Source organism: Brachybacterium zhongshanense (assembly GCF_055385755.1).
On sequence record NZ_AP043790.1, the window covers coordinates 3,170,249 to 3,222,647 of the forward strand.

Below are 52,399 nucleotides of genomic sequence, written 5' to 3' on the forward strand. Positions count from 1 at the left end.
ACTCCGTGGCTATTAACATGCGCAACGCGCTGAAGGCATGGTCGCTCTCGACGGTTGCGGGAGACGAGTCGATGCCCGCGTTCCACCCGCGGATGCTCGAGGAGCCCGGGGCCACTCTTTACATCGTCTCGCCGGCCGACGGGTCTGCAGCGTCCGCCGCCTGTGCGGTCATCGAGCAGTCGATCCAGTGGTGGCGGCGCAACGTCGGGCGGGACATGCCCACCCTCGGACTCTTCCTCGACGAGCTCGCGCAGTGCGCGCCCCTGCCGTCGCTCCCGGAGCACGTGAGCGTCTTGCGCGGCTACAACATCCGTCTGCTCGCCGCGGTGCAGAACACGAAGCAGCTCAAGCGCCGTTACAAGGACGCCCACGAGGAGCTCATGGTCACGTTCCCGAGCATCCTGATCATGCCGGGGACCCGCGAGAAGGAGCTGCTGGAGGATGCCGCCTGGTTCGCCGGTGAGGACGAGCGCGGCACGTCGTCGACGGACGGCCTGAGCCGCTCGACGCAGTCGGCCGAGCGCACGGAGCGCATGACGTCCTCGGAGCTGCTTCCGCGGAAGAAGGGCACTGCGCGCCTGTTGATTGCGGGCCAGCCCGGCATCCTCGTCAAGGTCCCGGACATCAGCGAGACGGATCTGCTGGACTGACGCAGAGCAGGACACAGTAGAGGGCGGGAGCGCGATGCTCCCGCCCTCTACTCGTGCGCTCGGCTTACCGGCTCAGGCTCTCGTCCCGATCCCGGTCGCGACCCTGCTCACGGTCCTTGCGCAGGCGCTCCCGTGCGGCCTCGAGGCGCTCCTGACGCTCGTTCGTCTCCGGCCCACCGTCCTGAACCTGGTCCTGTTCCGAGCCGTCCTTCGAGGCTCGATCGGCAGACGAACCGCGGTCACGCGACTGCTTCTCGCCGACGGTGCGCTGCTCGGAGCCTTCTGCCTGCTGCGGGTCAGACTGCGCCCGCTCAGCCTCGTCCTCCTGCCGCTGCGCTTCTTCCTGCTCGCGCTGCAGCTGCTCCTGACGCTCTGCCTCGAGCTTGCGCTCGAGCTCAGCCTGACGGTCGCGCTCGATCTGCTCCTGCTCCCTGAGGCCCTGCTTGACGCGGTCCGCTTCGCTGCTGCGGCGACGGTTCAGGTCATCCTGGGCTTTCTGGTACTCCGGCGAGTTCAGCGCCTGCTCTCCGAAGCGCCGGCGAACAGCCGCCTCGTTCTCGTTCGCGAGCATCTCCCGCATCTGAGCGGCCTTCTCCTCGTCGATGTCCTGCTGGTTGGTCGTGGTCTCAGCCATGATCTTTCCTCTCTTTCCTGGGCTGTCGTACTTACGGGTTCTGTCTGCGCAGGCGTTCGGCCTTCTCACGCAGCTCGTGCGCCTCAGCGCGATAGCGGTTCGCGCTCGCCTGCGACAGCGTGATCTGCTGCGGGCTGCGCCGGCGGTAGAACGCGTTCTCCGCCTCGATCTCGTCCGCGTGCTGCTCCCGCAGGGCTGCCCTGCGCTCGAGGCCGCGCACCTCGATCTCTGTCATGGTGTCCATCTCCATCACCCCCTCTCATCACCCGAGGCTCTGGTCGTTGTCGTTCGAACGTGTCGAGCTGCGGTCGTTGGTGAGCCGTCGACGGCCCTCCTCGAGTCGCTTCTCGGTCTCGGTGGGCTCGAGCTCAGCGACGCGTTGCTGGCGCTGTTCGGTCTCGTGGCCCTCCCGCCAGGCCTGCTTCGAGGCCGCGTAGTCACGGTGCTCGTAGTGTCCGGCGGCGATGCCCTCGTGACTCTGCTTGCGGAAGCGTCGAGCGAAGGTGATCTGGTAGCTCAGGTCGTTGATGCGGTCGCCGTGAGTCAGGCCGAACTGGTCCTCACGGCGCAGAGCGTCGCGCTCGTCACTCATTGCATTGAGATCGTCACGCGCGACCTGATCTTCGGCACGGACAGCCGCACGTTCGGTGAGGGTCCGGTAGAACGGCTCGCTCATGTACTCGCCGCGTCGCTCCAGCGTGTCCTGAGCAACGCCGCCAATGCCCTGCTTGTCGGACACACGCGCCTCGAACTGGGCGTCGGGCTCGCGCCCGCGGTAGTCCTCTTCGAGCTGCGCGAGACCCTCGATCTTGCGGCGCTGGTGCGGCGTCAGGTTCCTCTGCTCAGCGAGCACGTCACGCAGCCGCGACCGGAACGGCTCGGGCTCGGCGACGTCGAGCTCTTCCTCCGGCTGACCGTCCTGGCCCTCGCCGGAGCCCTGACCCTCGCCGTCTTCGTCGAGCTCGTCTTCCTCGGTCGCCGGCTGGATCTGCTGCAGCGTCAATACCGACTCCTGCTCGGCAGCGGGAGCCTCTGCAACGCCGACCTTCTCGGCCCCGAGCTGCTGCTGATCGGTGGCGATCGAGTTCGATGGAGCCGGCGTTGCAAGCACCTTGGCCCACACGACCTCCTCGGGCGTCTCTCCGCGCTCGCGAGCCGTCTCCGGCTCATCGAGAGCCTGCCACTTCGCCTGCAGGAATCGGACTTCGTCGCTCTCCATCTCACCGTAGAGACCGGCAGCATCCATGCGACGCACCGGCGTACCGTCGTACGTGCTGGCACCGGCGTACACGGAGACCTTTTCCTCGATCAGCTGCGCAAGTTCGTCCTCCGAGAGCTGGGCGAAGCGCGCCGGCGGACTGTCGAGAATCCGCAGCTGCTCCTGCCGGTAGGCATCCGCCTGCGCGGTTAGCTCCTCACGGGCCTGACGTCGCTGTTCGTCGCGTAGTCGGGCAGACTCCATACGATCGGCGGCCTGCTGCTGGTGGCGCTCTTCAGTTGCCATCGAGTTGATGTCGGCTTCCAGATTGCCGAGCTCGACCTGCTCCTCGTCGCTGAGGTGCTGCGACGTGAGGGGGAGTGGCTTCATCGCGCCGGCTCGTTGTCGTCCGTCCGGCATCTCGACGTCGAGCCCAGCCGAGCGCCGGGCAAGCTGCGTGTCGATAGCGTCGTGCGCGTACTCGGGCCCGAGCGTCGCGCCCTTCACGCCTTGCTTCGCGCCATCGAGGGTGTAGCGGAGGTCGTAGCCCGAGCTCCGCTTACCACGACGCAGCCCCGTCTCGTCCACGATGATCCCACGAGACCGCATCTCCGACACGAACGAGTCGCGGTCGGTGACACCGTCGGCGGTGAGCACCTCGTACGCCTCGCGGCGAATCCGATCCTGGTTTGTCTCCTTGGACTGCTGGCCCTCGCGCTCCGCGCGCTTTGCCTGCCAGTAGCTGCTCTGCCCGTCCCGGCGCTGTGCGGCCTCGTACTCCGCAGTGCCGACCCGTGCCAGCGACTGCTTGAGACCGTGCTCAGGATGGTCATCGAGGTATTGCTCGAACCGGGCGCGGACGTCGTCGACGCGCGTCAGAGCTCCGCCCATCTTGCTCCCGGCCGTGTAGTCGACTCCATCAAGGGTGAAGTCGGAGTAGATCGTCGCGTTCGAGGCGATATGGATGTGGGCAAGACCCGACTCGCCGTTGCGCTCCAGCCACAGTGACTCCTGGAGCCCGGGGTAGTGCTCCGCTCGCTCTGCGACGACGGCGTCGAACGCACGGTGTAGCGCCTCGGGGTCGTCCGGGTTCACGAGCTCGCCGCTGAACGCGACGATGGTGTGCGTGGCCTCGGACTGCTTGACGTCGGCGGTGAGCTCGTCGGGTTCGATCCGCAGATGCGTCGGCGTCTCTCCGTTTGCCACCGGACGCTTGCGCCAGCGGCCGCCCGTGTGGACCTTGACGTGCGTCCCGGGCTTTCCGCTGGCGTGCAGACCCGTCTCCGGATCGACGCTCTCGTACTTCGCCTTGGTCGCACGGCGGGCACCATCGGTGCCGTACTTCATCCGCGTCGCCTTGAACTCCGCGATCTGTGCGCTCACGGCGTGCGAGCAATGGCGCGACGCAGTGAAGAGGTGCGGATCCTGGCCCTCCTTCAGCTGGTCCCGATACTTCAGGAGGTCGGCAGCGTTACGGCCCGTAAGCACCTTGACGGTGACGCCGCCGTTCGTCGGCTCGCTCATGCAGCCCTCGCCTTCGCGATAAGAACGCGGACCTCGGCGAGAACGGCGTCGTCCCCGGACTCCGCCGCGCTCTGCGCGATGAGCTGACGTTCGATGCCCTGCAGTGCAAGGACGAGGTCATCGAATCGCTCGGCTGTGATCTCCTCCACACGACCGTCGCGGATCGCTGCTGCAAGGACGTTGCCGAACTTCGAGATCTGGTTGTTCTGCACGCCGATGGCCCGGCGCTGGTGAGCGCGATCGCCCCACGCGGCAGTGGCCACCTGGAGCGCGTCGATGAGTGGTTCCACCGACTCCGCTTCCGCTTCGTCGGCGGCGGCAATCGCGCGATACCGTTGCTGCGCCTCGTCGCCAAGATTGAGCCACATCGTCTTGAGCGCGGTCGCGCGAGAGACGCCGAGCTGCGACGCCTGTGCGTCGAGCTTCGTAAGATCTGCGGACGACATGCTTACGCCCACGACGGTGCGCTTGTTGCGCGACTGCTTCGCGGTGGCCATGAGCGGTGTCTCCTCGGACTCGATGTGGATCAAGTCCGAGCCCGTTGGCTACTCGGCCGCGCCGGAAATTACTCCGTTAAACGCTCTGACGATAAGCAAGTCACCGTCCGGCGGACCACAACATGAGATGCAGCCCGTATGCATAAATTGTCTCACAAGTTCGACCCGTACGGTAGCGAAAATAGGGTGTACAAATGCTGGGGCAAGCAGTCTGTCCAGTTAACATCTCGCTTCGCTCGACCGGGCTTCGCCCGACCTGGACAGCTGCTTGACTCCGGACTCGCTTCGCTCGCCCTCCGTGTGAAGGAGGGGGCGTTGCCCCCTTGCTCGCTTCGCTCGCTACCCCCGAGAGAAATGCTCCTCGCGCTACGCGCTCGGTCAGACCCGCCGCTAACGGTGCAACATGCCTGCGGCATCGGCAGCGGAGCGGACGAAGCCGTGACAGGGCCGCAGCGGAGCGAAGGGCTCGTGCCTCGCTTGCGGCACGCATGAAGAAGCCCCGGCCACCTGACGGTGAACCGGGGCTGTCGATGACGCCGACGAGGTCGACGCGGTGGTCTCATGCGGCGTAGCTGGAGAACGTTGAGCGAGGCTCGTCGTCGGACTGATGCTGCGGCTCATCATCCAGCTCGCCGGCGGCATCAGCTTCGCGCACCTTCGGCTGCGGTCGACGCTCTTCCCGGCCCTCTTCGTCGTCGCGATGGAGCCGCGCGAGGACGTCCTCATCAGCGGCCTCGACGAGGGATTCGACCGCCGTGAAGAGTCGCTGCGACCGAACCTTCTCATCGCGGTCGGCGGCGACCTGCACCGACTTCCCGCGCGAGACGCGCGTGGTGCCGTGCTCCGGCTCGATACCGAGCAGTTCGTAGAGCGCGATCATCGTGCGCGTGTGGCTATCGCCCGCGTGCTTCTTGGCCTTCGCGATTGCCGTCTGCTCCTTCTTGGCCTCGGCTTCGCGCTCTGCTTCTGCCGCGGCGAGCTTGGCGCGCAGAGCTTCGATCTCAGCGTCGATCTTCTTCGTGGACATGGTGGTTACTCCTTGATCTCGATGGCGGTGCTGTGGTGGATCTTGTCGGTGCCCCACGGAGCGGGAGCGGAGGGGGCACCGGTGGCGTCGGCAGCGGCAGCGGACGACGGAGTCCTCAGCCCTGCGTCGTCACGCTCGTGGCCACTCGTAGCGGCAGCGGAGGTGGCCTCGGCCTGGGCGGTAGCGGGAGCGGACGCCTGGGTCTTGTCTCCCTCGTCTGTGACGTCGTTGCTGCGGCGTTCGTCGCGCGTGCGCAGGGTGCTCACATCCGACCTGGCGGCCGGCTGTTCGTGGGCCTGCGGGCCCCTGCATGGAGGCCGCGTGCCTGAGGGCGTCAGGTCAGAGAAGGCGGACAGGCCGCCTGCGTGGGCGAGGGCGTCGAGCACGTGGCGCAGCGCGTCACCGTCGATGCCGGTGATCGCATCACCGAGGTCGACGGGATGATCGCTGCTCGCCAGGCTCGTGACGACGCTGAGGACCCTGCGCTCACCGCCGCTCAGAGAGCCGCTCTCGGCCGCTGCGAGGTCGGCGTCGAACCAGTAGCCGCCGTCGCGATTCTGTCGCGTCCACGGGCCGCTCAGGAGCCTGCCGTCCAGTGAGTTGATGAGCAGCTCGACGGCGGCTTCGAAGGGGAGCAGGCCCTGCGCCCAGGCGCGGAGCGACGCTGCACGGTCGCCGCTGTCGATGGTGCTCATTGCAGCTCTCCACCCGTGGCATCGTGAAGGAACGTCGCCCACCGCATCCAGCGGATCAGGTCCGCGCGCGTGCCCTCGAGGATGTTGCCCTCGACGTCGTCCCAGCCGACCCCGTTCGCCTGCATGTGCTTCAGGAAGCAGCCGTGGCAGTGCCACGCCAGCGTCGGCTTGTGAAGGACCCACGTTGCGCGTGTCCGGCCGCAGTCCACGCATTGAGGCTTCGGATCGGTGAGGACGACGTCACCCTCGCGCCAGATCGCGATCCAGTAGGTTCTGCCTCCGTACCAGCCGCCTGCATCGTTGATCTCGACACGCAGACCCGGCTTAGTGCCGAGCAACATGAGCGCATCGCGGTCCTTCTCCGAGAGACCGTACGGCTGAGAGACGAGAGCCGCCGGCGCTCCGTCTCGCGTCCAAGTCGTCACGTGATCCATCCAGTCACCGCCGAGGTCGATGCCGCTCGGTCGGAGATCGCCGAAGCCGTTGTTGATCACGTACCGGCAGTTGTAGTCCAGGCAGCGTCCGGTGAGCAGCCAATGGATGCAGCCACTCCCGCGCCAGCTCGACAGCTGCACGTCCTCGGCACGCGCCCACGCGACCATCGCCTCGCGAGCGGCGAGATGCGTGTTGGGCCCATAGGGCCAATTGCCCTGCCGGACGCCCACGGACTCCGCCTGCGCATCGAGCACGGCAAGCCGCGCCTGAGAATCTGCGTCGATGTGCAGGCGGCAGAGATACTGCCTCGGGTTGTCGAGCACGATGTAGGTCCGTCGTTCGCAGCACTGGTTCTGCGGGATCGAGGTCATTGCTTCATTCCTTTCGTTGGTCATGGTTCAAGCGGCGAACGCCGAGGGTTCCTGCTGGCGAGCCGCGGTGACCCGTCGCTGTGCCTGGCGGTCGCTCAGCTCGAGCAGGTTCGCGATCGCGCGCCACGTGACGTCGTCGCCGGCCTTCGCTCGCTCGATCACCCACGAGATCTGCTCCGCGGGTTCTGTGGGGAGCTCGCCCACAGGCTCGAGCACGTGAAGCTGGATCCGGTCGTCGCCGGTCTGCTCGCCACCGGCAATCGGCTCGTCGCCGTCGGCAATCTGCGCTGGCGAGTCGCTGGCAATGAGATCTGGAGCAGTCGCCACTGTGGCGATGGGCCCGGCGACGGTCTCGCCACTGGCGATCGCCACCTCGCCGTCCGCCTCGCCGGTGGCGACGTCCTCGTTGCTGGGGGCAAGAACCGCGGCAACGGGGGCGGCGACCGTCTCGGCGACAGCACGAGGGGCGGCAACGTCGATCGCCTGGCTCTGGGTGGCTGTCTCGCCGCCTTCCACGTCAATGACGGTCTCCGGGACGTCCATTGCTCGCGAGGGCGTCAGGAGGCGCACCAGGAGCTCGCTGGACCCCAGGAGCGCCACCGGCGGCAGCGTGCCGAGGAAGATGGCGAACGCGAGCGGGATGCCCTGGGCCGCGCTGAAGATCACCGAGGTGTGCACGCCGTTGCAGATCACGGAGATGACGGCGAACGCGACCAGCAAGACCCACGGCACCGCACGGTCGCCGCGTGCCTCGCCACGGCGAGCGAACAGGTAGACCATCGCCGCGACGATCGTGCCGTCGACGATCACCGGCAATCCCCAGGCGACCTCTCCGGGGAACCCGGCGCGCTCCATGAGGTCCCGCATCGCCACGAACGACATGCCGAACGAGATCACGGAGATGATCGCCACCAGGATCGCCGTGATGGCGACGGGCCAGCGACGAGGCGAAATGTGTGTCGTGGTGGTCATGCTGCGGCCTCCTCGGCGTCGTTGGTGGCGGGCGTCGGCACGGACACGGACGCGGCGGTGCGCAGGACGCCGCGGTAGTTCGGTGCGATGTGCGGGCGACCGAGCTTGTAGGGGTCGTCGCCCTTGTAGACCGGGCTGTACCAGGTGGTCACTTCGTACTCGGCGATCAGGGGCTCGGGCTCATCCATGAGGTAGCCAGGTCGCGTCGCGGGATGCTTGCCCTGCGCGTTCTTGGGCTTCGTGAACCAGTCGTCGTCAGAGGTGAGCAGGCCGACGAGGTCGGAGATGAACAGCTGACGGCCGACGACAGATCCCGAGGGCGACACCCTCTTGAACCAGTTCTTGTAGAGGTCGTAGAGGAACGGGAAGGGCAGCAGGTCCCAGGCGAACTGATCGCGGAACTCCTCCCAGAAATCACGCACGGGGTCGTTCGTGCTCTTGTACTCCGCGAGAGCGGCCTTCGTCGCGGCCGGCTCGGAGAACTCGTAGTAGGAGCCCGGGGTCGCCGCCCCTGCGCGGTTGATGACGTACCAGAGCACGTACTCAAGCACCTCGCGCCGCTGCAAGTAGTCGTTCTTGATCTCCTTCCGCTCAGCCCCGGTGAAGGACTTCGTGAAGGGGACGAACAGCTGCCGCCGGTAGAACGACTCCGACTTGTCCTTGGAACGCGGCATCTCATTAAGGCACTGCACGACGACGCCCCAGAACTGGTACGCGATGGGCGTCCGGTACTTGCGGTTGATCTGGATGACGTCGTTGGTGACGATCGCCTTGAGGTTCGCCGCCTTGTCGATGAAGGTGCCGACGTCGTTCTCGTCGACGATCACCGCGTTCACCTTCATGAGGGGCTCGAGGGCGAACTCCTTCCCGAAGTCGCTCAGCGGGATGGACGTGTGCGCCCCCTCGCCGACCAGGTTGCGCATGAGCGCGCAGAGCGTGCCCTTGCCGTTGTTCCCCGCATCGGAGTGGAACCAGGCGGTCTTGCCCCAGCGCACGTGCGGCCGGACGGCGGCCCCCAAGATCTCCCAGATGAGCTCCGCAAGCCCCTCCTGACCGGGCTGGTCGAAGAGCTCTGCGACCCAGGACTCGACGTCCCAGGACGTGCCGTCGGGGCCGGTGATGACCTGCCTCGAGGCGTTCTCGACGTAGTCCACGTGCGCCTTCGACGTGAAGACCAGCGCGGGATCGAAGGGGTGCAGCGCCTTGGGCTCGAAGTGGAACTGCGTGCCTCGAATGGTCAGCGTGGTGGACTCAGTCCCGTAGAAGACGATGCCGTTGTTCACCGCGATGAGATCCCGGTTCGTGCACTGAGTCGCGCGCGGGGCGTCCTCCTTCAGGATCGCCTGGACCTCCTTGAAGTCGTTCAGCGAGAGGGAGGCGTCGTACTGGCGCGCGACCGAGCGGATCTCGTCCTCAGACACCGTGTAGGTGCCGGCTCCGTAGCCCTCGTCCTGGTACATGCCCAGCAGGTCGTACTCGCGGTCGGTCTCCGAGGCGTTCGGGGCGATGCGGATGACGCGGTCGATCGCGACCATGGCCTGCCCGATCTGCCAGGGCGTCAGAGTCCGAGCCTGCGGGTAGCGCTGATCGCCCTTGTCCATCTTCATGTTCTCGGTGCGGATCAGCGTGTTGCCGATGGCCAGCAGGTCGTTCTCGACGGCACTCGGCGACGGTGCAGGAGCGCCCGAGGCAGCCCAGGCGGCCAAGTACCGCTTCGTCACGCGAGTGATGATCGAGTTCAGGGGAGCCGGGACGCTCGTCTCGGAGAACTCGTCCATGACCGCGGAAGCGAGGTCGGTCGAGTCGAACACGGGTGCGTTGCTGGGGTCAGCCAGATATGGCATAATTGGGGTATCCCTTCATACGGATCGCCTGATACATGAGCGCCAACTCGTCAGGCAAAGTCTTTGGAAACGCCCCGGCTTCGGCCGGGGTGTTTTTTCGTTCTCAGATGTCGACCATCGGCTGCATGAGCAGTGGGACATCGCGGCTGCGGATCTTCGTCTTACCCTTGCCGGCAAGCTGCATGCCGAGCCCGAGGCTCTTGATGGCGCGATTGATCGTCTGGCGGTCGCCATACCCGGCGGCAACAAGCTCACTGATCTCGGTGAGCTCTTCGAGGCTGCCGTCTTCTTTGAACAGAGAGACCGAGCAGCCTGCACAGCGCTGCGTGGAGGGTGTCGTTGTCATGTTCCGAGCCTTTCGTGACGGGCATCCGTGCCCGGTCACAATCCGCGTGATTCGCGGCCCGGTCCTCGCTCGCACTCCCGTGCGTCTCGCCTCTCCCGTGGGAGCTGTTCGTGCGCTTCGGCTTTCGCCTGGATTCGTCACCCGATGGGGTGGCTGATGACTCCATCCTACCCGATTGAGTGTGATTGCACCACTTTGGACGTACATTGAATGTGACGATCACATGATTCGACTGGTAAACGAGGCAAAAATGAGCACAACTACAGGCGCAGTCTTCGCCCGCCGCACGCGTCAGGAGCGCAGGAACGCCGGCATCACCCAAGCCGAGCTCGCCGCGCGGCTCGCGGAGGTCGGCCTGCAGATCGATGCCAGTGCCATCACGCGCATCGAGCGCCACGACAGGGCGGTCAGGCTCGAAGAGGCCGTCGCGATCGCCGCGGTGCTACACGTGCCGCTGCAGTCGCTCCTCGATGACGACGCAGAGGGCTCCGGCCGGCTCGCGGAGCTGCAGGCGGATCTGCGCCAGGCGCAGTGGCAGGTGTCGGAGGCCGAGGGAGTCCTTCGTCAGGCACAAGAATCCGTCGTCGCGATCGAGCAGATGATCGCTGAGCTCCACGCGTCGCACGAGTAGATGCCGATAGTGACGCAGCGCCGGCTGTAGCACCCCGTAGCACTTCGGGAGCACCCTGTAGCACTTCGGAAATGCCGGGGTGCTACGTCGCAATCCGAGTGCTGACGCGGAAAAACGACCATCGGGTGGTCGGTGTAGCACTTGTAGCACTGGATCCGAACCTTTTATAGGGTTCATGAGTATGTGTGTCAGAGGGCAGTTTGGGGTGCTCTGTATATATCTTTCTAAGATCTAGTGCTACAAGTGCTACAGGCCCCTCGATGCCAGTGCTGACAAGGGAAAACCCTGTAGCACCGAAGTGCTACAGGGTGCTACAGGGGTGCTACACCCGGTGCTACATGAGGCCAGTCATCACCCTGATGGCCCCTCCCTTCCTGACTACTGCGAGGTGCGCTGCCCCCGGACAAGGGCCCGCAGGCCCACGTAGCCGGCCGTCAGGCCGGATCTGAGCACCCTGCAGCGGCGCTCCGCACGCACAGAAGCCCCGGCAGTTCCGCACCGGGGCTTCTCCTTGTTCTCCTACCGCTTAGCCCTCGTCGCGGCCAGGGTGCAGGCGCTGTCGCATCGCGCGCGTCGCGACGGCCACCTCCTCCTCGTTCATCGTCGCGAGCGCCTCCTGCCACGTCTCCATGTCGAAGCGCGTGCCGAGCGCGAGGTCGATGAGCACCTCCCGCATCCCCGCCGCGCGTGCCTCGGCGACGTATTGCTGGACGAAGTCGTCCGCCTCCCGCCGCCACGACACCGCCGCGGCGATCTTCCGCAGCGGTGTGGCGTCCTCGGGCAGATAGAACGTGACCACGGGCTTCCTCTCGCCCGTCATGCCGCGGCCGCCATCAGGTCTTGCGGCCGATTCTCGCGACAGATGATGAACGCCCGTAGATCCTCGGGGTCGATCCGCCACTTGGCGGCGGTGCCGTGTCCGCCGACGTTCGTTGCGCGCAGCTCACCGTCGGCGATCAGGCGTCGCACCCACCACGGGGTGACGCCTAGTGCTGTCGCCGCGGTCTTCGGGTTGAGCATCGCGTGCGCGCGGATCATCTCGTCGAACGTCGTCATCAGGGAACTGCTCATGATGCGCCTCTCAGGCTCCCTCGAGCCCGATGCCCCGCGCGCATCTGGCGCGCCTCGGTCCCGTACGGCCTCCCGGCCGGTTGCACTCGCCTCGCTCAGAGACGCGCGCGGCAGCTGCCGCGTCTTGACGGTTCGGTCCCACTCGGACCTGGCGCGGTCACGGTAGCACGCGGTAGTCAGCGGGTAGTGATGGGTGGTAGTTTTCGTTGGCATGACATCGACCGACCTCCCGGATGACCCCGAGATCCGCATTCCTCCCGAGTCCGCGCTCCTGCGGGCCACCTACCAGAAGAGCGGCCTGCGCGTCTCCGACCTCGCGGCTGCGACCGGGTTGAGTCTGGGTGCGGTCACCATCGCTCTCGACGGCTTCCGGTACCGCGACAAGGTGAAGAAGACCGTGGTGCCGCCCGACGCCACGCTCGTGAAGTTGGGCGCTGCACTGCGCATGCACCCACAGATCTTCCGCAGCATCAATCGGACGCGTGCCGCCGAGCTACTGGAGGAGGCGCTGGAGGCCGAAGAGTCCCGTCCGACGTTCGCCTCCGATGCCGAGGCCCGGGCGCACGTCGCCGGCAGAGCGGGGCTGGCTCGGCAGATCCTCGGCCAGTTCTCGCTCGACGAGCTGCGCGCTGAGGTTGCCCGTCGAGAGCGCCAGAAGGAGGCGAAGTGACCGTTTACGACCTTTGGGCCGACCTGTCGAAGGCCGAGATCGCCGAGAAGCGGTCTAGGAACGCGCCGCGCTGGCAGCGGCGCTGGCGCGACGGCACCGGCCGTGGGGCCCCGCAGCGCAAGCAGAGCTACAAGGAGCACCAGAAGGCGCAGGCACGCCTCGACGACGCACAGCAGCAGGCCAACCCCAAGGCGCGCAGCATCGCCCGTGGCTCCGTCACGATGAACACGCTGCTTGACCGGCATCTCGCGGCGAAGAGCGATCGCGCCCCCGGGACGATCGCGGCTGACGAGAACCACGCACGTCATGTACGTGAGGTGTTCGGCGATCGCGTCGTCTCCACGCTCGACACCACCGAGATCGAGATCTGGTCGGTTCGGAAGGGTGTCGCGGCAGAGACCCGGAAGAAGGACGTCGAGATCATGCGCGCCTCGTTCAAGCGCGGCATCCGCGACCGGCTTGTTGATCTCGACCCCACGGAGGGCATCGTCGTGTCCCTCGGGCACCGCGAGCGACCCTCCTACTCGTCCGCGCAGCTCATGGCGATCATCCATGCCGCGTCCAGTGACCTCGATCGCGCCCTCCTCGGCGTCCTCGGGCTGATGGGTCTGCGCTCCGGTGAGGGGCGGTCGCTGCTGGTCGGCGACCTGCGCGACGGCCAGCTGACGGTGAAGAACGGCGGAGCCGGCACCGACACCACGAAGACGCGCGCGAGCCGCCGCGTGCTGCCTGTCCCCGCGACCGTGCTGCCCTGGCTCGAGGAGCTGGCCGGTGACCGTGCGAAGGCCGACTGGATGTTCCTCAGCCCGCGTAAGAAGGGCGCGTCTGTCGCCGAGCAGTACGCCAACCAGGCACTCACCCGCGCCGTGGCACGCGCCAACGAGGATCGCGACGAGCCCATCCCGCGGTACACCGCCCACGCGCTGCGCCACACGTTCGCGGCGATAACGCTGTCCGAGGCCGGAGCCGACCTGCTCGCGGTGTCGAGGGCGATGGGTCATGCGCGTCCGTCGATCACGCTGGACCGCTACGGCCACCTCGCGCCGGCCGGGCTCGCCCCGCTCATGGCGAAGGTCGACGAGCTGGTGTCGTCCGCAGCCTGACGGTGGCACCAGGGGCCCGCACCTCTATCCCCGTCGCCGCTGCGTGAGACGCGCGAGATGGCGACGATTCTTGCGTTGTGTCGGAGGCTCTCGCTAGTCTGGCACCACCAGTCCCCCCGCCGCCTCTCCACGATGCGCCCTGCGGGGGTCCTTTTTACCGTCGGACGTGTTCATGAGCGGCGATCGCCCTTATCTGACGCCCGAGCGGCGCGCGCAGTACCTCGTGGAGCATGGCTACATCGAGGACGGAAGCCTGAGCGATGAGGCTCGCTCCTTTCTCGCCCGTACGAACTTCCACTACTTCCTGGGGTACGCGCGGAACTTCCGCAAGCTCCGGCGCGACGGTCTGATCGAAGGCGACGATCGCATCGACCGTGTGATCCGCATGGTCGAGCTCGACCAAGAGGTGTCGATGCGGCTCTTCGCGGCACTCAGGACTCTCGAGTGGCGTCTACGGGCAGCCCTCGTTGACGAGCACTGCCAGCTGTATCCACCGAAGGGGTGCTTCCTCCAGGCTGACCACTTCAGCGTGATGAGCTCGGATGCTCGGCCAGTTGATCAGATCCTGCAAGAGCAGGTCGCACGGTCCCGCGAGCCGTTCGTGCTCGGAGCGTTCGAGGCGCACGAGAGGGCGCACCAGCGACCCTGGCGCGACAGCCCGCGCAAGATGGCAGAACCTGACCGGATCGCCGCCATGCAGACGTTGCCGATCTGGGCGGTCGTCGATGGATGGACGCTGGGGCTCCTCGAACGAGTCGTGACGGAGACCAAGCCGATCACGATCGAGGGGGAGGAACGCTGGCTGTGGAAGGGCATCGCCAGCTCCTTCAGCATTAGCAATCAGGTGTTCCACACCCAACTCAACAGCCTGATCGTCCTCCGCAACCTTGTCGCACACCATTCACGACTGTGGATGCGACCCACAGCGAACACGTCAAGGAAGCCGAAGCTCTTCGAGACGCGCCTCCGTGACTCCGACAGTAAGTCGATGTACGTCGGGTGGTTGACGCTGGCCTCGTTCCTCGCTGCAGGCGGCGGTGCCAAGGAGCTAATCGCTGACCTTGACGCCCTGATCGGTCGTGATCGCCTGTACGAACTGGGTGTCAAGCGGCCGTTGAGCTCGGCAGACGTCGAGTCATAGAGGGACAGCGCGGCGAGCCTGTGCGCCCGGCGTGCGCCCTGTTGCTGAATGAAACCCCCTATGACCAGGCGATATGTGCCGAGCGGGAAGGCTTTGCAAGCTTCAGGTCAGGGGTTCGATCCCCCTAGTCTCCACAAAATCCCAGGTCAGAGGCCGTTTCTCGCAAGAGAGGCGGCCTCTGATTGTCTTTCGGTGCGGTGCTCTGGTTCCAAGCTGAGCGTAGTAGATTAATGGCATGTCGTAGCCAATCGTGTTGGTTCGCGTGCGCCTCGTGCGTCTCCGCGACCAGCGGTTTCACGCGAGGTTCGACCCGGCAGTACGTCTGGGTGCGCCTCGTGCGCCCGGGGAGCGGCTAGCTGTGTCAGTGCCCCTCGACATACTGTCGACATGGTCCGGAAGATGACGCCCGCGCAGTTCAAGGCCGCGGTGAACAAGATGCAGCGCCAGCAGAAGCAGGCGGGCGACAAGTACAACCGCGAGGCCCGGCGGCACAACGCGGCCGTCAAGAAGGCGGTGGGTGACTACAACCGCGAGGTGCGCGCGTACAACGCCAAGGCTCGTGCGCACAACGCGGAGGTCAGGAACCAGCGCCGTCGTCTCGACCAGGAGATCCGCCGACTGAGCTCGCGGCCGGCGGCGCGGACCTTCGTCACCTACCGGTCGTCGGTCGAAACACTCGCGCACACCTACACCGAGACAGAGGAGAGCCTGGCCGGGCGGACAGTCAGCCCTGCTGGGAGAGACCTCCTCGACCGCGGCAGCCTGGCAGCGGAGTACCTCGTCGAATCGATCGCTGCTGCCAGCGCCGTCCGGGATCATCACCAACGCTTGCATACGGTGCTGCTCGTACGCGATTCAACCGGTCCCGCACCGGAGCTCTGATCGATCGGCTGCCGAACGGGAACACCAGTCCTGAACCGTGAGACAGCCGCGAGCCCTGCCACACGCGTTCGTCGTGTTGACGATTGCTGCGGCGCGCGGAGCGGGCAGATTCAACTCCATCCCAGGCGAACAGCGACCACGTCGGCCGCCCGCGAGGGGAACTCATCCCAGCCGGGCTCAAGGATCTCCCGAGTGAGACGATAGAGCTCCAGTGCTGACTCCTCGAGCGGTAGGTCGAGCGATCCTGCGATGCGCGCGCCCCAGATCGGGAAGTCGCGCTCGAATCGCCGCATCGGATCGTTCGTGTCACGAAGCTCGGTGGATGCTGCGTCGAATCGACCCCGGATGGCGCGCACGAGAAGCTGCACTGCCCACTGCCTGATGAACGCGTTGCCGTTGAGTCTCTCGCCACGCCGCACCCTGCCGACGCCTATCAACAGCTTCACCAGTACGAGCCGCACGTCGTTCGCCGGGTCGAATTGGTCCGCCTCGCTGGAGCGCGCCCGCGCCCGCGCCAGCAATGTCGCTGTCGTCTCCGACTCGTCATCGACCACCACCGTAGCGTCGCCCGCACGGGCGCCGTCGAGTTCGTCAGCGTCCGCGAAGGCGAACTCGAAGACGTGCGCATCGTCGTAGACAGCGACGAAGCCGATCTCACCTTCCCTCGCCGTGAGAACCAGGCGGTCGTGGTCGGGAAGCCACGACAAATCGGGGCGAATCGCCGCGCCGCGCCCTGCCTCGGCAAGTGTGAAGAAGTCGTGGTCCGACCATTCGTCGCGTCGACTGCGCGCCTCGTCCGATGCGGATCCGAGCAACACGAGGCCGATGAGGCCCTCGCGTTCCCGAACGGAGGTTGCTAGAGCTGCGCTCAGTGTGTCGAAGCGCTCAGGCGAAGTCATGGCCGCTCCATTCGCTGCCTAGCGCGACACTCTCCGCTTGCGGTTCGGACGCTGGCAAGCGGGGTCGCCGCAGGCCATCATGAAGGTAGCCCGCCGTGCCAACCGTTTCAGTATCTGCAAAGCGATTCACACGTGTCAGTCTTTCGCATCCGACGTGGTCTGACAACGGGCAAGTCGGCTCTTCACGGTTCGTGGTGAAGGAGAGCGTCGCGTCGCTGGCGTAGAACGGCCCGTGGCCCTGCTGTGATGGGTGTTGTCTAGACATCCACATCCCAGAGGACCACGAGCCTGTGCACGAGAGTACTGGTTCGCAGCGCGATGCTGCGAGCACGATCTTCAACCTGCCCGACTACCGCGTCATCGACGCGATCGATCTGCCTGATGGCGGTCGGCGGGTGGTGATCGCCTCGACCGTTCCGCCCGGGTGCCAGTCGTGCGGGGTGCTTGCGACCACGGTCCATTCCCGCCGGTCCCAGCGGGTCCGGGACGTGCCCGTCGCGGGGGCGATGGAGGTGGTGTGGGCCAAGCGGCGCTGGTTCTGCCTCGAGCCGGCCTGCGCCCGGCGCTCGTTCTGGGAGGCCACCGAGCAGGTCCCGCACCGCGCGCGCTCGACGACCCGGCTGCGGAACCAGCTCGTCTCTGCCGTGATCACTTCGGGCCGGGCAGCCTCGGAGGTCGCCCGGGCTCATGGCGTCTCGTGGTGGCTGGTCCAGGCTGCCCTGGCAGCTGCTGCCATGGTCCTGCCCGCTGTCGATGACGTGCCCGTGACCCGGTTGGGGGTCGATGAGCACCGTTACCGGTCGGTGCGCTGGTTCCGCACCGACCAGGGGGCCTGGAGACGGTTCGAGCCATGGATGACGACGCTGGTCGACCTGACCTCCGGGCAGGTCCTCGGCATCGTCGACGGCCGGGATTCCACCTCCGTGGGTGACTGGCTCGCTCAGCGCTCTGAGCCCTGGCGGGAGCGGATCGAGATCGTCGCGATCGACCCGTCGGCCGCGTTCCGCAAGGCACTACGGACCTACCTGCCGCGGGCTGCGGTCTCGGTCGACACGTTCCACCTCGTCAAGCTCGGCAACGACATGGTCACCACCGTTCGTCAGCGCCTGGCCCGCACCCATCACGGTCGTCGAGGCCGCAAGGACGACCCGGCCTGGGCGCACCGGATGCTGCTGCTGCGCGGCGCTGACACCCTGACCCCCAGGGCCTGGGAGCGGCGCGAGACCGTGTTCCGCACCGATGACCCCACCGACGAGCTCTCCGCAGCCTGGGGCATCAAGGAACAGCTCAGACGCCTGCTGGCCACCGACACCCTCGCCGACGCCTGGGACGAACGGATGCGGATGGGCTACTACTGCCAGATCGCGAACATCCCCGAGGCGACGAAGCTCTACGACACGATCGTGACCTGGTGGGACGCGATCGAAGTCCTCATCGTCACCGGTGCGACCACCGCGAGAGTCGAAGCGAACAACACAGGCATCAAGAACATCAAACGCACCGGCCGCGGCTTCCGCAACCCCGAGAACTACCGGATACGTATCCTGCTGACCAGCGCCGCGAAAACCGTAGCGTGAACACCCACCACAACAGGGTCATTCACCACGAACCGCGAAGAGCCATGAAACATCGAGGCTAGTGTCGCTGAGAGTGATCGCAGTACTACCTGCGCGGGCCGCGTGTGCGCTCTCGACACGACCCCACGCGGCAGTTCGAACTCGAGGACATCATCAGCGTTGACTTCCTCGACCGATCAAGCCGCCCTGGCCATATTCTAGTGAAAACGGCCGGGTCGGATTGATCTCACGTGGGGCTGTGGCATAGTGAGACAGCGGATCTACTCTGTGTCCTCAGTCTCAATATCTTGAGCTTCGCGAGCTTCAGCTCGCATTCGCATCCGATCTCCCACGAAGTACGCGATCGTCACTCCTACAAGAGTGATCGTGACATTAACGCTACTCGGAAACGGGGAGCCGTAGGCGACAATCATCGTCAAAGCGACTATTGCAGCAACGACAATGACTCTATCTCTGTGAGCGATCATGTTCACCTACCTATACTACATCCGAGACAGCGGGCGGTCAGTCCAGGCAGCTGATATGGCCTGCGGCGAAGCCTGCCAGGAATCCGATGGGGATAACGGCGACCTCGCCAGGTCCCGTGAATACGCCGGTGATGGCCGCGGCGAGTGTCGCCGCAGCGGTCGTCTTGATGACGCAGTGCGCGTACGCGCCCTTCTGCATGGGCTGCACAGCAGGTGCGCTCGACGAGGTGCTCGCCGACGTGCTCGCGACGGTGAACACGGCTGTCGTGCCACCCGTGATGCTCCACGTGCCCGTGTAGCTCTTTGAGCCGACGTCGATCGTGGTGACAAGGTCTACCCTTGAGCCGTCCGCGGCGACAATGGAAGCCCCGCCGCCAGTGGCGGGCTTGAAAGCGAATCCCTTCGCGATGTCGATCTGCAGTGATCCACTATCGAGCTGTGACGCGAGGTCATCGGTCGCTGCTGACGTTGCGCTCTGCGTCGTTGAGCCTGCCGACGATGCAGCATCGCCGACCCCCTGAGCTGATGCTGGCGTAAAGGCGAGTGCTGTAGCCAGAGCCAGGCCTGCGGCAGTGAAAGCAGACCGGCGCATCCCTCCCTTGTTGATAAAACGCCAAGTAGTCATGGATGGGTTCCTCTCTTCGAATCAATTGCTTGTGAGAAGTATCCTGTGACCCTGGTCAAGGTCTCCACCCTGCATTATTGCTGTAGATCTGTCAAACACCTGTTCATAGAGACTCGCTATTCAGCGGTGATGCAGGGTGTCGGTCGTCCAGGGAGGGTGTCGACGCGGAGGGGTCAGACACCAGACGAGCCCGAGTGGATGGGGGTGCGACATGTTCCTGTGACCCCACCCGAATGTCCTACCTGCCCGGCATCTTCTGGTTGTGTCCGGGGATCTGGTCCAGCGCCTCCTCGAGGTCGTGCGATCCGACCTCGGCGACCCTGCGATGTGGGGCGTGCCGGTCCAGATGCGCGACTCCCTGGCGCTGTGCGCCCTGAACTCCGGGCACTCGCTACGAGCGAGCTCCGCGTCCGTCCGGCGTGTGCTGCGCCGCTACCGAGATGGCCGTCTCGCCGCCGGCGCTGACCCTGACGAGGACTCCGGCCCGGACCTCCTGGTCGTCATCGACGCCGTCGGTGTCACGACTGCGGAGCAGCTGCGCGAGCGTGCGGAGGACGACGAGGCACGGTGGGCGTGGATCCAGGCGACGAGGCTCGGAGCGCTGTCCTGGCAGTACCTGCTGATGAACGCCGGCGTCCGATCGCTGACGAAGCCTGATGTGATGATCTGCCGATACCTGAGCCATGCCGCGGGCGAGAAGGTGTCGGTGTCCCGCGCGACGCCGCTGCTGACCGAGGTGGCCTAGGAGCTGGGCGTCGAGGTGCGGGCGCTGGACCGCGCGATCTGGCTGCACGAGTCACCATCCGGTGTCTCCTCCACGACGACGAGGTACGAGGCGAGAACATGATCCAGTCAGGCGACATCAATGCGATGCGAGCGCGAACGGTGTGCGCTTCGAGCATCACGGCATCACCTACGAGGGCATCGTGCAGTGGATCGAGGACAACGACTCTCCGCTCTCGCAGGAGACGCGTCACCCCGGCTGCGTGAGCCTCATGCTCAGCACGGGACAGACGATGAACGACCTGCCGAAGACGACCCCGGTCGAGACGTCGTTCCGACCTGCTACCTCAGGCGCGCCTGAGCGCGTCCCGTCGGGGTTCGATGCCCTCGGCCATGAGGGTGATCTCCTGTTCGCTGATGCCGTGTCGCCGCGCGGCCTCTCGCCATGTCGAGAGCACCTCGCCGTTCCCTGCGATGCGCTCGAGTGCTCGCGCGGCGCTGAGCGACCACGCCCCATGTTCGGCGAAGAATCCGTGGTAGCGCAGATGGTCGTCGGTGTTCCCGATCCCGACGCTCACGACGACCCGGTCGAACAGCTCCCGATGCTCAGCAACCGGTGAGCGGGCGTGGTCGCGGATCCCTGCGACGATGTCTGCGCAGTCCCGGTGCTCGCCGTCGTCCGCGCCCAGGAGCTCGGGCAGGGAGATCACCTTCGGGACGTACGAGGGCGGACAGAGAAAGTCCGCCTCGCCGGCGATGCGATACCGCAGCGTTCTCTGGCGGGTGTCGTCGCTGACGCCGAGCACGAGGTCGAGGTCGTCGAGTCGGCGCGGTACCGACCCGGCTCACGGCCAGAGCTGAGTACTGCATAGTCGCGCAGCGCGGTGGCCCCGTCGTGATCGTCTCGGTCGTGGGCGCGGCCAGCGCGCTACCCCGCTATCGCGGACTCAACTCACTGAGCCGGTGATCCCGTGAGTCCGTGAGCCGGTGAGCCCGTGATCCCGCCCAGGGCAGTGTCCGTCTACCGCCGCTTGAAAGGCGTTCAAGCGGCGGTAGACGGACACTGCTCGCTGGTAGACGGACGCTGCTCGCTAGCGATGGCGAGCACCCCACGCTCCGCGCGCTCGGTGCGGCTGGCGGCGACCACGGCGCGGCCGTCGCGTTCGAGCTAGCGGCGGATCACGGTGCCGACCTCTCCGCGGGCGCCGAGGACGAGGGCCCTCATCCTCGGGCCCCCTCTCCTGGCTCGTCGGGTCCGAGTGCGAGGACGCCGAGCAGGAGGATGATCGCGCCGCAGACGACGACCAGGATCCCGCCGGGCAGAGCAGCGGCCGTCGGCCGAGCGGCGTCGTCGGCCGGCAGGATCGCCACGAGACCGCTGGCGATGGCCACCCCGAAGGCGGTGCCGACCTGGCGGGCGGTCGAGGTGATGCCGCCGGCGACACCGGCCCGCTCACGCGGCAGGCTGCTGACGGCCGTGTTCGTGATCGGAGGGCTCGACAGTCCCACGCCCGCCCCGACGAGCAGATACGCCGCGAGCAGGATCGGCAGGCTCACCCCCGCGTCCAGCCGCACCAGCAGCATCCCACCGATCACCAGGCAGACGCCGGCGACGATCAGCGGCCTGCGCGGGCCCTTCGTACCGACCAGGCGGCCGGACGCCGGAGCGATCACCAGGGCTCCGACCGCCATCGGCAGCGTCGCTGCGCCGGCCGCGAGAGGTGTCCAGCCCTGGCGGTGGTGCAGCAGCATGGTCGTCAGCAGCAGGGTCATGCTGAACGCGATGAAGATCGCGATCGCCGCGAGCACCGCAGCGGCGAAGCCCGCTTTCCGGAACAGCGCCGGGTCGATCAGCGGCTCCCGACGGTGCGACTCGGCCCGCACGAAGCCCAGCAGAAGGAGGGCGAGCGCCAGGAGGACGATGAACCAGAAGGTGGGGGTCCAGTCGGCGTAGGGGCCCTCGATGAGCAGTCCCACCGTCATCGCCACCATCAGCACCAGCAGCACTTGTCCGACAGGATCGAGTCTGCGGACGCGATCGGCCCTCGACTCGGGCACGAGAGCGGTGACCAGCAGCATGGCCGCCAGCGTCAGCGGAGTGTTGATCCAGAACACGGCGCGCCAGTCGAACATGGCGATGAGCGCACCTCCGGCGACCGGCCCCGCGGCCAGGCTCAGGCCGAACATCGACGACCAGACGCCGATGGCCCGTGCGCGCTCTCTCGGGCCTGGCATCGTGTCCACCACGATCGCCAGGGTCACCGGCGTCAGCATCGATGCGCCCGCTCCCTGGAGTGCGCGTGCGACGATCAGCCACGGCGCCGATGGCGCCGCCGCACAGGCGAGGGACGACAGCCCGACGACGATCAGACCCAGTCGGAGCACGCGACGCCGACCGAACCGGTCGGCCAGCGCTCCAGAGGTGATGAGCAGGCTCGCGAAGGGAACCGTGAACGCATCGACCACCCAGGCCAGGTGCTTCCCGTCGACATCCAGCCCGGCTCCGAACTGCGGCAGCCCGACCGTGACGATCGTCGTGTCCAGCCCCACCAGGAACAGCGCCGACGCACAGATCACAAGCACCGTCCACCTGCGGCGTGCGCTCAACATGGTCGGGGTTCCTCCCGTGCTGGTCACGGACACGGCGCACCTGCCTTCTCGTCGGTCTCCTCGGTCGGCGACATCCGACTCATCGGTCGTCGCGGCGTCACGGATGCTTCCCGAGGTCGATCCCGTGCGTCGAGCACTCTTGCAACATCTGCAAAGATGTGGACGTGGACGTCGGCGAGATCCTGGAGGCCATCGGCCCGCGCCTGCGTCAGCTGCGCAGGCAGCGTGGCCTGACCCTCGTGGCCGTCGCGGACCGATCAGGTCTGTCGGTGAGCACCCTGTCGCGCGTCGAGACCGGAAGGCGGCAGCCCACACTCGACCTCCTGATCCCGCTCGCCCGGGTCTACCGGGTGTCGCTGGACGCGCTCGTGGGCGCGCCGGCGACCGGCGACTCGCGGGTGCACCTCGAGCCCTACCGTGCCCAGCACGGTGGGGTCATCGTGCCGCTCACCGAGTATCCCGGCCGTGTGCAGGTGTTCAAGCACGTCCTCGGGCCGCGCGAACCTCGGCTCGTCACCCATCGTGGGCACGCCTGGCTCTATGTCCTCGCCGGGAGTCTGCGTCTCCTCCTCGACGACGAGGAGCACCTCCTCGCGCCCGGGGAGACCGCACAGTTCGACTCCATGACCCCGCACTGGTTCGGCCCCGCGGATGGTCTCGCCGTCGAGATCCTGCATCTGTTCGGTCCGCGAGGCGACGCCGCCGTCCTTCGGGTCGCTTAGCCTCGAGATTTCATGTGTGGGTGGTCTCGACCGGTGGAAGACATGAAGAAAGGTGCTCCTGACCTGGGATGATACGGGGTGTTGAAGCTCGTATCGGTCCGTTGGAAGGAGCACCTTTCAGGTGTCCCACCCTACCTTGTTCTTCTACCCCCGCCCACGCGTGGACATCGCGAACGTGCCCGCGGTCTCGCATGCCGGGGCGGTGCTGCTGACCGACACGATCACAGCGACGGGTCTCGCCGGGGCGTTGCGGGGAGCATTGGATCGGTGGACGAAGCCGCTGGCCGACCATCATGGCGCGAAGGTCCTGCTGGATCTCGCGCTCACCCTCGCCGTCGGTGGCGAGCATCCCTCCGACGCGGACCTGCTGCGCTGTGAGCCGTGCCTTTTCGGCAAGGTCGCCTCGGCCCCGACGATCTCCCGCATGCTCACCACCCTCGCCGAGGACGTCCCGGCGGTGACCTCCGCGATCGCTGACGCACGCCGGGTCGCGCGGGCACGGGCCTGGCAGCTGGCCGGGACCGCGTCCCCCTCGGCGCGGGCGAGTGTGAAGGACCCGCTGGTCACCGACCTCGATGCCACCCTCGTGAACGTCCACAGCGAGAAGGAGCAGGCCACGCCCACCTTCAAGAAGGGTTTCGGCTACCACCCCCTGTGCGCGTTCCTCGACCACGGCCAGGACGGGACGGGGGAACCGCTCGCGATCCGCTTGCGCCCGGGCAACGCGGGCTCGAACACCGCGACCGATCACATCGCCGTCTGCCGGGACGCGCTCGCCCAGCTCCCCACGAGCCTGCTGGGTCGGGGTGGTCGGGGATCGAAGAAGGTCCTGATCCGCACCGACGGGGCCGGGGGCACGAAGGAGTTCCTGACGTGGCTGACCGCGCGGCGTCTGGCCTACTCGGTCGGGTTCACCCTGCCCGACCACACTCCTGAACTGCTGAAACGCCTCGACGAAGCAGGGGCGTGGACCCCGGCCTACAACAGCGCCGACGACGGGATCCGGGACGGGGCGTTCGTGGCGGAGCTGACCGGACTGCTGGACCTCACGAGCTGGCCTGAGGGGATGCGGGTGATCGTGCGCAAAGAGCGTCCGCATCCGGGGGCGCAGCTGCGGATCACCGATCACGAGGGGATGCGGATCACGGCGTTCGCGACCAACACAGCCCGCGGTCAGCTGCCCGCGCTCGAGCTCCGCCACCGCCGCCGTGCTCGCTGCGAGGACCGGATCCGCAATGCGAAAGACATGGGGCTGCTGCGGTTCCCGTTCCAAGGGTTCGCGCAGAATCAGGTCTGGTGCCAGACCATCCAGCTCGCCGCTGACCTGGTCGCGTGGATGCAGACCATCGCCCTGACCAGTACTGATGCGAGACGATGGGAGCCCAAGAGGCTCCGTGCCCGGTTGTTCGAGGTCCCTGCGACCCTCGCCCGCCGCTCCAGAAGCATGGTCTTGCACCTGGCCGAACACGCCCCGGAGGCCCGGACCGTGCTCACCGGCGTCAACCGGCTCCGCACTGCCGTCGCCCAGACCTGACCCGGCAGGCCCATCCGTCCCTACGACCAGCAACATCGCCTTCCCAGGAGTGGAACCCGGGCCGCCCGCAACGGACACTGCGACAAGCCGTCACACCCTCATGCCAGAATCAGCGACCGAGCACCGGCAACGACGCCGGAAGCCCCCACGCGCCATCCCGATGAAACATCGAGGCTAACGATCAGTCGTCACCCATTCGTTCCTCACGCCCTACCGCCATGTCCGTCGCTAGGCAGTCATCCTCGTTGACTGTGAATCGGCCCGGGTTCTCTGCCGCTACTTTGTGGGTGCGGGCTCTCTGGCGAGGGCCTCGTTGTGCAGCGTCTCGAACTCTATCGGGGTGAGCATCCCGAGGGAGCCGTGGAGGCGCCGGTTGTTGTACCAGTCGACCCAGCCGGCGGTCGCGAACTCGACGTCCGCGAGGGTCCGGTAGGGGCCGGCGTGGAAGACGGTGGTGCGGATGCACTCGGTCTTGAACAGGCCATTGACCGTCTCCATCAGGGCGTTGTCATAGGCGTCGCCTACGGTCCCGATCGACGCAGCGATGCCCTCGAGAGCGAGATGCTCTGTCAGGCGGATGGCGGTGTACTGAGACCCAGCGTCGCTGTGATGGATCAAGTCCCCTGGTGAAACTGGGTTTCCTTCCCTCTCGCGTTGCCACAGAGCGATGCGCAGCGGGGTCATGACCAGGTCGACCTGCTTCGAGGTGGAGGCGTGCCAGCCGACGACCCGCTGGGCGAACACGTCCACGACGAACGCGACGTAGACGAACCCCGCCCAGGTGCGGACGTAGGTGAAGTCGGTGACCCAGACCCGGTTCGGAGCAGGGGCGGTGAAATCACGATTCAGCAGGTCACCGGCCCGCTTCCCGTCCGGGCCAGGGATCGTGGTGCGGATCTTCTTCACCCGCCTGACGCCCTCGAGGCCGAGGGTCCGCATCGCCCGGTCCACCGCCCCGCGGGACGTGCCGGCCAGGCCTTCCTGGCGGCGGAGCAGCGCGACCCACTTCCTGCGTCCGTAGAGTCCCTCGGGCGTCATCTGGACCTGCCCGGTGGCGGGGTTGATGGTCCAGGCGAGGTCGCGGATCTTGTCCTCGACCAGGGCGTCGGTGACGGTGCGGGCAGCGATGCTGGCCGGACTCTTCCAGGACCGGTAGGTGCGTGCAGCGATCTTCAGGCCCTGCTGACGCAGAACGCGGAGGATCGACTCGACTGCATAGCCCTCGGCTCTCATCTCGTCGATGAACGCGCAGATCATCGGCTTCGGGGGTCGAGCTCCCCCGCGAAGAAAATCGAAGCCCGACGAAGGATCTCATTGTCCTCCCGCAGCCGCTTGTTCTCAGCCTTCAGTCGCTTGACCTCGGCAGACTCCTCGCTCGTGACACCGGGGCGGGTCCCGTCGTCGACCTCGGCCTGCGCGAGCCAGCGCCGCACGGACTCGCGCGAGACGCCTTCCTGGCGAGCCACTGCGGTGACGGCAGCGGTCAGGGTGGGGTACTCCTGGAGGTGCTCCCTGACGAGCCGCACGCACCTCGCGCGCAGCTGGGGATCAATCTTCTTCGGCATGCTGTCCATCCTTCCGGACTCAAACAGCAGCGGCATCAAACCTGGACCGATTCACTGTGCGTCAGGACCCTGTGCTGGTGTTTCGGTCTGCGAAGCGGGCGCGCGCTTCTGCAGAGACGGGGGTGAAGAGGTTGACTAGGTTCCCGTCCGGGTCGCGCAGCAGTGCGGAGCGGTTTCCCCACGGCATGTCGGTAGGTACTTGCACCCAGGAGTCGACCTGGTCCTGAAGGCGGCGGTGCACGGCATCGATATCAGCGACACGCAATTCGATGATCGCGGTGCGGTTGGCGCGAGGTTCAGCGACACCTTCGCCGAACAGTGGCACGGTGCTGGAGTGTCCGATCGCGAGAGTCGCCAGCGGGGTCACCAGCTCGGCGAAGACAGGTGCGGGGCGTTGAGCGCAGATGCCCGTCACGAGCTCGTAGAAGCCGACCATCGCGTCGAGGTCGTCAGTGATGATGCGGACGGAGGCGAGTTCCATGGGGGTTCCCTTCACTACTACAACGTTTCTCGCTACGCTACCGTATCGTAGCGTAACATGGAAAGGATGACTCATGCCTACTCATCATCAGGCTGGCCCATCAGCCGGTACGTGCTCCAGCATCGACGCGCGGACTCAGCGCTCTCGTACGACCGTCCTTGCCGCGGCAACGGACCTGCTGGAATCGACTGGGGTCGGCGGGTTCAGCGTCGACGAGGTTGCGCGCAGATCCGGCGTGGCGAAGACTACGATCTATCGGCATTGGCCGACCCGAGAAGCCCTCGTGCTCGATGCGTGTGCAGGTCTCGATGATCGCTACGACCTCCCCGACACCGGGACTCTTCATGGCGACCTCAGGACGTTCGTCGCCGATCTCGTGCGCATGGTGGAGCAGGCGGGATGGGCTGCTGTGCTGCCTTCGATTGTCGATGCGGCGGAACGCAATGCCGCGTTCGCCGATATGCATGCGCAGATACAAAAGGGGCACGCGTCCCTGGTGAGTCAGATCGCCGAACGCGCGATCGGTCGCGGCGAGCTTCCTGCCGAAACCGATACAGCACTGCTTGCATCTACCGTTCTAGGCCCAGTCTTCTACCGTCGGTGGTTCTCCCGCGAACCGTTCGATGCTGCGTTCATCGATGCGGTCACGACTCGAGCTATCCGCGGCGCACAAGGATCCGACTAATCTCGGCGACGTTGTATCGAGACGGCCACTTCAATCGGAATGGCTCCGGATCGGATGGCGTCCAACGACAATACGGTTAGTCAGGCAGTGCTCGGCAGAACAAGCGGAAGGAAGATCTGATCGACGATGGCGGCGATGTCTTCGCGCGGCAGCGGCTTCAGCGTCATGAGCGTTTCGTGCCGAAGGAGGTCGAATGGCAGGCGAGCTGTGCGCTCCGTCAGCCGCTCGGGATCGATCTCGCCTCGCTCCACCGCTCGCGACAGCACACCTTCGATGATCGACCACCGCTTTTCGACCAATCCAAGCCGCAGTTGGGCCGGGCTCTGAACCGGCCTGGGTTTCGTTCCTATCGGTTTCCCTGTCCGGCGGTCGCCGGGGAGGCTGATCCGAGGTCAGCGTAGTACGCGTCTTCGACCTCGGCCGGGGTGCGCATGCCGAGCTCGCCATGGAGGCGTTGGTGGTTCCACCACCACACCCATTCGAGCGTCGCAAGCTCGACCTACTCGACCGTCCTCCAGGGCCCGCGCTGGCGGATCAGCTCGGTCTTGTAGAGGTTGTTGATCGCCCCGGCGAGGGCATTGTCATACGAGTCCCCGACAGTGCCTGTCGACGGGGTCGCGCCAAGTTCGACGACGCGGTCGGTGTAAACCATCGACATGTAGTTCGAGCCGTGGTCGGCGTGATGGATCAGCCCGTCGAGCGGGCCGTCCGCGCCCCAGGCGGCCATGTCCAGCGCTTGTAGGGGCAGGACCTCCGCGCGCAGCGTCGAGGTGACGTTCCAGCCCACGATCTTGCACGAGTACACGTCGGTGACGAACGCCACATACGCGAACCCAGCCCAGATGGCCACATACGTGATGTCCGCGACCCAGAGCCTGCGCGGCGCGTCTGCGCGGAACCGTCGTTGGACGAGGTCCCGCGGCAGGGATTGCGCCTTGTCGGGCCTGGTCGTGAACGCCTTCTTCGACTTGCGAACCCCACGCACTCCCGCGAGGCGCATGAGGCGTTTGGTCTGGTCTCGGCCGATGTCCCATCCCTGACGTTTCAGGAGGGCATGCATCTTCCGCCGCTCGTAGACGCCGTAGTTCTCCGCATGCAGCCGGGCGACCTCGGGCACCAGCAGCTCGTCCCGCAGCTGCCGGGCGGAGACGACGCGGGTCTTCGCGGCGCGATACCCGCGGGACGTGATGAAACCCTGCACTGCCGGGCGCAGCGTCCGACAGATGAGCTCGACCCCGAACCGCCCTCGATATTCGTCGATGAAGCGGATCATCTCGGTCAGGGCCGGTCGAGCTCCTTCGCGAAAAACACGCTCGCGGCTTTGAGGATCTCATTCGCTTTCCGCAGCTCGGCCACCTCGCGGCGCAGGCGCTTGTTCTCCTCCGCGACATCGCTCGGGACACCCGGCTTCGCGCCCGCGTCGACCTCCCGACGACGATGCCACACCCGCAGCGTCTCCGCGCTCATGCCGAGGAGACCGGCCACATGCCGCACCGCGGACATCGGATTCGAGTGCTCACCGGAGGCCTTGGCCTCATCGAGCATCCGCAGCGCGCGCTCGCGCATCTCGGGAGAGTACTTCTGGTTCATCGCGTTCCATCCTTGCTTCAAGAACGGAACGAAACCCAGGCCGATTCAGTCTTACCGGGAGCAACTTCGTCTCGTTGAAGCAGGGGCGGCTCAACGAGGCGAACACCACGATCATGTGGGGCGAGGACTCCGGGGCGAGGTCCAATGAAACCAACCCGTTCCTCGTCGACGTGCCCGATGTCGGCATGGTCTCGATCACCGACACAGGTAACGGCAACAACACCGGCTACGCCGGGGCCGGTACCGAGCAGGGGCAGCAGCTTCTGGACGAGTGGACGATAGGCCAGTGCGGATGATCTCCTGAACGCTGCGTTGCAGCTCACAAGTAGGTAACACAGAGAGCGGAGGATCCACCCGGCTTTCGACCGGTGGATCCTCCGCTCCTACGCCGTGCTTACGCGCGGGGTCGTGGGATGAAGATCGCGATGACGACGCACAGGATCGCGGCCGCGAGTCCGAGCGCGAGGGTGAGGAGGAAGCCGCCCTCGCTGGGGCCGGTGACTCCGCCAACGGTCGTGATCGACTGGGCGAGGATCGCGCCGGTGACGGCCGAGGCGATCGTGGTGCCGAGCGAACGCATGAGGGCGTTGAGCCCGTTCGCGGCACCGGACTCGCTCGCCGGGACAGCCTGCATGATGAGTGCGGGCATCGCCGCGTAGCCGAGCCCGACTCCGACGCCGAGGACGACGTTGACGATGAGGATCTGCCATGCCTCGGCATGGAAGAGCAGCGCGAGCCCGTAGGCGAGGGCGAGGACCGCCGCTCCGACGATGAGCAGGGGCTTCGCGCCCCAGCGCCGCTCGACCTTCCCGGCCACGGGTGACATGGCCATCATCGCCAGTCCAGAGGGCGCGAGGATCAGTGCCGCCACGGTGAGCGTGAGCCCGAGCCCGATACCGGTAGCGCGAGGCAAGGCGAGCAGCTGCGGCAGCACCACGTTCGACGCGAACAGCGCGAAGCCCATCGCCACGGATGTCAGGTTCGTGAGCAGCACCGGTCCGCGCGCGCTGACGCGGAGGTCGACGAGCGGCTCCTTGACTCGCAGTTCGATCGCACCCCAGATCAGGAGGACGGCGACGCCGCCGATCAGGAGCGTCAGGGTGCGGGCGTCGCCCCAGCCCCACTCGCCGCCGCGCGTGACGGCGATGAGGACGCTGACGAGTCCGAGCGCGAGTCCGATGATGCCGGCGACGTCGATCCGGCCCGGAGTGCGCAGTGTGCTCGACGGCACGAAGACCGCGTACGAGACGAAGGCGAGAACCGCGATCGCCGCAGCGACCCAGAACAGCACGTGCCAGTCGAACCTCTCGGCGACGATGGCGCTCAGCGGCAGACCGAGCGCTCCACCGACGCCGAGAGTCGCGCTGACGAGCGCGATGCCCGAGCCGAGCTTCTCGCGCGGCAGCACGTCGCGCAGGATCGAGATGCCCAACGGGATGACGCCGGCCACCATGCCCTGCAGCGCTCTCGCGATCACCATGGTCACCACGTCGTTCGACACGGCGGCGAGGATGGCCCCTGCGGCCTGCAGCAGCAGGAGCGCCATGGCGATGCGGCGCTTGCCGAACATGTCTCCGAGGCGTCCCGCCACCGGCGTGCAGACGGCGGCGGCCACCAGGGTCGCCGTGATCACCCACGCCGTGTTGTCGCTCGTCGTGTTCAGCAGCTTCGGCAGTTCGCCCTGGATCGGAATGAGGATCGTCTGCATGAACGACGCGCCGAGGCCCGCGAAGGCGAGCACGGCAAGGATCACCCCCGAACCATGCCGGCGCGCGTCTGCGCCGCCGGCTCCGCGTGATGCGCCGCGATCGGCGGCGATCACAGGGATGTCCTGAGTCGGTGTGGGGGTCATCGGTCGCTACTCGTCTCTTTCGTATCAGGACCGAGTCGTGAGACTCAGTCTCGGCCAGCAGAGAGCGTATCATCTTGTAGACTTACGATCATGGTGAGCAATGTGCGTGACCGCAGTCGGGAGATCCTGCGCGCGGAGTTCGCGGACGCCGCGGCGACGTTCTGCGCCGAGCGTGGCTTCGATCAAGTCACAGTGGAGGAGATCGCGCAGGGCATCGGCATCTCGCGCGCGACGTTCTTCCGCTACTTCGCGTCGAAGGAGGACGCCGTCGTGTCGGCCGCGCGAGGATCAGCGGAACGCGCTGGTGCCTTCGCGCAGCGCATCGACGACGCGGCGAAGGCTGCGGCGCCTGGTACTCCCGTCTGGGACGTCATCCGCGCCGCTACCGAGTCGATGGTCGAGACCGCCAAGACCCGCGGAGACCCCCTGCGCGCCCGGATGCGGATGATCACCGAGGTCCCGGCACTGAACGATCATCTCGCGGCCCAGCAGCGCGGCGACCGATCGGCCGTCACCGAAGTGCTGAGCCAGCACACCGGCGACGAACGCATGGCCCGCGCCGTCTCCGCAGCCGCCGTCTCCGCGGTCGACCTCGCGTGGCAGGAGTGGGCGCGCACGCCCGGGTCCGAGCTGCGGCCGCTGCTCGACGCCTACTTCGCGGCACTCGGGGGCCTCGCGACGATCACCATCGCCTGACCCGTCTTCGTCCGAGCACCTCTCGCAGGAGAAGCCACGTTGATCCTCCACCCACCGTCCCCTGGCCGCGCCCTCTGGGTGCATGCGCACCCTCGTCCTGACTCCTTGAACGGCCATCTCTTCCGCGAAGGGACTGCGGCCCTCTCGGAACGATACGACGTCGAGACGACCGATCTGTATGCGCAACGCTTCAACCCGGTTCTCGGCAACGATGACCTCGGCGACGGTGCGCGCGGCGGAGGGAACATCAGCACTCTCGTGGGCGAGGCGTACGAGGCGGGACAGCTGCCCGCCGACGTGCGAGCGGAGCAGGCTAAGCTCGCGGCCGCCGTGCTGCTCGTCCTGCAGTTCCCGCTGTGGTGGTACGGGACACCCGCCGTCCTGAAAGGCTGGTTCGATCGCGTGCTGACGGCAGGGTTCGCGTATGGGGACTCCGACCCCGAGCTCGGCGTTCCCCGTCGCTACGGCGATGGCGGTCTCGCCGGGCGTCGTGCCCTCATCGTCGTCACCGCAGGCGAAGATGAACGCTCGATCGGACACCGGGGCATCAGCGGCGACCTCGACTCGCTCCTCTTCCCTCTCACTCACGGCGTCCTCTGGTACGTCGGGATCGAGTCGCTGGCTCTGCACGTGATCCACGATGCGGATGGACTGGACGCCGACGCGGTCGATCACGAGACGCGGAAGCTGCGCGAACGACTGCACGGCATCGCCGACGAGCCGGCACGCACGTTCCGTCGACTGCGCGACGGCGACTATGCCGGCACGCGAGCACTCCACGAGGACCTCCTCCCCGGCCGCACCGACTTGGCCATCCACCTGGCGGATACAGACGAGTCATCCCACTGACCGCCAGGTGTCCCAAGGGTGCGCCGAACGGACCGACCGCGAATAGAAAGCCCGAACCATGACAACCAGCGCCCCGCGCCGCCCCGACGTCACAGAGACCGAGCTCATCGGAGGCCCTGAAGCGCTCACCGTCGGCCTCCACGACTATGACCCTCGCTGGGCGCAGCAGTTCGAGGAGCACCGTCACCGAATCCTCGAAGCGCTGGCAGGACTAGACATCGAGGTCGAGCACATCGGATCCACGTCGGTGCCGCAGCGCCTGGGAGTACAGGCTCGCGTCGGTCATGGTGTGGAGGAAGTACCAGCCGCGGATGTCCGGCTGCTCGCGCACCCCGAACCCCGCCTGTCCGAACACCTCGCGCACCGCGAGCTCGCGATCCGTCTGCCTCGCGCCGAGGCGTCCGAGGGCGACGGTGGAGAGCAGCGTCGCCTGAAGCCGTCCGGCCTGGTCGAACCCGCCGCCGGCGGGTGGGATTCCCCAGACCACCTGTTCCGGCGGCAGCGGGGCGTTGACGCCGAGCGGTTCGTCCCACATGTTGCTCAGCATCACGAGCGTCGCGTCTCCCAGCCGCGTCGACAGGGCCTCGATCGCGCCCGGGATGCTGTGGTGGGGGAGGCTCACCACGACGAGGTCGACGTCGCCTGCCTCGGGGAGGTCCTCGCGGTAGCGCGGCGACCACGTCTGCCGGACCCGCTGATCGCGTCGCGGTCGGCGGGTGTCGACGATGTCGAGGCCGGGCTCGTCGCCGTACGACGCGGCGCGCCCCGGGCGGACGTAGAACTCGACGTCGTGCCCGGCTCCTGCCAGGGCCCAGCCGGTGACGGAGGCGATGACCCCGCGTCCGAACATCAGCATCCGCATACGTTCTCCATGCGCTAGCCTTAGTGGAGACGATCTCCGCTTATAACATACGGAGACAGTCTCCGCTTGTCAATCCGAGGTGACCATGACGCAGGCCAAGCCCCTCCGCGCCGATGCGCAGCGCAACCGCGACGCGATCGTGCGCGCCGCTCGCGAGATCTTCTCCGAGGAGCAGAACGAGGTGCCGTTCGAGGACGTCGCCCGCCGCGCCGGCGTGGGCGCGGGCACCCTCTATCGCCACTTCCCGAACCGCAACGCGCTGCTGGCGGCCGTGTTCGAAGGCGAGGTCGCCGCCCTCCGCGACCGCGCGGATCAGCTGATGGAGACCCTCTCGCCCGCCGAGGCGCTAGGAGCGTTCCTCCGTGAGATGGTCGACCACATGTACTCCCAGCGCGGTCTCGCCCGAACGCTGTTCGCGGCGTCGGAGACCGCGGGTGGGGCTCTCTCCGGCGAGGGGCAGGTGCTCGACGACGTGGTGACCGAGATGCTCAGCCGCGGCGTCTTGCAAGGACAGCTCCGAGATGACGTCCCGGCCGGTGCGGTGATGCTCGCGCTCCACGGCATCGCCGTCGCCGCGGTGCACTCCGAGCGGCGTCAGGAAGCCGACGGCGTCGTCGCGCTCATGATCGACGGGCTCCGCCGCCGCTGACTCTGGCCGCCGTCTCCGGCTCTGGGCAGAGAGAATCCCCCAAGTGCGCTTCGGTGAGAGGCGTGGGGGATGTCGTGCTCCGAGGCTACCGCCCGGATCCGACGCCGTCGGAGACGTCAGTCGGTCCCGTGGGGCGCGGGCTGCGCGGCCAGAGTGGAGAGCCACTCGATGAGCAGCTGGGTCTGGGTACGGCCGAGCACCTCGGGCCGGGCCGCGGCGATCTCCCGGGCGGCCGCGAGCGGCTCGTTCGTCGCGGCGGTCGTCCCGGTGATCGCCGAGATCGCGCCTTCACGGACGGCGGCGGAGAGCTCCGGGTCGGGCTGCGCCAGGATGATCTGGCGCAGCGTCACGCCGATGTTGGTCACCAGGACGTGCGCGGCGGCCTGCTCCGACGGCACCACGAGTCGGCCTTCCGCTGCTGCTCGCGCGGTGAGACCGCGGAGGACCTCGCTGGGCCGGGACTGCGCCGCGGGGGAGTGGCCGGGGCTGACCTTGCCGTACATGAGCGTGTAGAAGCCGGGGTTGGCGAGGCCGAAGGCGACGTGCGCGTCCCATCCGGCGCGGATGTCCTGGATGGGGTCGCCGGAGGACTCCATCGACGCCTTCTCGCCGAGGTAGAGGTCGAAGCCGTGCTCGATGACGGCGTCGACGAGGCCCTGCTTGGAGCCGAAGAAGTGATACAGCGTCGGCATCTTGACGCCGACCGCGTCGCAGACGGCGCGCAGGGAGAAGTCTTCGCCGGGTGAGCTGGCGATCAAGTCCGCCGCCGCGGCGATCAGACGCTCCCGTGTATCGCCTCCCGTTGTCCGTGTCATGCTGATACGGTACCGGATGTAGCAGTGCTATGTCGCTACATATCGCCGATACGAAGGAAACTCATGACGGACCACACTCTTGCGGGCAAGAACGTCCTGATCGCCGGTGGGGCGAAGAACCTGGGCGGCCTCATCGCCCGCCAGGCCGCGGAGGCCGGCGCGAACGTCGCCATCCACTACAATTCCGACTCCAGCAGGTCCGACGCCGAGCGGACGCTCGCCGCCGTCGAGGCCGCGGGCGCGAAGGCCGCGACCTTCCAGGGTGATCTGACGGTGCCCGAGAACGTCGCGCGCCTGTTCGCCGACGCCGAGGGGGCGATCGGGAAGATCGACGTCGCGGTCAACACGGTCGGCAAGGTGCTGCGCAAGCCGATCGCCGAGACGACCGAGGAGGAGTACGACTCGATGTTCGACATCAACGCGAAGTCGGCGTACTTCTTCATCAAGGAGGCCGGCGTGCACCTCGCCGACGGCGGCAAGATCATCACGATCGTCACGGCGCTGCTCGCGGCGTTCACCGACGGGTACTCGACCTACGCGGGAGGCAAGTCGCCGGTCGAGCACTTCACGCGGGCCGCGGCCAAGGAGTATGCCGATCGCGGGATCTCGGTGACGGCGATCGCCCCGGGGCCGATGGACACCCCGTTCTTCTACGGGCAGGAGACGCCCGAGCGCGTCGAGTTCCACAAGTCGCAGGGCATGGGCAACCAGCTCACGAAGATCGAGGACATCGCGCCGATCGTGCGCTTCCTGGCGTCCGAGGGCTGGTGGATCACGGGGCAGACGATCTTCGCCAACGGCGGATACACGACCCGCTGACCCCACGGATCGGCAGACGAGAAGGAGAATGACCACATGAGCGCACACGAGATCCCGGAACCCGTCGCGACCTTCCTCGAGCGCGTCAACGCCCACGACGGGGAGGCGTTCCTCGACGCCTTCACCCCTGCCGGGGCCGTCGACGACTGGGGGCGCACCTTCACAGGCCGAGAGCAGATCAAGACCTGGAGCGACAAGGAGTTCATCGGCTCCCGGGGCGTCCTGACGGTCGAGGAGGTCCGCGTCGCGGGCGACGAGGTGACCGTCGTCGGCGACTGGCGATCGAACCATGCCAACGGTCGCTCGAAGTTCGTCTTCGACGTCGCGGGCGACAAGCTCGCCAAGATGACCATCCGCGAAGGCTGACGACAGTGACGGGCGGACGTCGACCAGGTCGGCGTCCGCCCGTTGCGCCTTCCATGCCGATCAACACCGTGAGGACCACCGCATGACCACTGTTCCGCTCGCGCGACCCGGGCACCGTCGATCCGAGGTCGGCCCTGTCGAGCTCTTCTTCGACCTGGTCTACGTCTTCGCCATAATCCAGCTCTCGCACCTGCTCATCGAGCATCTCTCTTGGGAGGGTGCAGCCCAGACCATCGTGGTGTTCGCCGCGGTGTGGTGGGGTTGGAACTACACCGCTTGGGCGATGAACTGGCTGGATCCGAGCCGCACCGCGGTGCAGCTGCTCTCCGGGGTGCTCATGCTTGCCGCGCTGGGCATGTCGATCGCCATTCCTAGTGCCTTCGGCGACGGAGCCTGGTTGTTCGTCGGGTGCTATCTATTCATGGGCATCCTTCGTCCGGTCTTCATGATGATCGCCTACCGTGGAAACCAGCTCGCAGCCAACTACCGCATGCTCCTGCTGTGGACCCTCCTGGCTGGCATCTTCTGGGCCCTCGGCGCGGCACTGCCCCTCGAGTGGCGACTGGGTCTCTGGTTGATCGCGGTGCTCATCGACTACGCGGCCCCGCTGGCCCACTACCGGATCCCCGGCATCGGTGCGGCACCCATGCACCAGTGGGACACAGACGCCGAGCACCTGGCCGAGCGCAACCGTCTCGTCTTCATCATCGCCCTCGGCGAGTCCATCCTGCTCATGGGCGGCAGCATCGTGTCCCACGGCCAGCTTTCTCCGTCGCTCGCCCTGAGCATGCTCGTCGGCTTCGCATCCCTGTTCGTGCTCTGGTGGAACTACTTCGCCCTCGCCGGGCCGGAGACCGCGGGAGGCGACTCGTCCACCGGTGCGCTGCGGTCCGCATACGCCTACGCGCACGCACTCATGGTCCTGGGCGCGATCCTCGTGGCCGTGTCCATCGAGCTGCGCCTCTCGCACGAGCATCTGACTCCCGCGATCGTCCTCGTCACGATCGCAGGACCGATCGTCTACCTCGTCGGCAACGTCCTGTTCCTGCGCTCCCGGTTCGGGCAGCTGGCGCGATCCCGGTTCATCGCCATGGGCGTCATCGTCGTCATCGGCGCGATCGCACTGGTTCTCCGCGATCACCTGCCGGTGATCCTGCTCAGCCTCTCGGTGCTCGCGGTGACCGCGCTGCTGGCGGCGCGGACGGCCCGCCTGCGACGGAACAGCACGCCGTCTGCCTGATGTGGGCCGGCGCTGTTCCCAGGGGCTGATCCTCAGTAGGGCTCGTCGTCCGCCCAGACCGGCTCGTCGTGGAACTCGTCGAAGGTCGCCGGGTCGTCCGTGAGCGCCATGAGTCCGACTCCGAGTGCCCGCGGCCACCTGTCCGTGAGGAACAGCGGCTCCGGCACAGACACGACGAAGACGAGGGCCGGCAAGCGCGTGCTCCCCGTCCCGGCTCTGCTGTTGCCGTGGCTGACCGAGCTCGCCGGAGATCGGCCGAAGAGCGAGTGGCTTTTCCCCAGCCCTCGCAAGAAGGGCGCGCCCATTGCTGAGCAGTACCCGAACCAGGCGCTGACCCGCGCAGTGACGCTGGCCAACCTCGGCCGCGAGGAGAAGATCCCGCGGCACAGCGGGCATGCGCTGAGGCACACCTTCGCCGCCGTCTCGCTGTCGGAGGCCGGGGCCGACCTGCTCAGCGTCTCGCAGGCCATGGGGCACGCACGGCCGTCGATCACGCTGGACAAGTACGGCCACCTGTCGAAGAAGGGGCTGGCCCCGCTCATGGGGAAGATCGACGCGCTCGTCGCGCCGTTGTCCACGTCGGCCTGAGTGCACAGACCGCGCGGGTCGCTTAGGCTCGGAGGCAAAGAAAAACCCCGGCTGCGTGCCGACTCGTGTTCGACAGAGGCTCGTGCCGGGGACTTCCCCACCAGACTGCATCGGAGAGGAGGCTTCGTCCAGTGTCGATGCCTGCCCACCACATCGCCGCGCTGGATCGGTCGATCTCCCCGACGAGGATGGGCTCCCCGACGAGGATGGGCACGTACCTCTCCGCCGCCTCCGGGGACCCGGATCGGGCACGCGAGCTCTACCTCTGGGACCGCGATCTGTCGGTTGCCTTCCTCGGTGACCTTGCGATCCTCGAAGTTGCGCTGCGCGACGCGATGAGTGCGCAGCTCGAAGCCAAGTGGGGCGTCGACTGGTACGAGAACACGGCGATGCCGCTCGATGACCGCTCCATGAACACGTTGAGCACGGCCTGGGGTCGGGTCAAGGAGCCCAAGACGCCGGGCAGGCTCGTCGCCCAGTGCATGTTCGGGTTCTGGCGGGGGCTCCTCGACAAGGGCGACCACGCCGGCAAAGCCCCACTTCCAGCGGCTCCGTCGCCGCGGGGAGCGGGGGAGGGGATCTGATGACGACCACGCGACCGAGCCGCGCCGAGCAGATCGACGCCGCGACGCCCGCGAGCCGCAACCGCGTGGTCGACTTCCTCCGCGCCGCCGCGATCACCGTGGTGGTGCTCGGGCACTGGACGATCATCGCGGTCGACCCCGACGGGGGGATCCTCCCGCACGGCGTGCTCGACGGCGCTCGGTGGACCCACCCGCTGACCTGGCTGTTCCAGGTGATGCCGATCTTCTTCCTCGTCGGCGGCTACTCCAACGGCCTCTCCTGGCGCTCCGCGCGGCGCAAGGGGATCGGCTACGCCGAGTGGCTACGCACGAGGCTTCGCCGCCTCGGCATCCCGCTGATCCCGCTGCTGCTCGCCTGGCTCGTGATCGGCGTGGTCGCGGTGCTGGCGGGGGTGCCGACGGCGACCGTGCAGCTCGCCTCGCAGATGGCGCTGATCCCCACGTGGTTCCTCGCCGCCTACCTGATGGTGATCCTCGTGGCCCCGCCGTGCCTGTGGCTGTGGGAGCGTTTCGGCTGGTGGTCGATCGCGGGCGGGATCGCGCTCGCCGGCGTGTTGGACGCGGTGAGCATCACCGCCGACCAGCCGCTGCTCGGCTACCCGAACTACCTGCTGGTCTGGGCGGCGTCTCACCAGGTTGGCTACGCCTGGCTCGACGGCCGGCTCGCCGGGACCGGGAAGCGGCTGGGGCTGGCCGCGATCGGTCTGGTCGGTCTGCTGCTGCTCGTGCTGGTGGGCCCGTATCCGGTCTCGATGATCACCGCCGGGGGCGACGCGATCTCCAACTCGAGCCCGACGCGCGTGACGATGGCGTTCCTGGGCATGCTGCAGGCCGGGCTGGTGCTCTCCCTCGAGAGGCCGCTCGAGGCACTGCTGCGCCGGCCCCGGATCTGGTTCGCGACGGTGCTCGTGAACCAGCGGATCATGACCTGGTTCCTGTGGCATCTCACTGTCATGGTGGGCCTCGCCCACCTGCTGCTCAGCCTCGGCGCCCGGGCGCTGCTCCCCGAGCCGCTCACGGGCGCGTGGTGGGCGACGCGGCCGCTGTGGGTGCTCGCGCTGCTGGTGCTCACCGGACTGGTGGTTTTGGTGATGGGTAGTTTCGAGACCCCGCGGGCCGATGACCGCCCGGCCCCGCCGGTGTGGAAGCCGCTCGCCGCCGCGGTGTGCGTCATCGCCGGGCTAGCTGTCATGGCGAACGTGGGCGTGGCGGGGGAGAGCGGCGTGACCTGGTGGTGGCCGCTGCTGCCGGTTGTGGGGTTGTGGGGGTTCGGGGTTGTCTGGACGCGTCCGAGGCATTGAGCCCTCTTTGGGACGAACATCAGCCACCGCCATATGATGGCGAAAGTTCCCGCTCGCTCCGCAGTTGGCCTGCGAGATCTCGACGGGACTTCCGAGAACTTCAGGAGCAGAATCGATGATGAACCCGGTCGCGGCGCCGACGGAGCCTGTGTCCCGCGTCAAGTAGTTGGCAGGTTTTCGGTGGTGGGAAAGGTGGGGGTGTGGGGGTCGGCGTGGCCGAGGTGGACGTCCAGCGGTCGGTTCCAGGCCAGGGCCTCGTGAGGACGGATCTGGTTGTACTCGCTGCGGTAGGCGTCGGCGTGCTCGACCAGGGCAAGGACGGGACTGCCGCACGGATAGGTGACATCTGATCTGGCTTGCCCGCCGGGCGGCCTGGATGGATGTGCACCATGCCCGCTCCCTACCCCCAAGAGTTCCGCGACGACGTTGTGCGAGTGGCTCGGTCCCGTGAGGACGGCGTCACCATCGCGCAGATCGCGAAGGACTTCGGCGTCCACGGGGACCGGTACAACCCCGCCGGTATGGCGATGGTCAACCGCTGAGGCCGGTCCCGTCGGCGGGCGCGGGACCGTTGTTCCCGTCGCAGGCCATGACGCGCAGACGCAGCGTCGGGTCGAGGTCGACGTCCAGACGGGAGAGGCGCGGCCCGGAGGCCCCCCGCCATCGGTCGGATCCCGGCACGCAGCAGCGGGGCGAGGTGCGTGACGGGCAACGAGGCCTCACCGGAGACGCGGACCCCGGTCGCATCCTCCTGCGGCTCGATCGCGCAGATCGACTCCGGCACCGCCGGCTCCACGGGCTCGGCCCAGGTCTACCACCGGATCGGCAGCTCGTCGATCCGCAGGTCCAGGGTGACCTCGGCGTCCTCGAGGTGCATCGGGGCGGCGTGCACCGTCAGCGCACGCAGCATGCCCTCGACGCTGCGCACGACGGACGGTGCGGGCTCGTGGAGGACGTCCGACGGGACGGTGGGCCCGGGCGTGCGGAGGCGCAGCCGCGCCCCGGTCGCGTCGACGTCGAAGGCCCGCAGGTCGGGGCCGACGACGTCGGCGAAGACCCGCACACCCCCGAGGCCGTGCACCGGTGCGTCCTGCTCGGAGTCCTGAGCGCGCAGCATCGCTCGCGCCCAGTGCTCGACGTCGGCGCTGGATCCGGGCCAGGAGCCGGGCGGGGTGGAGAGCATGGACGGATTCTCGCGCATCCGCCTGCCGCGCTCCATGCAGAGGAGGATCATGGACGGCGCAGGGCCGGGCAGCCCCCCGCCGGGCGGCGCGAGAGGACGTGGGAGAGATGAGGATGTGGGAGAGATGAGCGTGGTGACCTCCTTCGGGGCCGCCCTGCCGCCGTGGCTGGTGACGGAGCTGCCCGCTCTGCCCGACGTCGTCCCGTCGGCCGAGGAGCGCATGGCGCTCGTGAACGACCTGGCCGACCGCAACTGGCGCGCCGGCAACGGCGGCCCCTTCGCCGCCCTCGTGGTCGAGGCCGGCAGCGGCGAGATCCTCTCGATCGGGGTGAACGTCGTGCTCAGCTCGGGGCTCAGCGCGATGCACGCCGAGGTCGTCGCGATCGCGCTCGCCCAGCAGCGGCTCGGCAGCTGGGACCTCGGGGCCCGCGGCGCCCGGCGCGAGCTCGTCGTCAACGCCCGTCCCTGCGTGCAGTGCTTCGGGGCGACCCTGTGGAGCGGGGTGCGCTCGCTGGTGGTCGGCGCCGACGGGCCCGAGGTCGAGGCGGCCACCGGCTTCGACGAGGGACCCATGGTCGAGGACTGGGTCGAGCAGCTGTCAGTGCGTGGCATCGACGTGCGGATCGGCCTCGACGCCGACCGCTCGCTCGAGGTGCTCGAGGCCTACGGGGCCTCCGGCGCCGCGCCGTACAACGCCCGCGGCACCGCCTGACGGCAGGGAGCCGCTCCGGCCGACGGTCGGGAGCGGCTCCGGCTGACGGGCAGTGCCGCGGGCGCTTCGCCGGTCACCATCGGTGGGCGACGTCCACGACGATCCGGGAGCCGTCCCCGGGGCCGTCGAGCACGAGCACCCGCATCGGCAGACGGGCGCGCACGCCCAGGCCGATGACCGTCTCCCCCTCGAAGCTGCCCGCGAGGGCGACCTGTCGGAAGGTCCGGTACCCGTCGACCGCGACCGCATGGTCCCGATCGGCTGGCTGATAGGTGGGCTTCCCGGAGTCGTCGTAGGCGGGGGCGCGCACGACGATCTGCAGGTCCGCGCCGCCGCTGAGCGGGACGACGGAGCCGGAGCCGGGACGATGGACCGCGCTCACGTACTCCACCGTGTACCCGGTGATGTCGTGGTCGAGGTCGATGACCAGCCGGTCGTAGCAGCCGTGCTGACCGACCCGCAGGTCCTTCACGTGAGCGGAGGACGTGCCCGTCCCCGCCTTCTCGAGAGAGCCCCAGGTGATGCCGCAGTAGGGGGCGGCCTCGGCCGCGGTGGGGACGATCATCCCCAGGCCGAGCATCAGGAGCAGGGCGGCGAGCCCTGAGAGCAGCCGTTTCATGGTGCGCTCCTTCGCGTCACGGCGATGCCCGGACGCCACCGGTCGTGTCCGGATTGTCCGCCTCGGGAGGTGTGCGGTGCGAGCATTCGCCCTGCATTGGCACCGAGATCGTGACCGTCGTGACCGGATCCGATCGCGCGCCCTCCCCGCTGGTCAGCGGCGCGCAGCCGGCCGACTTGACCTCAAGCATCCTTGAGGTCCTTGACTGCCGGTGCGGGCGGCATCCGGCGCTCTGCACTGCAGGAGCTCTGCACATCGGGAGGAGAGCGGATGAGCGCCCACGAGTCACCGTCGGCCGTCGACGGCGCCCTGCGCAGGGCCCGCCTGTGGACCGGACGGACGTGGTTCTTCATCGTCACCGCGATGGTGCTCGAGACCTGCATCGCCTTCGAGGCCTTCGCGACCACCACCATCCTGCCGGTCGCGATGGTGGACCTCGGCGGAGAGCGCTGGTACTCCCTCGCCTACGCCGCGACGATCTCGACCGCTCTGGTCGGCATGGCGATCGGCGGCAGCTGGTCCGACCGCAGCGGGCCGCGCCCGCCGCTGGTCGTCGGCGGGTCCGTGCTCCTGCTCGGCATCGCGCTGTGCGTGATCGCATCAGACCCCGCGTCGTTCATCGTCGGACGACTGCTGCAGGGCATCGGCGGCGGTGCCGTCGGCGTCGTGCTCTACGTGCTGATCGCCCGGATCATCGACCCTCCGGCCAGGCCGGCGATGTTCGGCCTGCTCACCACCGCCTGGCTGCTGCCCTCGATGCTCGGCCCCGTCGTCGCGGGCGCGCTCGCCGATCTCTCGAGCTGGCGTGCCGTCTTCGGTCCGATCCTCGCCTGATCCCTGGTGGCTCTGCTCGGTCAGCTCCGCGCCTCGCGCGGCATCGGGGCCGACGGATGCGACGGGGCTGCCGGGGCCGATGGGGCTGGTCGGTCTGCCGGGGCCGATGGGGCTGGTCGGTCTGCCGGGGCCGACGGGTCCGGTGGCGCCGACGGATCTGCTGGGGCTGCCGGCGGAGAGGCGGCGGATCCTGCGCCGGCACCGCCGATCGTCGGCCGCCGGGGCCTGCTCGCGGTCGCGGCCGCCGCGATCCTCATCGCCCTGCAGCTGGGAGCCCAGGTCCACGGTGCGGGCGGGATCGTCGTCGTCGCCGCTGGCCTGGTGGCGCTCGCGATCGTCTCCCGCGCGCTGCTCCCGCCGGGGACGCTGCGTCTGCGCGGGCAGGCGCAGCGGCTGGTGGTGCTGCGCGCCGGCCTCGGGGCGACCGCCACCGCGACCGATGTGCACCTCACGCTCCATCTGCAGTCCGAGCGCGGCCTCTCACCGACCGCTGCGGGCCTGATCATCGCGGCCGGTGCCGGCGGCTGGGCGATCGGATCGTGGCTGCAGGCGCAGGCGGGCTCGTCGGCCGGACGGCACCGGACCCTGATCCTGCTGGCGACGCCGCTGGTGGCGCTGTCCCCGCTGGTCGTCCTGCTGCTCGTGCTCGATCTCGTGCCCATCCCGGTCGTGGTCGCGGCAGCGGTCCTCAAGGGGCTCGGCATGGGGATCGCCTCCGCGAGGATCGCCACCGCCACGCTCGATCTCGCACCGCCCGGCGAGCAGGGCGCCTACAGCTCCGCCCTGCAGACGGGGGAGTCGCTGGCCGTCTCCTCGACCACGGCGGTCATGGCGGTCATCCTCGGCGGAGCGCTCGGAGGGATCGTCCCCGCCATCACCGGGACGGGCGCCTATGCGGCCGTGTACGCGCTGCTGACCGCGGGCGCGATCGTCACCATCGCGATCGCCGCGACGGGGAGGGGGACCGCCGCGCGGACAGGCGGGCGCCAGGACCGTCCGACGGGCGCGCGGCGGTGACCTCGGTCCCGCAGGTCGGCGGTGGGACCTGCCATCATCACCGCATGACCGTTCTCGTCGCCTACGCGACCCACTCCGGAGCCACTCGCACGCTCGCCGAGACCATCGCTGAGACCCTCGTCGGCGAGGGCGTCGCGGCCGACGTCGTCGACATCGAGGACGCGCCCGATCCGTCGGCCTACGACGCCGTCGTCGTCGGATCCGCGGTGCGCATCGAGTCCGTCGAGAAGTCCCTCGAGCGGTGGAGCGCCGCGCACGCCGACGCTCTCGCGAGCCGACCGGTCGCGTTCTTCTCCTGCTCCGGATCGGCCGCGGATCCCGCCACGCGGGAGCATCAGAAGGCGACCGACGGCTATCTCGCCCATGCGCCGTTCGAGGCGGTCGCCGCGGCGAACTTCCCCGGCTGGGTGCTCATGGACCGCATTCCGATGCACGAGCGCGTGATGCTGAAGTCGATGCGCACGCCGACCGGCGACTTCCGCGACCTCGACCTCGTCGCCTCCTGGGCGCGGGAGATCCGGCCGTCGCTGGCGGGCTGAGCTGCGCGGACAGGTCGGTCGAGCCGTGCCGGACGCTCAGTCCAGCGGGTTCGACTGCGGCGGGAGAGCCTCGATGAGGGGATGGTCCTTGTCGATCGTGCCCATCTTCGCGGCGCCGCCGGGGGCGCCGAGCTCGTCGAAGAACTCGACGTTCGCCTTGTAGTAGTCCGCCCACTCATCCGGCAGGTCGTCCTCGTAGAAGATCGCCTCCACCGGGCAGACCGGCTCGCACGCTCCGCAGTCGACGCACTCGTCGGGCTGGATGTACAGCGAGCGATTGCCCTCGTAGATGCAGTCCACAGGGCACTCGTCCACGCAGGCGCGGTCCTTCACGTCCACGCACGGCAGCGCGATCACATATGTCACGACTCTCCACCTTCCAGGATCCGACCGGTCGACCCGCGCCGCCCGACGGAACGGTCCGACGGAACGGTCCGACGGAACGGTCCGACGGAACGGTCCGACGGATCGGTCGACGCGGTCGACGACTGCGTCGACCGTAAGATCTCAAGTGCACTTGAGGTCAAATGGGGCATGATGGCGGAGGGGCAGGAGCAGGCGGAGGGGAGGGACCAGGTGACGAGCACGGCCGGCACGATCGAGGAGGCGAGGAGCATGGCGGAGGACGGCTCGCATGAGCCCGAGGAGCTGCTGACGATCGGGGAGATGAGCCGCCGCACCGGCGTGGCGGTCTCCGCGCTGCGCTACTACGAGGAGCTGGGGCTGATCGCCTCCGAGCGAACCCCCGGCAACCAGCGCCGCTACGCCCGCCACATGCTGCGTCGCGTCTCCCTCGTCTCCGTCGCCAAGCGCCTCGGCATCCCGCTGGCCGACGTCCAGGCGGCCTTCGCCGAGGTCCCCATGGAGCGCACCCCGTCGCACGCTGAATGGCAGCGCGCCTCCCGCAGCTGGAAGCGCCAGATCGAAGAGCGCCGCCGCGGGCTCGAGCGCCTCGAGCACGAGCTCACCGGCTGCATCGGCTGCGGATGCCTGTCGCTGAAGGCCTGCGCCCTGCTCAACCCCGACGACGCACTGGCGGCCACCGGCGCCGGAGCCCGCCGACTGGACGACCTCTCCGACGATCTCGACGACGACCCCACCGACGGGTCCGGACGACAGGGTTCCTGACAACTCCCAGGTCACAGGATGACGCGGCGCTTGACCTCAGGGGTGCTTGAGGTTCTATGGTCGAGACACGTTCATCTGACAGGAAGGCATCACCATGGCGGAGTACACGCTTCCGGACCTGGACTACGACTACGGGGCGCTCGCTCCTTCGATCTCGGGTCAGATCATGGAGCTGCATCATTCGAAGCATCATGCGACCTATGTGAAGGGTGCGAACGCGGCGCTGGAGAAGCTGGCGGCGGCGCGTGAGGCCGGGGACTTCGGTTCGATCAATCAGCTGTCGAAGGATCTGGCGTTCAACCTGGGTGGTCATACGAACCATTCGATCTTCTGGAAGAACCTGTCGCCGGAGGGTGGGGACAAGCCCACCGGTGAGCTGGCGGCGGCGATCGATGAGCACTTCGGGTCGTTCGACGGGTTCCGTGCGCATTTCACGGCGGCGGCCCTGGGGATCCAGGGCTCGGGCTGGGCTGTGCTGGCGTATGAGCCGGCGGGTGGGAACCTGGTGATCGAGCAGTTCTACGATCAGCAGAACGGTGTGCCGGTGGCGACGGTTCCGCTGTTCCAGCTGGACATGTGGGAGCACGCGTTCTACCTGGATTACCAGAACGTGAAGGCTGACTATGTGAAGGCGGTCTGGGACATCGTGAACTGGGCGGATGTGCAGGCGCGGTTCGAGAACGCGCGCAGCAATGCGTCCGGTCTGGTGGTCCCGGGTCTGTGAGGCCTCGGCCTGCGCGCCTGTGAGGCTTCGGCGCTGCGTGCGCTGACAGGGCGCGGCTGAGAGGCCGCGGCTGAGAGCGGCCGGTCCCCGGTGAAGGGGGCCGGCCGCTCTGTCAACGCTCCGTCATCGTGCGGGGGCGTTGCTGGCGCACCCGGCGTCGACGGGGTAGTCGACGAAGGCGAAGGCCGAGCCGTCAGGTGCCCAGCTGGGCACGTTGATCGTGCCCTGGCCGCCGTGCAGGGCCACGATCGTCGTGGGATGCCGCCAGGCATCGACCCAGGTGTCGTCGTCGGCGTCGGACCCGGTGGGGAGATCGACGAGCCGCAGCTCGACCTCGAGATCCGCCGGATGCCCGATCGTCCCGGGCGGGAAGCTGAGGAGGACGGCCGCATCGCCCGCGGGCGCGACATGCGGGAACCAGTTGACCCGCTCGTCGTCGGTCAGCTGCTCGAGCCCGCCCCCGCCGGCCGTGACGCCGACCGTGACATCGATCGAGCCGCGGGCCGTGCCGTCGGTCATGCCATCGGCCGCAGCATGGGGCCGGATGCGGGCGATCTGGGCGTGACCGGGGGTCTCCGAGAAGTCCTCCGTGCTCAGCAGGATCCATGCGCCGTCGGGCGTCCACTCGCAGCCGTCGGCCGGGCCGGGCGGTGCGGTCAGGCGGCGGTCGTCCGTGCCGTCGGCGCCGACGGTGCGGATCACCGCCGAGCCCCACGGGTCCCCCTGGTGCTCGGTGACATGCACGTAGGCCAGACGCGTGCCGTCGGGGCTCACCCCATGGAGGAAGTGCATCCCGCCGTCGTCCGAGGTCACCCGACGGATCGGCCCCGAGAGGCGGAAGCCGTCGTCGACCGGCACGTGCCAGATGTGCCCGTCGGCCGCGGATGCCCAGACGCCGGTGCCGTCGGGCGCGAGGACGTGGTCGTTGTTGACCGGCGGCAGCCCGGGGACCTCGAGCTCGATGGGCCCGGCCGAGGCGGGGTCGGCAGAGGGGACGGCGGGGCTGTCAGGGTCGGCAGGGTCGGCAGAGGGATGGGCGGGTCCGACGGGGCCGACGACGGGCAGGAGCCACAGCCGCCCGTCGCCGTTGAGCAGGAGACGGCCGTCGGCCGTCCAGTTCGGGGCCTCGTAGAGGCGCTCATCGCACTCGTGCACCGTGCGGACGCCTCCGCTCCGGCGGTCCCAGATGCGGATGCGGCAGCGCTGGCCGGGGGCGAGGGTGCGCCAGGGGACGTGGTCGCTCATGCCGCGGAGTATCGCACTCCCTGCTCAGGCGGGGGCCAGGACCGGGATGCCGTGGTGGCGTGCGCTCTCCGCGAGACGCTCGTCGTAGGTGACGACGCCGCTGAGGTCATCTCCGAGCTCGAGCGCGGCGGCCAGATGCACGGCATCGAGAGTGCGAAGGATCGTGGGATCCAGCTGACCGGCGGACTCGAATGTCGACGTCGAGAGCGTCATGAGGTGCAGGGCGCTCAGCACGCACCGCGCGGCGAGCACGTTCTCGGGTGAGGCTCGCCGCGTCACGCGCAGGAGCTCGGTCCGGGTCAGATCGCTGGAGACCAGGAGGGGCTCGGTCTCACGGATCCAGGTGCGCAGAGCCTCCGACTCGGGCTCCGAGACGACCAGCTTCACGAGCGCCGACGTGTCCATGTAGTGCGCCACGATCAGTACCTCTCCGCGTCCCGCATGGATCGCAGCGCGGAGGAGAGATCCTCGCCGGCGACCGGCTCCGGCAGCGCGGAGAGGTCGATGCGCGGCCGACGCATCCGCCCGGACCGCAGCATCTCGTCGACGGGCGATGCGGCGAGCGGGACGATCCTGGCGACAGGACGACCGCGGTCGGTGATCGTGATCGACTCTCCCCTCGCCGCCTCCGCGACGACGGCGGACGCGTTCTGCTTGAGGGCACGGATCCCGACGTCGTTCATGTGCTTCATCGTAGTACATCGAGGTCGGCGCGTCGCGGGCCGCCTGAGCTCAGCCGACCAGCGTCAGGAAGCGGCGGTGGAAGCGCAGCTCGCCCGTGACCTCCGGATGAAACGAGGTGCCCAGCACGCTGCCCTGGGCCGCGGCGACGGCACGGCCGTCGGGCAGCGTCGCGAGGACCCTCGCCGTCGGCCCGACCTCCTCGATCACAGGAGCGCGGATGAACGCGGCCCGCACCGGCCCCGGCTCCGACCCAGGCTCCGAGCCCGGCCGCGTCTCCAGCCCTGTCTCCGGCCCCGAGGCGATGAGCGGATCCAGGACCTCGAGATCCGTCTCGAAGGACTCGACCTGCCCGCCGAAGGCATTGCGCCGCACGGTCACGTCGAGGCCTCCGAGGGTCTGCTGACCCTCGATCCCGTCGACGAGGCGATCGGCGAGCATGATCAGCCCCGCGCAGGTGCCGTAGACCGGAAGGCCGCCCGCGATCGCCGCCTGCAGCGGATCCCGCAGCTCGAAGATCCGCGCGAGCTTGTCCATCACGCTGGACTCGCCGCCGGGGATGACGAGCCCGTCGACCTCGGCGAGCTCCGTCGGCCGACGGACCAGCGACACCCGCGCGCCCAGCTGCTCGAGCACCCGCGCATGCTCGCGCACATCGCCCTGCAGGGCCAGGACGCCGACGCGCGGGCCGCTGCTGGAGCCCACGGGAAGCCTCCGCCCGACCGCGCTCACCAGCCGCGCTCGGCCAGGCGGTGCGGGGCGGGCAGGTCGGCGACGTTGATGCCGACCATGGCCTCGCCGAGACCGCGGGAGACCTCGGCGATGACCTTGGGGTCGTCGTGGAAGGTGGTGGCCTTGACGACGGCGGCCGCGCGCTGGGCAGGGTTGCCGCTCTTGAAGATCCCCGAGCCGACGAAGACGCCGTCGGCCCCGAGCTGCATCATCATGGCCGCGTCGGCGGGGGTCGCGACGCCGCCCGCGGTGAACAGCACCACCGGCAGCTCGCCGGTCTCGGCGACCTCGGCGACGAGGTCGTAGGGGGCCTGGAGCTCCTTCGCCGCGACGTACAGCTCGTCCCTGCTCAGGTGGCGCAGCGCCGCGATCTCCCCGCGGATCCGACGGATGTGCTTGGTGGCCTCGGAGACGTCGCCCGTGCCGGCCTCGCCCTTCGAGCGGATCATCGCCGCGCCCTCGGTGATGCGGCGCAGCGCCTCGCCCAGGTTGGTGGCCCCGCAGACGAAGGGGACGGTGAAGCCGTGCTTGTCGATGTGGTTGACGTAGTCGGCGGGGGAGAGGACCTCGGACTCGTCGATGTAGTCGACGCCCAGCTCCTGGAGGACCTGCGCCTCCACGAAGTGGCCGATCCGGGCCTTGGCCATGACAGGGATCGACACGGCCTCGATGATGCCGTCGATCATGTCGGGGTCGCTCATGCGGGAGACGCCGCCCTCGGCGCGGATGTCCGCGGGGACGCGCTCGAGCGCCATGACCGCGACGGCGCCCGCGTCCTCGGCGATCTTCGCCTGCTCGGGGGTGACGACATCCATGATGACGCCGCCCTTCAGCATCTCCGCCAGGCCGCGCTTGACCTTGCCGGTGCCGGTGGTCGTGGTGCTCATGGGTGTCTCCTCGTGATGGACCCGGGCGCCGACGGCCGTCGTCGGCCGATATCGGGTGTCGGGTGTCGGGTGCTCGTTTGATCTATGCCAATACTGGACTTTGGCCCATGCCGAACGCAAGAGGGGGTCACGAGGGGATCGTCGGGCCCGTCGGGCCGCTAGGCTCGGGATCGTGAGCGCTCCCCCCGAACAGTCCGCCCCCCGGGGGCCGGCGGGCGCGTCGGCCATCTCCGGCGCCACCGCCGCCGAGATCGCCGACAGCGTGCGCTCCCTGGTCGAGCGCGGGGACCTCGTCCCCGGCGATGCGCTGCCCCCGGTGCGCGCCCTCGCCGAGCGGCTCGGCATCAACCGCAACACCGCCGTCGCCGCCTATCGGCGCCTCGCCCGCTCCGGCCTGGTGGTCGCCCAGGGCCGCGCCGGCACCCGCATCGCCGGCCCCGAGCGCGTCGCCCAGGAGGGCTACGCCGACCCCGGCGGCGGGCGCGCCCCCGGAGCGGGCCCCCTGCGCGACGTCGGCACCGGAAACCCGCTGCCCGAGCTCATCCCCGACATCGCTCCCGCCCTGCAGGCCGCCGCGGGCCGTCCCGTCCTCTACGGGGAGCCCGTCATCGACCGGTCCCTCGAGGAGTTCGCCCGCACCTGGATGGCGCCCGACGTGCCCGTCGCCGCCGACCGGATCCGCCTGACCCTGACCAGCGGCGCCGTCGACGCGATCGAGCGCCTGCTCGCCCAGGCGCTGCTGCGCGACGACGCCGTCGCACTCGAGGACCCGTGCTTCCTCGCGAGCATCCAGACCGTCCGCCTCGGCGGCTACCGGGCGGTCCCGGTCCCCGTCGACCAGCACGGCATGACGGCCGACGGGCTGCGCGCTGCCCTCGAGCAGGGCGTGCGCGCGGTCGTGTGCACCCCCCGCGCACAGAACCCGACGGGCGCCTCCCTCAGCGAGGAGCGCGCCGAGCAGCTGCGCGAGGTCCTCGCCGACCACCCGTACGTGCTGGTCATCGAGGACGACTACTACTCCCTGCTGGCGCGCACGCCGTTCCGGTCGATCGTCGGGCCCGACCATCGGCGCTGGGCGCTCGTGCGCTCGGTCTCGAAGTTCCTCGGCCCCGACATGTGCCTCGCGGTCACCGCGTCCGACCCCGAGACCGCCGACCGGCTCGCCCTGCGGCTCAGCCCCGGCACCACCTGGGTCAGCCATCTGCTGCAGCGCATCGCCCTCGCCGTGCTCCAGGACGAGGACTCGCGATCCCTCGTCGAGCGCGCCGGGATCCTCTACGCCGAGCGCAACGCCGCCTTCGCCGCCCGCCTCGCCGACGCCGGGCTCCCGGCCCGCGCCGGCGACGGCATGAGCCTGTGGGTCGACGTCGGCGCCCCCGCCCGGGAGGTCGCCGCCCGGCTCATGCGCCGCGGATGGCTCGTGCGCACCGGCGACGACTTCCGCCTCGACCCCGACGCCGGGCCCTCGCAGCAGCTGCGCGTCACCGTCCACGACCTCACCGACGTCGAGACGGAGGCGCTGGCCGCGGATCTGGTCGCCGCGGCGAGGTGAGCGCGAGAGGCGGTGGGCGCGACGGCGGGTGGGCGCGACGGCGGGCGGGCGCGATAGATTCGTGCCATGCCTCGGACCAGCGTCGGCCCCCTGCCCGGCTCCTCCACAGCCCCCGGCCTCATCGAGCCCGACCCCATCGAGTCCGCGTCGCGGCCGTCGGCGCCGCTGCGCGTCGGCATCGTCGGCACCGGCGGGATCTCCCGTTCCCACCTGACCGGCTGGGCCGGGATCGGGGCCGAGCTGCACTGCTTCAGCCTCGCGGGCGCCGAGGAGTTCTCCGAGCTGACCGGGGCCGTCATCCATAGGGATCTCGCCTCGCTGCTCGCGGCGGTCGATGTCGCCGACGTCTGCACCCCGACCCCCTCGCATGCCGAGATCGTCCACGCCGCCCTCGACGCGGGGATCGACGTCGTCTGCGAGAAGCCCCTCGCCCTCGAGTCCGGGGACGCCCGATCGGTCGCGGAGCATGCCGAGCGCGTCGGCCGTCGGCTCCTGCCCGCGCACGTCGTCCGCTTCTTCCCCCAGTACGCGGCGGCGAAGCGAGCGATCGACGAGGGCGCGATCGGCGAGCTCGCCGTGCTCCGCTTCGAGCGCACCGGCACCTTCCCGCGCCAGCCCTGGTTCGGGGACGAGGCCCAGTCCGGCGGCATCGTCATGGACCAGATGATCCACGACATCGACCAGGCCCTGTGGATGGCCGGTGACGTCGTCGCCGTCCATGCGCGGCAGTCCATCGCGGCCGACGACGACTCCGTG

Annotated in this window: 63 protein-coding genes, 1 tRNA gene and 2 pseudogenes (2 of these 66 cut by a window edge); 32 read left to right on the forward strand and 34 right to left on the reverse strand. The window is 68.2% G+C overall.

The features are described 5' to 3' along the window. Positions 1-650: the 3' end of a type IV secretory system conjugative DNA transfer family protein gene (locus tag ACZ5AJ_RS14065; RefSeq protein ID WP_464135663.1), read on the forward strand. It extends 820 nt beyond the left edge of the window; only the last 650 of its 1,470 coding nucleotides appear in the window; its start codon lies beyond the left edge, outside the window; it ends in the stop codon at positions 648-650. A gap of 64 nt (positions 651-714) precedes the next feature. Here the strand turns inward: ACZ5AJ_RS14065 and ACZ5AJ_RS14070 are convergent, their stop codons facing one another. The 10 genes from ACZ5AJ_RS14070 to ACZ5AJ_RS14115 all read right to left on the reverse strand — a co-directional run bounded on the left by ACZ5AJ_RS14070 (position 715) and on the right by ACZ5AJ_RS14115 (position 10,193). Then, positions 715-1,353 (reverse strand): hypothetical protein, encoded by a 639-nt coding sequence (locus ACZ5AJ_RS14070; protein ID WP_464135664.1) that lies wholly within the window; start codon positions 1,351-1,353, stop codon positions 715-717. Beyond that, positions 1,316-1,528: a hypothetical protein gene (locus ACZ5AJ_RS14075; protein WP_464135665.1), complete on the reverse strand. Its 213-nt coding sequence runs from the start codon at positions 1,526-1,528 to the stop codon at positions 1,316-1,318. Before ACZ5AJ_RS14075 ends, ACZ5AJ_RS14070 begins: the two co-directional genes overlap by 38 nt. Positions 1,529-1,546: 18 nt before the next feature. Further along, positions 1,547-4,006, reverse strand: coding sequence for a relaxase family protein (locus ACZ5AJ_RS14080; protein ID WP_464135666.1), 2,460 nt, complete (start codon positions 4,004-4,006; stop codon positions 1,547-1,549). Beyond that, positions 4,003-4,503: a hypothetical protein gene (locus ACZ5AJ_RS14085; RefSeq protein WP_464135667.1), complete on the reverse strand. Its 501-nt coding sequence runs from the start codon at positions 4,501-4,503 to the stop codon at positions 4,003-4,005. The genes ACZ5AJ_RS14080 and ACZ5AJ_RS14085 overlap by 4 nt, the downstream gene beginning before the upstream one ends. A 559-nt stretch (positions 4,504-5,062) precedes the next feature. Then, positions 5,063-5,530 (reverse strand): hypothetical protein, encoded by a 468-nt coding sequence (locus tag ACZ5AJ_RS14090; protein WP_464135668.1) that lies wholly within the window; start codon positions 5,528-5,530, stop codon positions 5,063-5,065. A 5-nt stretch (positions 5,531-5,535) separates the two neighbouring features. Beyond that, positions 5,536-6,225 carry a hypothetical protein gene (locus tag ACZ5AJ_RS14095; RefSeq protein ID WP_464135669.1) on the reverse strand — a complete coding sequence of 230 codons (690 nt, stop codon included), beginning with the start codon at positions 6,223-6,225 and terminating at the stop codon, positions 5,536-5,538. Beyond that, positions 6,222-7,031 (reverse strand): hypothetical protein, encoded by an 810-nt coding sequence (locus tag ACZ5AJ_RS14100; protein ID WP_464135670.1) that lies wholly within the window; start codon positions 7,029-7,031, stop codon positions 6,222-6,224. The genes ACZ5AJ_RS14095 and ACZ5AJ_RS14100 overlap by 4 nt, the downstream gene beginning before the upstream one ends. Positions 7,032-7,058: 27 nt before the next feature. Then, positions 7,059-8,003 (reverse strand): DUF2637 domain-containing protein, encoded by a 945-nt coding sequence (locus ACZ5AJ_RS14105; protein ID WP_464135671.1) that lies wholly within the window; start codon positions 8,001-8,003, stop codon positions 7,059-7,061. Next, positions 8,000-9,847 carry a DNA primase family protein gene (locus ACZ5AJ_RS14110; protein ID WP_464135672.1) on the reverse strand — a complete coding sequence of 616 codons (1,848 nt, stop codon included), beginning with the start codon at positions 9,845-9,847 and terminating at the stop codon, positions 8,000-8,002. Before ACZ5AJ_RS14110 ends, ACZ5AJ_RS14105 begins: the two co-directional genes overlap by 4 nt. Before the next feature lie 103 nt (positions 9,848-9,950). Then, a complete protein-coding gene (locus ACZ5AJ_RS14115; RefSeq protein ID WP_464135673.1) occupies positions 9,951-10,193 on the reverse strand; it encodes a hypothetical protein in 243 nt (80 codons plus the stop codon). 223 nt (positions 10,194-10,416) lie between these two features. On the opposite strand from ACZ5AJ_RS14115, the gene ACZ5AJ_RS14120 reads away from it, so the two are divergent. Next, positions 10,417-10,824, forward strand: coding sequence for a helix-turn-helix domain-containing protein (locus ACZ5AJ_RS14120; RefSeq protein ID WP_464135674.1), 408 nt, complete (start codon positions 10,417-10,419; stop codon positions 10,822-10,824). Positions 10,825-11,350: 526 nt separating this feature from the next. Here the strand turns inward: ACZ5AJ_RS14120 and ACZ5AJ_RS14125 are convergent. Together ACZ5AJ_RS14125 and ACZ5AJ_RS14130 are read right to left on the reverse strand one after the other, a co-directional pair. After that, positions 11,351-11,644 (reverse strand): hypothetical protein, encoded by a 294-nt coding sequence (locus tag ACZ5AJ_RS14125; protein WP_464135675.1) that lies wholly within the window; start codon positions 11,642-11,644, stop codon positions 11,351-11,353. Then, positions 11,641-11,880 (reverse strand): helix-turn-helix domain-containing protein, encoded by a 240-nt coding sequence (locus ACZ5AJ_RS14130; RefSeq protein ID WP_464135676.1) that lies wholly within the window; start codon positions 11,878-11,880, stop codon positions 11,641-11,643. The genes ACZ5AJ_RS14125 and ACZ5AJ_RS14130 overlap by 4 nt, the downstream gene beginning before the upstream one ends. A gap of 226 nt (positions 11,881-12,106) precedes the next feature. Between ACZ5AJ_RS14130 and ACZ5AJ_RS14135 the strand changes: the two genes are divergently transcribed. The 5 genes from ACZ5AJ_RS14135 (at position 12,107) to ACZ5AJ_RS14155 (ending at position 15,691) form a co-directional block, all read left to right on the forward strand. Beyond that, positions 12,107-12,565, forward strand: coding sequence for a hypothetical protein (locus tag ACZ5AJ_RS14135; protein ID WP_464135677.1), 459 nt, complete (start codon positions 12,107-12,109; stop codon positions 12,563-12,565). Further along, on the forward strand, positions 12,562-13,668 hold the full coding sequence (locus ACZ5AJ_RS14140) for a tyrosine-type recombinase/integrase (protein ID WP_464135678.1): 1,107 nt from the start codon (positions 12,562-12,564) through the stop codon (positions 13,666-13,668). The genes ACZ5AJ_RS14135 and ACZ5AJ_RS14140 overlap by 4 nt, the downstream gene beginning before the upstream one ends. Before the next feature lie 172 nt (positions 13,669-13,840). Next, positions 13,841-14,809, forward strand: a complete 969-nt coding sequence (locus ACZ5AJ_RS14145; RefSeq protein ID WP_464135679.1) for an Abi family protein — start codon at positions 13,841-13,843, stop codon at positions 14,807-14,809. Positions 14,810-14,885: 76 nt separating this feature from the next. Then, positions 14,886-14,943, forward strand: a tRNA-OTHER gene (locus ACZ5AJ_RS14150). Positions 14,944-15,196: 253 nt separating this feature from the next. Next, positions 15,197-15,691 (forward strand): hypothetical protein, encoded by a 495-nt coding sequence (locus ACZ5AJ_RS14155; RefSeq protein WP_464135680.1) that lies wholly within the window; start codon positions 15,197-15,199, stop codon positions 15,689-15,691. Positions 15,692-15,801: 110 nt separating this feature from the next. On the opposite strand, the gene ACZ5AJ_RS14160 is transcribed toward ACZ5AJ_RS14155, so the two are convergent. Further along, entirely contained in the window at positions 15,802-16,590 is a 789-nt protein-coding gene (locus ACZ5AJ_RS14160; protein WP_464135681.1) for a hypothetical protein, read from the reverse strand. Between the two features lie 290 nt (positions 16,591-16,880). On the opposite strand from ACZ5AJ_RS14160, the gene ACZ5AJ_RS14165 reads away from it, so the two are divergent. Beyond that, entirely contained in the window at positions 16,881-18,167 is a 1,287-nt protein-coding gene (locus ACZ5AJ_RS14165) for an ISL3 family transposase (protein WP_464135682.1), read from the forward strand. 504 nt (positions 18,168-18,671) lie between these two features. Here the strand turns inward: ACZ5AJ_RS14165 and ACZ5AJ_RS14170 are convergent. Continuing rightward, positions 18,672-19,259: a hypothetical protein gene (locus tag ACZ5AJ_RS14170; protein ID WP_464135684.1), complete on the reverse strand. Its 588-nt coding sequence runs from the start codon at positions 19,257-19,259 to the stop codon at positions 18,672-18,674. Between the two features lie 262 nt (positions 19,260-19,521). Here ACZ5AJ_RS14170 and ACZ5AJ_RS14175 point away from each other — a divergent pair, with 262 nt between their 5' ends. Next, on the forward strand, positions 19,522-20,004 hold the full coding sequence (locus ACZ5AJ_RS14175; RefSeq protein ID WP_464135685.1) for a hypothetical protein: 483 nt from the start codon (positions 19,522-19,524) through the stop codon (positions 20,002-20,004). Between the two features lie 325 nt (positions 20,005-20,329). On the opposite strand, the gene ACZ5AJ_RS14180 is transcribed toward ACZ5AJ_RS14175, so the two are convergent. Together ACZ5AJ_RS14180 and ACZ5AJ_RS14185 are read right to left on the reverse strand one after the other, a co-directional pair. Then, complete coding sequence (locus tag ACZ5AJ_RS14180; RefSeq protein ID WP_464135686.1) at positions 20,330-20,788, reverse strand: HipA domain-containing protein; 459 nt, start codon at positions 20,786-20,788, stop codon at positions 20,330-20,332. Between the two features lie 415 nt (positions 20,789-21,203). Further along, a complete protein-coding gene (locus ACZ5AJ_RS14185; RefSeq protein ID WP_464135687.1) occupies positions 21,204-22,592 on the reverse strand; it encodes an MFS transporter in 1,389 nt (462 codons plus the stop codon). Positions 22,593-22,756: 164 nt separating this feature from the next. On the opposite strand from ACZ5AJ_RS14185, the gene ACZ5AJ_RS14190 reads away from it, so the two are divergent. Together ACZ5AJ_RS14190 and ACZ5AJ_RS14195 are read left to right on the forward strand one after the other, a co-directional pair. Then, positions 22,757-23,314 carry a helix-turn-helix domain-containing protein gene (locus tag ACZ5AJ_RS14190; protein ID WP_464135688.1) on the forward strand — a complete coding sequence of 186 codons (558 nt, stop codon included), beginning with the start codon at positions 22,757-22,759 and terminating at the stop codon, positions 23,312-23,314. A 121-nt stretch (positions 23,315-23,435) separates the two neighbouring features. After that, the gene (locus ACZ5AJ_RS14195; RefSeq protein ID WP_464135690.1) at positions 23,436-24,848 is read left to right on the forward strand and encodes an IS1380 family transposase; all 1,413 of its coding nucleotides are present in this window, start codon (positions 23,436-23,438) and stop codon (positions 24,846-24,848) included. Positions 24,849-25,124: 276 nt separating this feature from the next. On the opposite strand, the gene ACZ5AJ_RS14200 is transcribed toward ACZ5AJ_RS14195, so the two are convergent. Beyond that, a protein-coding gene (locus ACZ5AJ_RS14200) for an IS3 family transposase (RefSeq protein WP_464134681.1) occupies positions 25,125-26,413 on the reverse strand; the annotation gives its coding sequence in 2 pieces (ribosomal slippage) (positions 25,125-26,140 and positions 26,140-26,413; 1,290 coding nt in all). Between the two features lie 61 nt (positions 26,414-26,474). Then, positions 26,475-26,894: a VOC family protein gene (locus ACZ5AJ_RS14205; protein ID WP_464135691.1), complete on the reverse strand. Its 420-nt coding sequence runs from the start codon at positions 26,892-26,894 to the stop codon at positions 26,475-26,477. Positions 26,895-26,967: 73 nt separating this feature from the next. On the opposite strand from ACZ5AJ_RS14205, the gene ACZ5AJ_RS14210 reads away from it, so the two are divergent. Next, positions 26,968-27,579 (forward strand): TetR/AcrR family transcriptional regulator, encoded by a 612-nt coding sequence (locus ACZ5AJ_RS14210; RefSeq protein WP_464135692.1) that lies wholly within the window; start codon positions 26,968-26,970, stop codon positions 27,577-27,579. A gap of 80 nt (positions 27,580-27,659) precedes the next feature. Here ACZ5AJ_RS14210 and ACZ5AJ_RS14215 read toward each other — a convergent pair whose 3' ends face one another. Continuing rightward, positions 27,660-27,845, reverse strand: a complete 186-nt coding sequence (locus ACZ5AJ_RS14215; protein WP_464135693.1) for a TetR-like C-terminal domain-containing protein — start codon at positions 27,843-27,845, stop codon at positions 27,660-27,662. A gap of 80 nt (positions 27,846-27,925) precedes the next feature. After that, positions 27,926-29,169 (reverse strand): annotated as a pseudogene (locus tag ACZ5AJ_RS14220) (IS3 family transposase). A 74-nt stretch (positions 29,170-29,243) separates the two neighbouring features. On the opposite strand from ACZ5AJ_RS14220, the gene ACZ5AJ_RS14225 reads away from it, so the two are divergent. Then, complete coding sequence (locus ACZ5AJ_RS14225) at positions 29,244-29,465, forward strand: hypothetical protein (RefSeq protein WP_464135694.1); 222 nt, start codon at positions 29,244-29,246, stop codon at positions 29,463-29,465. A gap of 98 nt (positions 29,466-29,563) precedes the next feature. On the opposite strand, the gene ACZ5AJ_RS14230 is transcribed toward ACZ5AJ_RS14225, so the two are convergent. Next, entirely contained in the window at positions 29,564-31,021 is a 1,458-nt protein-coding gene (locus ACZ5AJ_RS14230; protein WP_464135695.1) for an MFS transporter, read from the reverse strand. A 90-nt stretch (positions 31,022-31,111) separates the two neighbouring features. On the opposite strand from ACZ5AJ_RS14230, the gene ACZ5AJ_RS14235 reads away from it, so the two are divergent. From ACZ5AJ_RS14235 to ACZ5AJ_RS14245, 3 genes and pseudogenes are all read left to right on the forward strand, one after another. Continuing rightward, positions 31,112-31,717, forward strand: a complete 606-nt coding sequence (locus tag ACZ5AJ_RS14235) for a TetR family transcriptional regulator (RefSeq protein WP_464135696.1) — start codon at positions 31,112-31,114, stop codon at positions 31,715-31,717. Positions 31,718-31,822: 105 nt separating this feature from the next. After that, a complete protein-coding gene (locus ACZ5AJ_RS14240) occupies positions 31,823-32,566 on the forward strand; it encodes an NAD(P)H-dependent oxidoreductase (RefSeq protein WP_464135697.1) in 744 nt (247 codons plus the stop codon). Between the two features lie 58 nt (positions 32,567-32,624). Then, positions 32,625-32,768 (forward strand): annotated as a pseudogene (locus ACZ5AJ_RS14245) (GrpB family protein); the annotation flags it as partial. A gap of 9 nt (positions 32,769-32,777) precedes the next feature. On the opposite strand, the gene ACZ5AJ_RS14250 reads toward ACZ5AJ_RS14245, so the two are convergent. Continuing rightward, entirely contained in the window at positions 32,778-33,422 is a 645-nt protein-coding gene (locus ACZ5AJ_RS14250; protein WP_464135698.1) for a ketopantoate reductase family protein, read from the reverse strand. Positions 33,423-33,513: 91 nt separating this feature from the next. Here ACZ5AJ_RS14250 and ACZ5AJ_RS14255 point away from each other — a divergent pair, with 91 nt between their 5' ends. After that, on the forward strand, positions 33,514-34,077 hold the full coding sequence (locus ACZ5AJ_RS14255; RefSeq protein ID WP_464135699.1) for a TetR/AcrR family transcriptional regulator: 564 nt from the start codon (positions 33,514-33,516) through the stop codon (positions 34,075-34,077). A 116-nt stretch (positions 34,078-34,193) separates the two neighbouring features. Here ACZ5AJ_RS14255 and ACZ5AJ_RS14260 read toward each other — a convergent pair whose 3' ends face one another. Beyond that, positions 34,194-34,892 (reverse strand): TetR/AcrR family transcriptional regulator, encoded by a 699-nt coding sequence (locus ACZ5AJ_RS14260; protein WP_464135700.1) that lies wholly within the window; start codon positions 34,890-34,892, stop codon positions 34,194-34,196. Positions 34,893-34,955: 63 nt separating this feature from the next. On the opposite strand from ACZ5AJ_RS14260, the gene ACZ5AJ_RS14265 reads away from it, so the two are divergent. From ACZ5AJ_RS14265 to ACZ5AJ_RS14275, 3 genes are all read left to right on the forward strand, one after another. After that, entirely contained in the window at positions 34,956-35,711 is a 756-nt protein-coding gene (locus ACZ5AJ_RS14265) for an SDR family oxidoreductase (protein ID WP_464135701.1), read from the forward strand. A 36-nt stretch (positions 35,712-35,747) separates the two neighbouring features. After that, positions 35,748-36,077, forward strand: a complete 330-nt coding sequence (locus ACZ5AJ_RS14270) for a nuclear transport factor 2 family protein (protein WP_370035088.1) — start codon at positions 35,748-35,750, stop codon at positions 36,075-36,077. 82 nt (positions 36,078-36,159) lie between these two features. Further along, the gene (locus ACZ5AJ_RS14275) at positions 36,160-37,317 is read left to right on the forward strand and encodes a low temperature requirement protein A (protein WP_464135702.1); all 1,158 of its coding nucleotides are present in this window, start codon (positions 36,160-36,162) and stop codon (positions 37,315-37,317) included. Positions 37,318-37,349: 32 nt separating this feature from the next. Here the strand turns inward: ACZ5AJ_RS14275 and ACZ5AJ_RS14280 are convergent, their stop codons facing one another. Next, positions 37,350-37,511: a hypothetical protein gene (locus ACZ5AJ_RS14280; RefSeq protein WP_464135703.1), complete on the reverse strand. Its 162-nt coding sequence runs from the start codon at positions 37,509-37,511 to the stop codon at positions 37,350-37,352. A gap of 4 nt (positions 37,512-37,515) precedes the next feature. Between ACZ5AJ_RS14280 and ACZ5AJ_RS14285 the strand changes: the two genes are divergently transcribed. The 4 genes from ACZ5AJ_RS14285 to ACZ5AJ_RS14300 all read left to right on the forward strand — a co-directional run bounded on the left by ACZ5AJ_RS14285 (position 37,516) and on the right by ACZ5AJ_RS14300 (position 40,332). Then, positions 37,516-37,905, forward strand: a complete 390-nt coding sequence (locus tag ACZ5AJ_RS14285) for a tyrosine-type recombinase/integrase (RefSeq protein ID WP_464135704.1) — start codon at positions 37,516-37,518, stop codon at positions 37,903-37,905. Between the two features lie 131 nt (positions 37,906-38,036). Further along, entirely contained in the window at positions 38,037-38,489 is a 453-nt protein-coding gene (locus tag ACZ5AJ_RS14290; protein WP_464135705.1) for a hypothetical protein, read from the forward strand. Further along, the gene (locus tag ACZ5AJ_RS14295) at positions 38,489-39,790 is read left to right on the forward strand and encodes an acyltransferase family protein (RefSeq protein WP_464135706.1); all 1,302 of its coding nucleotides are present in this window, start codon (positions 38,489-38,491) and stop codon (positions 39,788-39,790) included. Before ACZ5AJ_RS14290 ends, ACZ5AJ_RS14295 begins: the two co-directional genes overlap by 1 nt. A gap of 389 nt (positions 39,791-40,179) precedes the next feature. Continuing rightward, positions 40,180-40,332 (forward strand): hypothetical protein, encoded by a 153-nt coding sequence (locus ACZ5AJ_RS14300; protein WP_464135707.1) that lies wholly within the window; start codon positions 40,180-40,182, stop codon positions 40,330-40,332. On the opposite strand, the gene ACZ5AJ_RS14305 is transcribed toward ACZ5AJ_RS14300, so the two are convergent. Both ACZ5AJ_RS14305 and ACZ5AJ_RS14310 read right to left on the reverse strand, forming a co-directional pair. Next, the gene (locus ACZ5AJ_RS14305; protein WP_464135708.1) at positions 40,322-40,471 is read right to left on the reverse strand and encodes a hypothetical protein; all 150 of its coding nucleotides are present in this window, start codon (positions 40,469-40,471) and stop codon (positions 40,322-40,324) included. The genes ACZ5AJ_RS14300 and ACZ5AJ_RS14305 overlap by 11 nt on opposite strands. 130 nt (positions 40,472-40,601) lie before the next feature. Next, positions 40,602-40,973 carry a hypothetical protein gene (locus tag ACZ5AJ_RS14310; RefSeq protein ID WP_464135709.1) on the reverse strand — a complete coding sequence of 124 codons (372 nt, stop codon included), beginning with the start codon at positions 40,971-40,973 and terminating at the stop codon, positions 40,602-40,604. A gap of 124 nt (positions 40,974-41,097) precedes the next feature. Between ACZ5AJ_RS14310 and ACZ5AJ_RS14315 the strand changes: the two genes are divergently transcribed. Further along, entirely contained in the window at positions 41,098-41,685 is a 588-nt protein-coding gene (locus tag ACZ5AJ_RS14315; RefSeq protein WP_464135710.1) for a nucleoside deaminase, read from the forward strand. Between the two features lie 73 nt (positions 41,686-41,758). Here the strand turns inward: ACZ5AJ_RS14315 and ACZ5AJ_RS14320 are convergent, their stop codons facing one another. Both ACZ5AJ_RS14320 and ACZ5AJ_RS14325 read right to left on the reverse strand, forming a co-directional pair. Then, a complete protein-coding gene (locus ACZ5AJ_RS14320) occupies positions 41,759-42,304 on the reverse strand; it encodes an AMIN-like domain-containing (lipo)protein (RefSeq protein WP_464135711.1) in 546 nt (181 codons plus the stop codon). A gap of 16 nt (positions 42,305-42,320) precedes the next feature. After that, positions 42,321-42,494, reverse strand: coding sequence for a hypothetical protein (locus ACZ5AJ_RS14325; protein WP_464135712.1), 174 nt, complete (start codon positions 42,492-42,494; stop codon positions 42,321-42,323). Positions 42,495-42,574: 80 nt separating this feature from the next. Between ACZ5AJ_RS14325 and ACZ5AJ_RS14330 the strand changes: the two genes are divergently transcribed. From ACZ5AJ_RS14330 to ACZ5AJ_RS14340, 3 genes are read left to right on the forward strand one after another with little or no spacing between them, the layout of a single operon-like run. Further along, complete coding sequence (locus ACZ5AJ_RS14330; RefSeq protein WP_464135713.1) at positions 42,575-43,138, forward strand: MFS transporter; 564 nt, start codon at positions 42,575-42,577, stop codon at positions 43,136-43,138. Positions 43,139-43,144: 6 nt separating this feature from the next. After that, a complete protein-coding gene (locus tag ACZ5AJ_RS14335; protein ID WP_464135714.1) occupies positions 43,145-44,155 on the forward strand; it encodes a hypothetical protein in 1,011 nt (336 codons plus the stop codon). Positions 44,156-44,199: 44 nt separating this feature from the next. Continuing rightward, entirely contained in the window at positions 44,200-44,694 is a 495-nt protein-coding gene (locus ACZ5AJ_RS14340; RefSeq protein ID WP_464135715.1) for a flavodoxin domain-containing protein, read from the forward strand. Between the two features lie 36 nt (positions 44,695-44,730). Here ACZ5AJ_RS14340 and fdxA read toward each other — a convergent pair whose 3' ends face one another. Then, positions 44,731-45,060 (reverse strand): ferredoxin, encoded by a 330-nt coding sequence (gene fdxA / locus ACZ5AJ_RS14345; RefSeq protein WP_464135716.1) that lies wholly within the window; start codon positions 45,058-45,060, stop codon positions 44,731-44,733. Between the two features lie 249 nt (positions 45,061-45,309). On the opposite strand from fdxA, the gene soxR reads away from it, so the two are divergent. After that, positions 45,310-45,822, forward strand: a complete 513-nt coding sequence (gene soxR, locus ACZ5AJ_RS14350) for a redox-sensitive transcriptional activator SoxR (protein ID WP_464138779.1) — start codon at positions 45,310-45,312, stop codon at positions 45,820-45,822. Positions 45,823-45,916: 94 nt separating this feature from the next. Beyond that, entirely contained in the window at positions 45,917-46,546 is a 630-nt protein-coding gene (locus ACZ5AJ_RS14355; RefSeq protein ID WP_464135717.1) for a superoxide dismutase, read from the forward strand. A 123-nt stretch (positions 46,547-46,669) separates the two neighbouring features. Here the strand turns inward: ACZ5AJ_RS14355 and ACZ5AJ_RS14360 are convergent, their stop codons facing one another. Genes ACZ5AJ_RS14360 through pdxS form a run of 5 tightly spaced genes read right to left on the reverse strand, consistent with a single transcriptional unit; the run spans position 46,670 to position 50,091 of the window. Next, positions 46,670-47,791, reverse strand: a complete 1,122-nt coding sequence (locus ACZ5AJ_RS14360) for a TolB family protein (protein ID WP_464135718.1) — start codon at positions 47,789-47,791, stop codon at positions 46,670-46,672. A 24-nt stretch (positions 47,792-47,815) separates the two neighbouring features. Next, positions 47,816-48,208, reverse strand: coding sequence for a type II toxin-antitoxin system VapC family toxin (locus ACZ5AJ_RS14365; protein ID WP_464135719.1), 393 nt, complete (start codon positions 48,206-48,208; stop codon positions 47,816-47,818). 2 nt (positions 48,209-48,210) lie between these two features. Next, a complete protein-coding gene (locus ACZ5AJ_RS14370) occupies positions 48,211-48,474 on the reverse strand; it encodes a type II toxin-antitoxin system Phd/YefM family antitoxin (RefSeq protein WP_464135720.1) in 264 nt (87 codons plus the stop codon). Between the two features lie 49 nt (positions 48,475-48,523). Further along, a complete protein-coding gene (gene pdxT / locus ACZ5AJ_RS14375) occupies positions 48,524-49,177 on the reverse strand; it encodes a pyridoxal 5'-phosphate synthase glutaminase subunit PdxT (protein WP_464135721.1) in 654 nt (217 codons plus the stop codon). Positions 49,178-49,200: 23 nt separating this feature from the next. Then, positions 49,201-50,091, reverse strand: a complete 891-nt coding sequence (gene pdxS, locus ACZ5AJ_RS14380; RefSeq protein WP_464135722.1) for a pyridoxal 5'-phosphate synthase lyase subunit PdxS — start codon at positions 50,089-50,091, stop codon at positions 49,201-49,203. A 172-nt stretch (positions 50,092-50,263) separates the two neighbouring features. Here pdxS and ACZ5AJ_RS14385 point away from each other — a divergent pair, with 172 nt between their 5' ends. Then, positions 50,264-51,643, forward strand: coding sequence for an aminotransferase class I/II-fold pyridoxal phosphate-dependent enzyme (locus tag ACZ5AJ_RS14385; RefSeq protein WP_464135723.1), 1,380 nt, complete (start codon positions 50,264-50,266; stop codon positions 51,641-51,643). A gap of 66 nt (positions 51,644-51,709) precedes the next feature. Next, positions 51,710-52,399, forward strand: partial view of a Gfo/Idh/MocA family protein gene (locus ACZ5AJ_RS14390; protein ID WP_464135724.1) — the 5' portion only. The gene runs 375 nt beyond the window's last position; only the first 690 of its 1,065 coding nucleotides appear in the window; the start codon lies at positions 51,710-51,712; the stop codon falls past the right edge of the window.

What these genes read in the sequence shown, in the direction of transcription:
- ACZ5AJ_RS14090 (WP_464135668.1), bottom strand. Translation starts at nt 5,530, where the DNA reads ATGTCCACGAAGAAGATCGACGCTGAGATCGAAGCTCTGCGCGCCAAG.
- ACZ5AJ_RS14260 (WP_464135700.1), bottom strand. Translation starts at nt 34,892, where the DNA reads ATGACACGGACAACGGGAGGCGATACACGGGAGCGTCTGATCGCCGCG.
- ACZ5AJ_RS14125 (WP_464135675.1), bottom strand. Translation starts at nt 11,644, where the DNA reads ATGACGGGCGAGAGGAAGCCCGTGGTCACGTTCTATCTGCCCGAGGAC.
- ACZ5AJ_RS14120 (WP_464135674.1), top strand. Translation starts at nt 10,417, where the DNA reads ATGATTCGACTGGTAAACGAGGCAAAAATGAGCACAACTACAGGCGCA.
- ACZ5AJ_RS14295 (WP_464135706.1), top strand. Translation starts at nt 38,489, where the DNA reads ATGACGACCACGCGACCGAGCCGCGCCGAGCAGATCGACGCCGCGACG.
- ACZ5AJ_RS14095 (WP_464135669.1), bottom strand. Translation starts at nt 6,225, where the DNA reads ATGAGCACCATCGACAGCGGCGACCGTGCAGCGTCGCTCCGCGCCTGG.
- ACZ5AJ_RS14325 (WP_464135712.1), bottom strand. Translation starts at nt 42,494, where the DNA reads ATGCTTGAGGTCAAGTCGGCCGGCTGCGCGCCGCTGACCAGCGGGGAG.
- soxR (WP_464138779.1), top strand. Translation starts at nt 45,310, where the DNA reads ATGGCGGAGGACGGCTCGCATGAGCCCGAGGAGCTGCTGACGATCGGG.
- ACZ5AJ_RS14145 (WP_464135679.1), top strand. Translation starts at nt 13,841, where the DNA reads ATGAGCGGCGATCGCCCTTATCTGACGCCCGAGCGGCGCGCGCAGTAC.
- ACZ5AJ_RS14185 (WP_464135687.1), bottom strand. Translation starts at nt 22,592, where the DNA reads ATGTTGAGCGCACGCCGCAGGTGGACGGTGCTTGTGATCTGTGCGTCG.
- ACZ5AJ_RS14315 (WP_464135710.1), top strand. Translation starts at nt 41,098, where the DNA reads ATGAGCGTGGTGACCTCCTTCGGGGCCGCCCTGCCGCCGTGGCTGGTG.
- ACZ5AJ_RS14235 (WP_464135696.1), top strand. Translation starts at nt 31,112, where the DNA reads ATGGTGAGCAATGTGCGTGACCGCAGTCGGGAGATCCTGCGCGCGGAG.
- ACZ5AJ_RS14370 (WP_464135720.1), bottom strand. Translation starts at nt 48,474, where the DNA reads ATGAACGACGTCGGGATCCGTGCCCTCAAGCAGAACGCGTCCGCCGTC.
- ACZ5AJ_RS14250 (WP_464135698.1), bottom strand. Translation starts at nt 33,422, where the DNA reads ATGCTGATGTTCGGACGCGGGGTCATCGCCTCCGTCACCGGCTGGGCC.
- ACZ5AJ_RS14135 (WP_464135677.1), top strand. Translation starts at nt 12,107, where the DNA reads ATGACATCGACCGACCTCCCGGATGACCCCGAGATCCGCATTCCTCCC.
- ACZ5AJ_RS14340 (WP_464135715.1), top strand. Translation starts at nt 44,200, where the DNA reads ATGACCGTTCTCGTCGCCTACGCGACCCACTCCGGAGCCACTCGCACG.
- ACZ5AJ_RS14210 (WP_464135692.1), top strand. Translation starts at nt 26,968, where the DNA reads ATGCCTACTCATCATCAGGCTGGCCCATCAGCCGGTACGTGCTCCAGC.
- ACZ5AJ_RS14360 (WP_464135718.1), bottom strand. Translation starts at nt 47,791, where the DNA reads ATGAGCGACCACGTCCCCTGGCGCACCCTCGCCCCCGGCCAGCGCTGC.
- ACZ5AJ_RS14160 (WP_464135681.1), bottom strand. Translation starts at nt 16,590, where the DNA reads ATGACTTCGCCTGAGCGCTTCGACACACTGAGCGCAGCTCTAGCAACC.
- pdxS (WP_464135722.1), bottom strand. Translation starts at nt 50,091, where the DNA reads ATGAGCACCACGACCACCGGCACCGGCAAGGTCAAGCGCGGCCTGGCG.
- ACZ5AJ_RS14205 (WP_464135691.1), bottom strand. Translation starts at nt 26,894, where the DNA reads ATGGAACTCGCCTCCGTCCGCATCATCACTGACGACCTCGACGCGATG.
- ACZ5AJ_RS14355 (WP_464135717.1), top strand. Translation starts at nt 45,917, where the DNA reads ATGGCGGAGTACACGCTTCCGGACCTGGACTACGACTACGGGGCGCTC.
- ACZ5AJ_RS14100 (WP_464135670.1), bottom strand. Translation starts at nt 7,031, where the DNA reads ATGACCTCGATCCCGCAGAACCAGTGCTGCGAACGACGGACCTACATC.
- ACZ5AJ_RS14080 (WP_464135666.1), bottom strand. Translation starts at nt 4,006, where the DNA reads ATGAGCGAGCCGACGAACGGCGGCGTCACCGTCAAGGTGCTTACGGGC.
- ACZ5AJ_RS14265 (WP_464135701.1), top strand. Translation starts at nt 34,956, where the DNA reads ATGACGGACCACACTCTTGCGGGCAAGAACGTCCTGATCGCCGGTGGG.
- ACZ5AJ_RS14105 (WP_464135671.1), bottom strand. Translation starts at nt 8,003, where the DNA reads ATGACCACCACGACACACATTTCGCCTCGTCGCTGGCCCGTCGCCATC.
- ACZ5AJ_RS14275 (WP_464135702.1), top strand. Translation starts at nt 36,160, where the DNA reads ATGACCACTGTTCCGCTCGCGCGACCCGGGCACCGTCGATCCGAGGTC.
- ACZ5AJ_RS14330 (WP_464135713.1), top strand. Translation starts at nt 42,575, where the DNA reads ATGAGCGCCCACGAGTCACCGTCGGCCGTCGACGGCGCCCTGCGCAGG.
- ACZ5AJ_RS14270 (WP_370035088.1), top strand. Translation starts at nt 35,748, where the DNA reads ATGAGCGCACACGAGATCCCGGAACCCGTCGCGACCTTCCTCGAGCGC.
- ACZ5AJ_RS14230 (WP_464135695.1), bottom strand. Translation starts at nt 31,021, where the DNA reads ATGACCCCCACACCGACTCAGGACATCCCTGTGATCGCCGCCGATCGC.
- ACZ5AJ_RS14255 (WP_464135699.1), top strand. Translation starts at nt 33,514, where the DNA reads ATGACGCAGGCCAAGCCCCTCCGCGCCGATGCGCAGCGCAACCGCGAC.
- ACZ5AJ_RS14075 (WP_464135665.1), bottom strand. Translation starts at nt 1,528, where the DNA reads ATGGACACCATGACAGAGATCGAGGTGCGCGGCCTCGAGCGCAGGGCA.
- ACZ5AJ_RS14130 (WP_464135676.1), bottom strand. Translation starts at nt 11,880, where the DNA reads ATGACGACGTTCGACGAGATGATCCGCGCGCACGCGATGCTCAACCCG.
- ACZ5AJ_RS14085 (WP_464135667.1), bottom strand. Translation starts at nt 4,503, where the DNA reads ATGGCCACCGCGAAGCAGTCGCGCAACAAGCGCACCGTCGTGGGCGTA.
- ACZ5AJ_RS14115 (WP_464135673.1), bottom strand. Translation starts at nt 10,193, where the DNA reads ATGACAACGACACCCTCCACGCAGCGCTGTGCAGGCTGCTCGGTCTCT.
- ACZ5AJ_RS14110 (WP_464135672.1), bottom strand. Translation starts at nt 9,847, where the DNA reads ATGCCATATCTGGCTGACCCCAGCAACGCACCCGTGTTCGACTCGACC.
- ACZ5AJ_RS14320 (WP_464135711.1), bottom strand. Translation starts at nt 42,304, where the DNA reads ATGAAACGGCTGCTCTCAGGGCTCGCCGCCCTGCTCCTGATGCTCGGC.
- ACZ5AJ_RS14300 (WP_464135707.1), top strand. Translation starts at nt 40,180, where the DNA reads ATGCCCGCTCCCTACCCCCAAGAGTTCCGCGACGACGTTGTGCGAGTG.
- ACZ5AJ_RS14310 (WP_464135709.1), bottom strand. Translation starts at nt 40,973, where the DNA reads ATGCTCTCCACCCCGCCCGGCTCCTGGCCCGGATCCAGCGCCGACGTC.
- ACZ5AJ_RS14170 (WP_464135684.1), bottom strand. Translation starts at nt 19,259, where the DNA reads ATGACTACTTGGCGTTTTATCAACAAGGGAGGGATGCGCCGGTCTGCT.
- ACZ5AJ_RS14155 (WP_464135680.1), top strand. Translation starts at nt 15,197, where the DNA reads ATGGTCCGGAAGATGACGCCCGCGCAGTTCAAGGCCGCGGTGAACAAG.